Source organism: Dyadobacter luticola, assembly GCF_005860805.1.
Classification (GTDB): Bacteria; Bacteroidota; Bacteroidia; order Cytophagales; family Spirosomataceae; genus Dyadobacter; species Dyadobacter luticola.
Window position 1 is genome coordinate 346,027 of record NZ_VCEJ01000002.1, and the last position, 57,671, is coordinate 403,697.

49 protein-coding genes, 1 tRNA gene and 1 pseudogene (2 of these 51 only partly in view) are annotated in these 57,671 nt (G+C 46.2%); 26 read left to right on the forward strand and 25 right to left on the reverse strand.

What is annotated here, in order from left to right; translation table 11 throughout:
* The 15 genes from FEN17_RS01385 to FEN17_RS01455 form a co-directional block, all read left to right on the forward strand.
* Window positions 1-1,650, forward strand: the 3' portion of a protein-coding gene (locus FEN17_RS01385; protein WP_138363529.1) for a C45 family autoproteolytic acyltransferase/hydrolase. It extends 45 nt beyond the left edge of the window; 1,650 of the gene's 1,695 nt are visible here — the last part of the coding sequence; its start codon lies beyond the left edge, outside the window; the stop codon is at window positions 1,648-1,650.
* Window positions 1,651-1,661: 11 nt separating this feature from the next.
* Window positions 1,662-2,921 (forward strand): flexirubin biosynthesis putative acyl-CoA ligase FlxY, encoded by a 1,260-nt coding sequence (gene flxY, locus FEN17_RS01390; RefSeq protein WP_138363530.1) that lies wholly within the window; start codon window positions 1,662-1,664, stop codon window positions 2,919-2,921.
* 34 nt (window positions 2,922-2,955) lie between these two features.
* The gene (locus FEN17_RS01395) at window positions 2,956-3,570 is read left to right on the forward strand and encodes a hypothetical protein (RefSeq protein WP_138363531.1); all 615 of its coding nucleotides are present in this window, start codon (window positions 2,956-2,958) and stop codon (window positions 3,568-3,570) included.
* Window positions 3,571-3,596: 26 nt separating this feature from the next.
* Window positions 3,597-4,229 carry a hypothetical protein gene (locus tag FEN17_RS01400; protein WP_138363532.1) on the forward strand — a complete coding sequence of 211 codons (633 nt, stop codon included), beginning with the start codon at window positions 3,597-3,599 and terminating at the stop codon, window positions 4,227-4,229.
* A 198-nt stretch (window positions 4,230-4,427) separates the two neighbouring features.
* On the forward strand, window positions 4,428-5,078 hold the full coding sequence (locus tag FEN17_RS01405; RefSeq protein ID WP_138363533.1) for a YdcF family protein: 651 nt from the start codon (window positions 4,428-4,430) through the stop codon (window positions 5,076-5,078).
* 18 nt (window positions 5,079-5,096) lie between these two features.
* Window positions 5,097-6,161, forward strand: a complete 1,065-nt coding sequence (locus FEN17_RS01410; RefSeq protein ID WP_138363534.1) for a methyltransferase — start codon at window positions 5,097-5,099, stop codon at window positions 6,159-6,161.
* Window positions 6,162-6,197: 36 nt separating this feature from the next.
* Window positions 6,198-6,677 (forward strand): hypothetical protein, encoded by a 480-nt coding sequence (locus tag FEN17_RS01415; protein WP_138363535.1) that lies wholly within the window; start codon window positions 6,198-6,200, stop codon window positions 6,675-6,677.
* Between the two features lie 23 nt (window positions 6,678-6,700).
* Window positions 6,701-7,609, forward strand: coding sequence for a hypothetical protein (locus FEN17_RS01420; RefSeq protein WP_138363536.1), 909 nt, complete (start codon window positions 6,701-6,703; stop codon window positions 7,607-7,609).
* Window positions 7,610-7,611: 2 nt separating this feature from the next.
* The gene (gene darB / locus FEN17_RS01425; protein WP_138363537.1) at window positions 7,612-8,754 is read left to right on the forward strand and encodes a dialkylresorcinol biosynthesis protein DarB; all 1,143 of its coding nucleotides are present in this window, start codon (window positions 7,612-7,614) and stop codon (window positions 8,752-8,754) included.
* 1 nt (window position 8,755) lies between these two features.
* A complete protein-coding gene (DarG, locus tag FEN17_RS01430) occupies window positions 8,756-9,154 on the forward strand; it encodes a flexirubin biosynthesis protein DarG (protein WP_138363538.1) in 399 nt (132 codons plus the stop codon).
* 5 nt (window positions 9,155-9,159) lie between these two features.
* On the forward strand, window positions 9,160-10,191 hold the full coding sequence (gene darH / locus FEN17_RS01435; RefSeq protein WP_138363539.1) for a BtrH-related acyltransferase DarH: 1,032 nt from the start codon (window positions 9,160-9,162) through the stop codon (window positions 10,189-10,191).
* A gap of 5 nt (window positions 10,192-10,196) precedes the next feature.
* Window positions 10,197-10,946, forward strand: a complete 750-nt coding sequence (locus tag FEN17_RS01440) for an ABC transporter ATP-binding protein (protein WP_138363540.1) — start codon at window positions 10,197-10,199, stop codon at window positions 10,944-10,946.
* 2 nt (window positions 10,947-10,948) lie between these two features.
* The gene (locus tag FEN17_RS01445) at window positions 10,949-12,226 is read left to right on the forward strand and encodes an ABC transporter permease (RefSeq protein WP_138363541.1); all 1,278 of its coding nucleotides are present in this window, start codon (window positions 10,949-10,951) and stop codon (window positions 12,224-12,226) included.
* A 35-nt stretch (window positions 12,227-12,261) separates the two neighbouring features.
* On the forward strand, window positions 12,262-12,528 hold the full coding sequence (locus FEN17_RS01450; RefSeq protein ID WP_138363542.1) for a phosphopantetheine-binding protein: 267 nt from the start codon (window positions 12,262-12,264) through the stop codon (window positions 12,526-12,528).
* Between the two features lie 2 nt (window positions 12,529-12,530).
* On the forward strand, window positions 12,531-13,727 hold the full coding sequence (locus FEN17_RS01455; protein WP_138363543.1) for a beta-ketoacyl-[acyl-carrier-protein] synthase family protein: 1,197 nt from the start codon (window positions 12,531-12,533) through the stop codon (window positions 13,725-13,727).
* On the opposite strand, the gene scpA is transcribed toward FEN17_RS01455, so the two are convergent.
* Window positions 13,724-15,847, reverse strand: coding sequence for a methylmalonyl-CoA mutase (gene scpA, locus FEN17_RS01460; protein ID WP_229208766.1), 2,124 nt, complete (start codon window positions 15,845-15,847; stop codon window positions 13,724-13,726). The two genes, FEN17_RS01455 and scpA, sit on opposite strands and share 4 nt — an antisense overlap.
* A gap of 57 nt (window positions 15,848-15,904) precedes the next feature.
* Window positions 15,905-16,693, reverse strand: a pseudogene (locus tag FEN17_RS27590) (methylmalonyl-CoA mutase family protein); the annotation flags it as partial.
* Window positions 16,694-16,951: 258 nt separating this feature from the next.
* Here FEN17_RS27590 and dnaA point away from each other — a divergent pair.
* The gene (gene dnaA / locus FEN17_RS01465) at window positions 16,952-18,379 is read left to right on the forward strand and encodes a chromosomal replication initiator protein DnaA (protein ID WP_229208640.1); all 1,428 of its coding nucleotides are present in this window, start codon (window positions 16,952-16,954) and stop codon (window positions 18,377-18,379) included.
* Window positions 18,380-18,431: 52 nt separating this feature from the next.
* Complete coding sequence (locus FEN17_RS01470) at window positions 18,432-19,469, forward strand: GNAT family N-acetyltransferase (RefSeq protein WP_138363546.1); 1,038 nt, start codon at window positions 18,432-18,434, stop codon at window positions 19,467-19,469.
* On the opposite strand, the gene FEN17_RS01475 is transcribed toward FEN17_RS01470, so the two are convergent.
* Entirely contained in the window at window positions 19,398-20,201 is an 804-nt protein-coding gene (locus FEN17_RS01475) for a DUF3108 domain-containing protein (RefSeq protein WP_138363547.1), read from the reverse strand. The genes FEN17_RS01470 and FEN17_RS01475 overlap by 72 nt on opposite strands.
* Window positions 20,202-20,211: 10 nt before the next feature.
* A complete protein-coding gene (locus FEN17_RS01480) occupies window positions 20,212-21,246 on the reverse strand; it encodes an aminopeptidase (RefSeq protein WP_229208641.1) in 1,035 nt (344 codons plus the stop codon).
* Between the two features lie 388 nt (window positions 21,247-21,634).
* Here FEN17_RS01480 and recA point away from each other — a divergent pair, with 388 nt between their 5' ends.
* A complete protein-coding gene (gene recA, locus FEN17_RS01485) occupies window positions 21,635-22,702 on the forward strand; it encodes a recombinase RecA (RefSeq protein ID WP_138363548.1) in 1,068 nt (355 codons plus the stop codon).
* A 67-nt stretch (window positions 22,703-22,769) separates the two neighbouring features.
* Here recA and FEN17_RS01490 read toward each other — a convergent pair whose 3' ends face one another.
* From FEN17_RS01490 to FEN17_RS01515, 6 genes are all read right to left on the reverse strand, one after another.
* Window positions 22,770-24,305, reverse strand: a complete 1,536-nt coding sequence (locus tag FEN17_RS01490; protein WP_138363549.1) for a P-loop NTPase family protein — start codon at window positions 24,303-24,305, stop codon at window positions 22,770-22,772.
* 15 nt (window positions 24,306-24,320) lie between these two features.
* Window positions 24,321-25,895, reverse strand: coding sequence for a ribonuclease Y (rny, locus tag FEN17_RS01495; RefSeq protein ID WP_138363550.1), 1,575 nt, complete (start codon window positions 25,893-25,895; stop codon window positions 24,321-24,323).
* Window positions 25,896-26,017: 122 nt separating this feature from the next.
* On the reverse strand, window positions 26,018-26,329 hold the full coding sequence (zapA, locus tag FEN17_RS01500) for a cell division protein ZapA (RefSeq protein WP_138363551.1): 312 nt from the start codon (window positions 26,327-26,329) through the stop codon (window positions 26,018-26,020).
* The gene (locus FEN17_RS01505) at window positions 26,326-26,670 is read right to left on the reverse strand and encodes a hypothetical protein (protein WP_138363552.1); all 345 of its coding nucleotides are present in this window, start codon (window positions 26,668-26,670) and stop codon (window positions 26,326-26,328) included. The genes zapA and FEN17_RS01505 overlap by 4 nt, the downstream gene beginning before the upstream one ends.
* Before the next feature lie 39 nt (window positions 26,671-26,709).
* Complete coding sequence (pheT, locus tag FEN17_RS01510; RefSeq protein ID WP_138363553.1) at window positions 26,710-29,136, reverse strand: phenylalanine--tRNA ligase subunit beta; 2,427 nt, start codon at window positions 29,134-29,136, stop codon at window positions 26,710-26,712.
* A gap of 120 nt (window positions 29,137-29,256) precedes the next feature.
* The gene (locus tag FEN17_RS01515; protein ID WP_138363554.1) at window positions 29,257-29,916 is read right to left on the reverse strand and encodes a DUF1684 domain-containing protein; all 660 of its coding nucleotides are present in this window, start codon (window positions 29,914-29,916) and stop codon (window positions 29,257-29,259) included.
* 187 nt (window positions 29,917-30,103) lie between these two features.
* Between FEN17_RS01515 and FEN17_RS01520 the strand changes: the two genes are divergently transcribed.
* Together FEN17_RS01520 and FEN17_RS01525 are read left to right on the forward strand one after the other, a co-directional pair.
* The gene (locus tag FEN17_RS01520; protein ID WP_138363555.1) at window positions 30,104-30,481 is read left to right on the forward strand and encodes a response regulator; all 378 of its coding nucleotides are present in this window, start codon (window positions 30,104-30,106) and stop codon (window positions 30,479-30,481) included.
* 5 nt (window positions 30,482-30,486) lie between these two features.
* Window positions 30,487-31,248 carry an MBL fold metallo-hydrolase gene (locus tag FEN17_RS01525; RefSeq protein WP_138363556.1) on the forward strand — a complete coding sequence of 254 codons (762 nt, stop codon included), beginning with the start codon at window positions 30,487-30,489 and terminating at the stop codon, window positions 31,246-31,248.
* Window positions 31,249-31,269: 21 nt separating this feature from the next.
* Here FEN17_RS01525 and FEN17_RS01530 read toward each other — a convergent pair whose 3' ends face one another.
* The 4 genes from FEN17_RS01530 to FEN17_RS01545 form a co-directional block, all read right to left on the reverse strand.
* Window positions 31,270-32,508 (reverse strand): DUF819 family protein, encoded by a 1,239-nt coding sequence (locus tag FEN17_RS01530; RefSeq protein WP_138363557.1) that lies wholly within the window; start codon window positions 32,506-32,508, stop codon window positions 31,270-31,272.
* Window positions 32,509-32,599: 91 nt separating this feature from the next.
* On the reverse strand, window positions 32,600-34,156 hold the full coding sequence (locus tag FEN17_RS01535; RefSeq protein ID WP_138363558.1) for a phosphatase PAP2 family protein: 1,557 nt from the start codon (window positions 34,154-34,156) through the stop codon (window positions 32,600-32,602).
* An 11-nt stretch (window positions 34,157-34,167) separates the two neighbouring features.
* A complete protein-coding gene (locus FEN17_RS01540; RefSeq protein WP_138363559.1) occupies window positions 34,168-35,097 on the reverse strand; it encodes a hypothetical protein in 930 nt (309 codons plus the stop codon).
* Window positions 35,098-35,240: 143 nt separating this feature from the next.
* Window positions 35,241-35,792: a hypothetical protein gene (locus FEN17_RS01545; protein ID WP_229208642.1), complete on the reverse strand. Its 552-nt coding sequence runs from the start codon at window positions 35,790-35,792 to the stop codon at window positions 35,241-35,243.
* A 65-nt stretch (window positions 35,793-35,857) separates the two neighbouring features.
* Here FEN17_RS01545 and FEN17_RS01550 point away from each other — a divergent pair, with 65 nt between their 5' ends.
* Window positions 35,858-36,376, forward strand: a complete 519-nt coding sequence (locus FEN17_RS01550) for a DinB family protein (protein ID WP_138363560.1) — start codon at window positions 35,858-35,860, stop codon at window positions 36,374-36,376.
* Here FEN17_RS01550 and FEN17_RS01555 read toward each other — a convergent pair.
* On the reverse strand, window positions 36,371-38,386 hold the full coding sequence (locus FEN17_RS01555; protein WP_138363561.1) for a thioredoxin domain-containing protein: 2,016 nt from the start codon (window positions 38,384-38,386) through the stop codon (window positions 36,371-36,373). The genes FEN17_RS01550 and FEN17_RS01555 overlap by 6 nt on opposite strands.
* Before the next feature lie 9 nt (window positions 38,387-38,395).
* Window positions 38,396-40,027, reverse strand: coding sequence for a T9SS type A sorting domain-containing protein (locus tag FEN17_RS01560; protein WP_138363562.1), 1,632 nt, complete (start codon window positions 40,025-40,027; stop codon window positions 38,396-38,398).
* 66 nt (window positions 40,028-40,093) lie between these two features.
* Between FEN17_RS01560 and FEN17_RS01565 the strand changes: the two genes are divergently transcribed.
* From FEN17_RS01565 to FEN17_RS01575, 3 genes are all read left to right on the forward strand, one after another.
* A complete protein-coding gene (locus FEN17_RS01565; RefSeq protein WP_138363563.1) occupies window positions 40,094-40,546 on the forward strand; it encodes a hypothetical protein in 453 nt (150 codons plus the stop codon).
* Complete coding sequence (locus tag FEN17_RS01570) at window positions 40,547-41,860, forward strand: MFS transporter (protein ID WP_138363564.1); 1,314 nt, start codon at window positions 40,547-40,549, stop codon at window positions 41,858-41,860. It begins immediately after the preceding gene.
* Window positions 41,861-41,897: 37 nt separating this feature from the next.
* Window positions 41,898-41,972, forward strand: a tRNA-Val gene (locus FEN17_RS01575).
* Between the two features lie 120 nt (window positions 41,973-42,092).
* On the opposite strand, the gene infB is transcribed toward FEN17_RS01575, so the two are convergent.
* From infB to rimP, 3 genes are all read right to left on the reverse strand, one after another.
* Window positions 42,093-45,146 (reverse strand): translation initiation factor IF-2, encoded by a 3,054-nt coding sequence (gene infB, locus FEN17_RS01580; RefSeq protein ID WP_138363565.1) that lies wholly within the window; start codon window positions 45,144-45,146, stop codon window positions 42,093-42,095.
* Window positions 45,147-45,219: 73 nt separating this feature from the next.
* Complete coding sequence (gene nusA, locus FEN17_RS01585) at window positions 45,220-46,461, reverse strand: transcription termination factor NusA (protein ID WP_138363566.1); 1,242 nt, start codon at window positions 46,459-46,461, stop codon at window positions 45,220-45,222.
* Between the two features lie 84 nt (window positions 46,462-46,545).
* A complete protein-coding gene (gene rimP / locus FEN17_RS01590; protein ID WP_138363567.1) occupies window positions 46,546-47,028 on the reverse strand; it encodes a ribosome maturation factor RimP in 483 nt (160 codons plus the stop codon).
* 170 nt (window positions 47,029-47,198) lie between these two features.
* On the opposite strand from rimP, the gene FEN17_RS01595 reads away from it, so the two are divergent.
* Complete coding sequence (locus FEN17_RS01595) at window positions 47,199-48,284, forward strand: endonuclease/exonuclease/phosphatase family protein (protein WP_138363568.1); 1,086 nt, start codon at window positions 47,199-47,201, stop codon at window positions 48,282-48,284.
* 3 nt (window positions 48,285-48,287) lie between these two features.
* Here FEN17_RS01595 and FEN17_RS01600 read toward each other — a convergent pair whose 3' ends face one another.
* Both FEN17_RS01600 and FEN17_RS01605 read right to left on the reverse strand, forming a co-directional pair.
* Window positions 48,288-48,632: a DUF4907 domain-containing protein gene (locus FEN17_RS01600; RefSeq protein WP_229208643.1), complete on the reverse strand. Its 345-nt coding sequence runs from the start codon at window positions 48,630-48,632 to the stop codon at window positions 48,288-48,290.
* Between the two features lie 3 nt (window positions 48,633-48,635).
* Window positions 48,636-49,760 carry a Kelch repeat-containing protein gene (locus tag FEN17_RS01605; protein ID WP_229208644.1) on the reverse strand — a complete coding sequence of 375 codons (1,125 nt, stop codon included), beginning with the start codon at window positions 49,758-49,760 and terminating at the stop codon, window positions 48,636-48,638.
* 361 nt (window positions 49,761-50,121) lie between these two features.
* On the opposite strand from FEN17_RS01605, the gene FEN17_RS01610 reads away from it, so the two are divergent.
* Window positions 50,122-51,534: a DUF4270 family protein gene (locus FEN17_RS01610; RefSeq protein WP_138363569.1), complete on the forward strand. Its 1,413-nt coding sequence runs from the start codon at window positions 50,122-50,124 to the stop codon at window positions 51,532-51,534.
* Between the two features lie 90 nt (window positions 51,535-51,624).
* Here FEN17_RS01610 and FEN17_RS01615 read toward each other — a convergent pair whose 3' ends face one another.
* The 4 genes from FEN17_RS01615 to FEN17_RS01630 form a co-directional block, all read right to left on the reverse strand.
* A complete protein-coding gene (locus FEN17_RS01615) occupies window positions 51,625-54,798 on the reverse strand; it encodes an efflux RND transporter permease subunit (RefSeq protein ID WP_138363570.1) in 3,174 nt (1,057 codons plus the stop codon).
* Between the two features lie 40 nt (window positions 54,799-54,838).
* Window positions 54,839-55,966 (reverse strand): efflux RND transporter periplasmic adaptor subunit, encoded by a 1,128-nt coding sequence (locus FEN17_RS01620; protein ID WP_138363571.1) that lies wholly within the window; start codon window positions 55,964-55,966, stop codon window positions 54,839-54,841.
* A gap of 42 nt (window positions 55,967-56,008) precedes the next feature.
* Entirely contained in the window at window positions 56,009-57,343 is a 1,335-nt protein-coding gene (locus tag FEN17_RS01625; RefSeq protein ID WP_229208645.1) for a TolC family protein, read from the reverse strand.
* A 271-nt stretch (window positions 57,344-57,614) separates the two neighbouring features.
* On the reverse strand, window positions 57,615-57,671 hold the end of the coding sequence (locus tag FEN17_RS01630; protein ID WP_138363573.1) for a sodium:solute symporter family protein. The gene runs 1,647 nt beyond the window's last position; the window shows 57 of its 1,704 coding nt (coding positions 1,648-1,704); its start codon lies beyond the right edge, outside the window — the gene reads right to left on this strand; its stop codon occupies window positions 57,615-57,617.

Below are 57,671 nucleotides of genomic sequence, written 5' to 3' on the forward strand. Positions count from 1 at the left end.
GGCATTTTCCTCCTGGTCATCGGAATCCTTTTCGGACTGTTCCTCTGGCGCATCAGCATCCCCAAGCCTGACCTTGAAAGTACCAAAACTATCGAAAGTTACAAGCGCGTCAAATTGGGCGAAAACCATTTTGCTGTCGGGAATTGCTGGTTAAAAAAGAATAAATACGGTATCTGGGAGATGTATCTCGAAGGCTCCCCGTACGAGCGCGGGCTGATTTACGGCATTTTATCCCGAGAGTTGATGGAGAAGCAGGAGGTGCATTTCATCAGTCAGATCAAGGAAATGATCCCGAGCTCGCTTTTTTTGCAAGTTTTAAAAGGTTTTGTCGGCTGGTTTAACCGGGACATTTATAAATATATTCCGAAAGAAAACCAGGAAGAGATTTATGGAGTATCCCGCTCATTCTCAGATCAGTTTGATTATATCGGACCCAAATATTACCGGATACTCAATTACCACGCCGCCCATGACATTGGTCACGCGCTCACAGATTTGAACATTGTCGCCTGCACTTCTTTTGCCGTAAACCACTCACTTTCAAAAGATTCAACATTGCTGATTGCCCGCAATTTTGATTTTTATATGGGCGATGATTTTGCGGAAGACAAGCTGATCGTTTTCATGAAACCGGATAAAGGCTACAAGTTTGCATCCTATGCCTGGGCAGGGCTGACTGGCGTGGTGTCCGGGATGAATGAAAAAGGGATCACGGTAACATTAAACGCCTCAAAATCAGATGTTCCCTTTACTGCGAAAGAGCCGATCTCTATTTTGGCAAGACAAATTTTGCAGTATGCAGGGACAATTGAAGAGGCGCACAAAATTGCGGCGAAGAGTGAAACATTTGTCTCGGAGTCTTTGCTAATTGGCTCAGCAGCAGATGATAAGGCGGTGATCATTGAGAAATCGCCGCAAAAAATGGACGTGTATGATTCCGGGAAGGATTTTCTGGTTTGCGCCAATCATTACCAGGGCGAGGCTTTTATCAAAGATTCGGTCAACATTGATAACATTAAGGATACCGATTCGAAATCGCGTTTTGACCGGATGACGCAGCTTATGGGGCGGTCGTATCCGATGGATGTGAAGGAGGCGGCGGGCATTTTGCGGGATAAAAATGGTTTGAATGATAAATTCATTGGCTACGGAAATCCGAAATCACTCAACCAACTGATTGCGCATCACGGGATTTTATTTAAACCGGCAAAAAAGGAATTCTGGATTTCGACGCCGCCTTACCAGCTCGGAGAGTTCATTTGTTACGATCTGAATAAGGTTTTTTCCACAAATGGTAAGTTTCAGTCGGTGGATTCGCTGCAAATCAGCAAAGATCCTTTTCTCGATTCACAGGAGTACAAAAAGTTTGAGGCTTTCAAAAAAACGAGGCAGGACATCACGCGATATGTGCTGATCGACATTCCGTTTGAATTGACGCCGCAGGCGGAGAAGGCATTTATTGCCAATAATCCGCAAAGTTTTCTCACTTATCTACTCTTGGGTGACTATTTTAAGAAAAAAGAGAACTTCAAAAAGGCAATATCTTACTTTCAGGAAAGCCTGAAACATGACGTTTCATCTTTGAATGAGCAGGAGTCGATTGAGGAAAAGATAAAGGATTGCAGGAGAGTTAAATTTGTAAAACATTAATAAAGAGACGAATGAGCACAGACGCCCACGAAACGCCGGAGCAAAAGTTGAAATATTTGTTGTCGTACGTCAGTGATCATTCACCTTATTACCAGCGGGTTTTTCGCGAGCAGGGCATCGACATTGAACCGATCCGAAAAGTGGAAGATCTGGCGAAGTTGCCATTTACTTCGAAAGACGATCTGGCGGCAGCAAATGATGATTTTCTGTGTGTTTCCAAAAGTCGGATTGCCGATTTTGTAACCACATCCGGCACATTGAGCGATCCGGTCGCATTTTATCTGACCGATTCTGATATTGAAAGGCTGGCTACCAATGAAGCGGCCTCTTTCGAATGTGCAGGAGGCTCCGAAAACGACATTTATCAGCTGATGACGACCATCGACCGTCGGTTTATGGCGGGTTTGGCTTACTGGATGGGTGCCAGGAAAATCGGTGCGGGGATGATCCGGGTCGGGCCGGGCGCGCCATTTTTGCAGTGGGAATCGATCCAGCGTTTTTCACCCACGGTCATCATCGCAATCCCCTCATTTATTCCGAGACTGATCGACTACGCAATCGCGAACAACATTGATTTCCGGTCTTCCAGCATTCAATCCATCATTTGCATCGGCGAGCCAATCCGCAATCCTGATTTTACTTATAATGAATTGGGAAAAAGGATCACGTCGCAGTGGGATGTGAAGTTGTATTCGACTTATGCTTCTACGGAAATGGGTGCGGCATTTACCGAGTGCGGCGAGGGAAAAGGCGGACATTTAAACCCTGATCTGCTGATTCTGGAAGTAGTGGACGAGGAGGGAAATGCCGTGAAAGAGGGCGGGTTGGGCGAGGTGGTGGTGACGACATTGGGTGTGGAGGGAATGCCTTTGCTGCGATATAAAACCGGCGATCTATGTCATGTATATTACAGTCCGTGCGGGTGCGGGCGTACCAGTCCGCGACTGGGACCGGTGGTGGGCAGGAAGCAGCAAATGATCAAATTCAAGGGGACGACAATTTTCCCGCCGGCACTTTTTGATGTGCTGGATATGGTGAAGGAGATTGAGCTTTATCAGGTAGTGGTCTCAAAAAATGAGTTTGGGAATGATGAAATCACCATCCTTTTGCCGATGAATTTACAGACTACGGTTTTCAAGGAAATGCTGCACTCTTTGTTCAAATCGAGGCTTAGGGTGACGCCTGGTTTTGACTTCGTGACCGCTGAAGAACTAAACTTCCGGATCTACAAACAGGAGAAACGCAAACCTGAAAAATTGGTCTATATTTGAAGCCTCTATTACCATTTAAATTAAAATTACTTGCATGAAAAAGTTCATCTACGCATCCCTTTTGGGCATTTTTGTAATGTCCGCCCAAGTTTCAACCGCGCAAAGAGTTGAAGTGAAATCCGGTGACGTGGCCGTTTTATCAGGTCAGAAAAACATCAATATTGAGTACGATTATTCGCAATTCGGCGTGGGTAAATTTGCGACCGAGCAAGAGTACCTGGACAAAAAATCCGCTGAGTACAATGCCAAGGAGGCAGGCCGCGGCGACAACTGGAAAAAGGCATGGGTAGCAGACCGCAAAGCACGTTTCGAGCCGAAGTTTGAAGAGCTTTTCAACAAAGGGATGGAAGACAAAGGTATTCAGGTTGTACAGGCAAGACCGGATGCGCAGTATACCATGATCGTGCGCACCACATTTGTGGAGCCGGGTTTCAATGTGGGTGTGATGCGGAAGAATGCTTACATCGACTACACGATTGACGTGGTGGAATCGGCGAATAAATCGAACAAAGTGGCGGAGATTGGTATGCGCAATATTCCAGGCAGTATGGCGATGGGAATGGATTTCGACACGGGTGCACGTCTGGCCGAATCTTACGCGAAAGCGGGAAAAACGCTGGCTAACTTCCTGGATAAGAAGCTCAAATAATCAATGTTCCTCATAAATTCCACGTTATGAAAAAATTACTGATTCTTGCATTCGTGCTCTTCAGCGCAGGAGCAGCCTTCGCAGACAATACGATGGCCGACGTTTTTGCCGGCAAAACCAAGCTGACGTTCCTGGGTTTGGACTTTACACAAGCCAAGTACATCGGAAAGATAGGTTTTACCGATCCGCAAGCAATTCAGAATCAGCACATGGTGAGCTGGAATAACCTGATCGAACTGGAACCGAAGAAATTTTCGCTCCAAAAGGCCTTCAACCTGAAAGATGATATGTACGCTTCCAAAGTGGAGGATATGATCAAGCATAACAAGTCAGTAAATGTGGCCGATAACATTACGGATTCCGAATATGCGATCACGGAAGATCAGGTGAAAAAATCGGTTTCCAAATATTCGCTAAGCGAAAAAGATGGCGTAGGTATCGTTTACGTGGTAGAATCTTTGAACAAAACCACGGAGAAGTTGAATGCATGGGTAACATTCATCGACCTGAAAACAAAAAAAGTGCTTTATACCGAGAAAGTGGAAGGTAAGGCCGGCGGATTTGGTTTCCGTAATTACTGGGCAGGCGGTGTTTACAAGGTCAACCAGGAAATCGACAACAAGCTCTATAAAAAGTGGAGCAAGGCCAATAAAGCATAAAAAGTGCGTAGAAATACGTATTTTTAAAATCAGATTACATTACCGATACCATATCGTTTTTTTGTAGGCTGTGATTTGTTTGCCGGTTTCGGTGAACGTTTCACAGCTTACTGTTTAAATTGATAACCCACTATCGTGCGAATCAGCGTTTTGATCTTCTCGCTTTGTGTATCCCTTCTATTTTCAGGATGCGGTAAAATGCTTTATCGCTCCGCAGAAAAAGCCTTTAATAAAGGTCTGAAAGAGCAGCCTTACGACGCTGTGATCGTGCCGGGATTTCCTTATAATGGTCAAAAATGGGATATGGTGCTCCAAATGCGGATACACTGGGCGAGTTACCTATATTCTAAAGGGTATACCAAAAACATTATTTTTTCAGGTGCAGCAGTCGCCACGCCCTACATTGAAAGCCGGGTGATGGCCAATTACGCCGCTGCCCTGGGCGTTCCCCGCGAGCATATCTTTACAGAAGAGCGCGCGCAGCACAGCACGGAAAACGTATATTATTCTTACCGGCTTGCAAAAGATTCGGGCTTTGTAAAAATTGCGCTCTCAACCGACCCGATCCAGACAAGCTACATGCGGAGGTTTATCAAGAAATTTGATCTGCCGATCGGATTGCTGCCGACGGTAATCGACTCGCTGAAAGTGATGAACCTGTATGAGCCGAAGGTAGATCAGCAAAGTGCGATGGTCAAGGATTTTCAGAGGCTATCGGACCGCGAAAATTTTTTCCAGCGCTTCCGCGGGACCATGGGAAGGTACATTATGTGGCACGAGGAAGATCTGAAAACCAAGAAATTGAAAAGAAAATACAAAGACAACACCATACCCGCCGTTCAGAATTGAGAACCACAATAGTATCTGATGAAAAAAGACTTAACAGCCGTCGAGGCCAAGTATGAAGCACAAAAAATAGCATTTGGGCCGATGTATTTCCAATCGGTGATTGCGATGAGGGATCTGGGGATACTGCAGTTTATCAGCGAGCACCGCAAAGGTGTTACCACTGAAAAGATTGTAGAGAGCCTGCCGGTTTCCGAGTATGCGATCACTTTACTTCTCGAGGCTGCTGAGATTATTGGAGTGGTGGATGTGGAGGATGGGATTGTCAAGATCAGCAAGACCGGTTTTTTTCTTTTAAAAGACGAAATGACCCGCGTCAACATGAATTTCATGAATGATGTGTGCTATCTCGGTGCCAAAAACATGACGCAAAGTTTCGTCAAAGGAAAGCCGGAAGGTTTGAAAGTACTGGGCGACTGGCCGACGATCTACGAAGGATTATCCATACTCCCCGAACCTGCCAAAACTTCCTGGTTCGAATTCGATCATTATTATTCCGACAATGCATTTCCGGAAGCATTGAAAATCGTGTTCAAGAAAAAGCCGAAAATGTTGTTTGACATTGGCGGGAACACCGGGAAATGGTCTTTTGCCTGCTGTGATTATAATGCCGATGTGCGGATCAAAATCCTCGACTTGCCGGTTCAGCTCAGGGTTGCGAAGGCAAATGCGAAGGCGCGGGGGCTTACAGACAGGATCGGTTTTCACGCAATAGACTTGCTGGATCCTGCCCAACAGATACCCCAGGGCGCGGACGTGATCTGGATGAGCCAGTTCCTGGATTGTTTTTCAGAAGAACAGATTGTGCAAATTCTCGAAAATGCGTGTCATGCGGCCTCAGAAGGCACGACGATCTTCATCCTGGAACCATTTTTTGATAACCAGAATTATCCTGCAGCACATTACAGCCTCGTGGCCACGTCGCTTTACTTTACGATCATGGCCAACGGTAACAGTAAAATGTACCGGCTTGAAGTAATGAAAAAGCTGGCCAGTAAAGCTGGTTTAGAGGTGGTTGAAACTTACCCGCTCATTGGCGATAGTTACCATACCATTCTTGAATGCAGGAAAAGAGCATCGTTGTAATCCTTTTCCACGTATAATTCGTAAATAATGGTTGGTATGAAGCGGATAGCATTGATCGGAATTTTGAGTTTGATAACCGCTTGCACTTTCAGTTGGGCACAGACGGATAAGGGCGTGTACAAGGCATTGTCCAGCAGTGATGAGCAGACGATTGAAAAGGCGCTGGCGGAACTGGAAGGAGAAAAGGTATCATCTAAAACCAATGCTTACAAAGGTGTGCTGACGATGAAAAAGGCCGGCTTTGTAAATGGCGTGGGAGGGAAGTTGAAGACATTCAAAAAAGGGGTGAGGCTGCTGGAAGACGAGATTACGGCCAATCCTGCCAATGTTGAGTACCGTTTTTTGAGATTGACTATTCAGGAGCATGCGCCGGGGATTTTGAACTACAACAAGCAGCTGGACGAAGATAAGGAGGCGGTGGTGGCGGGTTACGGAAAGATGAACCCGGGCTTGAAAAATTACATTGCAGACTACGCCAAAGACTCAAAAGTTCTGAAAGAAGCCGATTTGAAATAATCGATTTAATGGATTGATCTTAAATGAAAAAAATACTCGTCGTCAATTACTCACAAAGCGGACAACTGAATGAAATCATCGACCAGTTTTTGTTGCCGTTTGACCGTGACATTGTAGACCGGTTGCAAATCATTCCTGAAAAACCCTACATCTTCCCCTGGACTAGCGACGAATTTTTTGATAAAATGCCTGAGACGGTGCTCGAAGAGCCGATTCCGCTCAAACCTCTGCCATTTTCGGAAACCCGGTACGATCTCATCGTGATTGGTTATCAGCCCTGGTTCTTATCGCCGTCGCCCCCGGTAACTTCGCTGCTCAAAGATCCGACATTTAAAAATATTGCAAGAAACACGCCCATCGTAACCATCATCGGCGGGCGTAATATGTGGCTTAATTCCCAGGAAAGCGTTAAAAAATTGATCCGCGAAGCGGGCGGAAAACTGGTGGGGAACATTCCGCTGATGGACCGGACCTCCAATTTGGTGAGTGCGGTAACGATCCTGCACTGGATGCTTACCGGTCGCAAAGACCGCAAATGGAATGTCTTTCCACTGCCAGGTGTGAGCCAGGAAGACATTCATAGCGCATCAATGTTTGGCGGGATTGTCAAATCAGCCTTTGAAAAACAGCAATACGCGGATCTTCAAAAGGAGATCCTGGCAACCGGCCTGATCGAAATTCCAACGGATATTTTATTTATCGAACAAAGGGCAAAAAAGCTTTTCCGGATCTGGGCAGGATTAATCAAAAAGAAAGGCAGTACCACGGAAAAGCGAAAAAAGCTGGTTGGCTTTTTCAAATATTACCTGCTGATCGCCCTGTTTATCATAGCGCCGATCATTCTCTTTGTTTACAATTTGCTGATCGCCCCGTTTACAAGAAATACGATTAAGAAGAAAAAAGAATATTTTTGTGGTGTTGAAACCAAATAATAATGTCAGAAGCATATATTACCAGAATTGCCAAGTTTTTACCCAATGAGTCCGTTTCAAATGATGAAATGGAAGAATATTTAGGATTCATCAACGGAAAGCCATCCAAGTCAAAAGCAATAGTTTTAAGGAATAATGGCATAAAAGCCAGGTACTATGCGCTTCGGAAAGACGGCACACTGACGCACACCAATGCAGAAATGGCGGCTGAGGCAGTGAAGGGTTTGTTTGCAAAAAATCCGGCTGAAATCGAAGAAATGGATTTGCTCAGCTGCGCAACTTCCAGTCCCGACCAGCTGATGCCGTCGCACGGTTCTATGGTGCACGGTTATCTGCCCGAATCTGGTCCGGTGGAGGTGGTATCACCTTCGGGCGTTTGCTGCGCGGGAATGCACGCATTCAAGTACGCTTATATGCTAGTGAAGCTGGGCGAAAAGGAAAAAGCGGTGGCTTGCGCTTCGGAAAGATTGTCTACCGTATTGCGCGCCAGCCAGTTTGAGGAGGAAGTGCAGCAGCTTTTAAAGTTGGAACAAAATCCCTATCTGTCGTTTGAAAAGGACTTTTTAAGATGGATGTTGTCCGACGGCGCGGGTGCATTTTTAGTTGAGCCCAACCCAAACAGCGAAGGCATTTCACTGAAAATAGACTGGATTGAAGGTTGTTCGTATGCGAATGAGGAGGAAGCCTGCATGTATATGGGGGCGGACAAAACGGCCGACGGTTCGCTGAAGAGCTATAAAGATTACCCTGCCGAGGAGATCAATGATCATTCGGTTTTTAGTATCAAGCAGGATGTGAAGTTGTTAGGCGAAAAAATCGTTAAATTAGGTTTTGCCAAGTTCCTGGAAATCATGAATAAGAAGGGGATGAGCATGGATGACGTGACGTATTTTCTGCCGCATTTGTCCAGCTATTTTTTCGAAAGCAAAATCGAGACTTTTTTTAAGGAAAACGGGATTGACGTACCTAAGCATAAGTGGTATACCAATCTTGTCACAAAAGGTAATGTAGGTGCGGCTTCCATTTACATGATGCTGGAAGAAGTTTTTAACAGCGGTGCCCTGAAAAAAGGCGAAAAAATTCTGCTGGCCGTGCCCGAAAGCTCACGATTCTCCTACATGTTTTGTATGCTAACTGTGGTTTGACATGAAAAAAGAAGACCTTCCCCAGGATCCCGGCGCGCTGGACAACTTTACCCGCGAAGTTTGCTACGTCAAAAACGAAGACGGTAAATATGAAACGGCGCTGAGTAAGGGGTGGGAGGTCAAGGCGCAGGCGTTGGACAGCGCCTGGGAAGATGTAAATGCGCGGATCGAGGAGGCGCGGCAGGCAGTTAAAAACGGCGAAAAAAGTCCGATACATTATTTCATGGAACTTCGTTTGATGGACTTGCCGGTATTGTCGGGGTACACCGGATTTTTTCCGTTTTTTATCAAAAGACATTTAAAACCAGCCATTTTCGCAGGTTTAAGCGATCGGAAGCTGGCGAAATACGCGACTGCTTTCGACGTTACAGTGGAGGAATTAAAAAATTTTAAAGGTTGAGGCAAGTGGATATTGGAAGTCAAACCGACGAGTTCAGGCACGTACAGACCGCACATTGCGAAAATGGCGTGACAACTGCGCTTTTACGGTACCATGGATTAGATTTTATGACCGAGCCGCTCGCTTTCGGGATGGGTTCCGGTCTTTTTTATATACAAATACCATTTCTGACCGTCAATAATGGTCCCGCGATTTCTTTCAGGACGATGCCGGGCGCGATTTTCAAGCGGACCTGCAAGTCGTTGGGGGTGGACGTCACACGCAAGAAATTTTCGAATGTTGCTGCGGCTGAGGCTTTTCTGGATCAGAAAGTGAGAGAAGGCATCCCGGTAGGCTGCCAGGTCGGTGTTTTTCATTTGACCTATTTTCCCAAAGAATACCGCTTTCATTTTAACGCCCATAACCTTATCGTGTACGGCAAGGAAGGCGACCAATACCAGATCAGCGACCCGGTGATGGAAGATGTCACCACATTATCCCGCCCGGAATTGACACGCGTGCGTTTTGCACAAGGCCCGCTGGCGCCGAAAGGGCACATTTATTACCCCGAAAAAATACGTCCGATCACCGACGACATGATCCGCAAAGGCATCGTGAGCGGTATCAGGCGCAATGTGCGTGATATGATCCGCATTCCCGGAAATTTTGCCGGTGTAAACGGGATCAGGCACACATCTAATCACATCCGCAAGTGGCGCGATAAGCTTGGGCTGAAAAAAGCCAGCCTGTATCTTGGGCAGATCGTCCGGATGCAAGAAGAAATCGGTACTGGCGGCGGTGGATTCCGCTTTCTTTATGGTGCATTTCTGGAAGAGGCAGCGGCTTATTTGCAGGACGATCGCGTTTCGAATATTTCAGAAGACTTTACAAAAGCTGGTGATATGTGGCGCGCAAGTGCTATCAAAATGGCCGGGGTTTACAAAGGAAGGCTTACCGAACAAAAGGATTTTGAAGAAATTGCCGATATGCTGCTGGATACGCGTCTGGTAGAGAAAGAGGCATTTCAAAAACTCGCCAGCCTCAACCTGGGTAAGTGACCGCTATGGAAACCCAGGTATGCATTGAAATTCAACAGGTTTCAAAAAGATATAAATCTTCCGGCGAGGACAGTCTCACCAAGGTGTCGCTGAACATTAGCTGTGGGGATGTTTTCGGTCTGCTCGGGCCGAATGGTGCGGGAAAGACCACATTGATCTCAATCCTTTGCGGCATCATACCACCTACCTCAGGCCAGGTAACTTACTTTGTTGACGGAAATATTATTACGGAAAATGAGCGGAAGAGCATTATCGGGTTCGTACCGCAGGAATATGCTTTTTACCAGGAACTGACGCCGCGCCAGAATCTGGACTATTTCGGCGCGATGTACAACATTCCAAAAAAAGAGCTTGAAATCCGCCGCGAGGAATTGCTGGAAGTTTTGGGACTTGCAAAGTCCGCTGATAAGAAAGTCGGAACATTCTCCGGCGGAATGAAACGGCGCGTGAACCTGGCCATCGGCATCATTCACAACCCTGAGATCCTCTTCCTCGACGAACCGACGGTAGGTGTGGACGTCCAGAGCCGCAATGCCATCATCCGCTACCTGCAGCAAATTAATAAAGCTGGTACGACCATCATTTACACTTCTCACCACATGTCCGAGGCGGAAGAATTCTGCAAGCACATTGCGCTGATCGACCATGGAAAGGTTATTGCTAAAGGTGAACTGGCGGGATTGAAAGCCGAAAACCAAGTGTCGGATCTGCAATCCTTATTCATCAACCTGACAGGCGAGGAGTACCGGGATTAGCTATGTTCAAAATATTTTCATCCTTACGGAAAGAGTTTCTCCTGCTTATCAATGATAAAGTCGGTCTGGCGTTGATGTTCGTTATGCCGGTTCTGCTGGTTTTTATCATTACCATTATTCAGGATAGTGCATATAAAATGGTGAATGAGAACCAGATACCGCTGCTGGTGGTAAATCACGACGCAGGCCCTGCCGGAAAACGACTGGTATCCTTGCTGGATAGTTCTGGTTTGTTTAAGGTTGATTCTCAAAATGATATCAAACAAAATTCTTTAAAATCCGAGTTGCTCTCCCGCGGAAAATTGCTCGCACTCTATATTCCCGAAACATTTACGGCTGGGCTGGAAAGCAATGCAGGTGACGTCAGCAACATTCTGATGGATGATCTGGGGCTGGAACATGACACTACCGGCCAGCAAAAAGTCAGTATGCCACGGCTGTCGTTTTACAATGATCCGGTTTTGCAGGAAAATTACAGCTACTCGGTGATGGGCATCATTCAGTCGTACATGAGCGTGATAGAAAATTCGCTGATGATCGATAACATGTACGCGACCCTGGATCTGGGGAGCAAGTCGGAAATTTTAAAGAAAAAGATTATTAGTAACCGCGTGCACATCGACCAGATTGTTGCCAGCAACAACAATTCTACGGCTATCCCAAACTCTACGCAGCATAATGTGCCTGCCTGGACGATTTTCGCCATGTTTTTTATGGTTGTATCGCTCGGCAGCAACATTGTAAAAGAGCGGGTGAGCGGCAGCTTTCTGAGATTGAAGACAATGCCAACCACATTCATGCTGGTCATGTTCAGTAAAATGGCAGTGTATGTGGTGGTGGCTATATTTCAGGTAACGCTCACATTTTCGATGGGTATCTGGATTTTGCCCAAACTAGGATTACCACAACTCACTGTGCCACACAATTTTGTGGCGCTGGCGGCGGTGGTTTTTATGAGCAGTATGGCCGCAGTGAGCTATGCTTTAATGATAGGGGCTTTTGCAAAAACCGAACAGCAGGCTAATGGTTTCGGGGCAATCTCCATCATAATTTTTGGCGCGATCGGAGGAATCCTTGTGCCGACATTTGTGATGCCTGCTTTCATGCAGTTTGCCAGCAATTTTTCGCCCCTGCACTGGTGTCTGGAAGGTTTTTATGTGTTATTTCTCAAAGGCGGGAGCTGGCAGGAGCTGCGGTATGTGTTCGCGTTTCTGGGCGTTTTTATCCTGATATGTCAAATAGGCACTTATTTTAAGCTGAGGTTAGAAAGAATTATTTAAGTTTGAATTCGCACAAAGAAAATTACCAATTCAGAATGGACATAGAAAGTTTAAAACCCGTCCTCAAGGGACAAATTGTACAATATTTGAACTTATTGGATGTAAATCCGGCCGATATCAGAGATGACGAGCCACTTTTTGGCGGCGATCTGGGCCTGGATTCCATCGATTCCCTCGAATTGGTTGTGCTGCTGGAAAGGGAATACGGCATCAAAATCACCAACCCCGCCGAAGGCAGGAAAATCCTCGTCGACGTAAACCACATGGCAGAGTACATTCTTGCCAACACCAAAACCGCCTGAGTATGAGCAGGGCGCTGGTGACAGGCATGGGGATTATTTCGGCGATTGGTGAAGATCTGGCAGGCAATCATCATAGTTTACGCGAAGGCCACACCGGGATCGGCAGAGCCTCTCATTTTCAATCACATTATGTCGGAACATTGCCTTTCGGGGAATGCCGGATCAGTAATGAGCAGCTCAAAACCATGCTCGGACTGGAAAACAGCTCGGGTTATACCCGTACTTGCCTGCTTGCCGACAAAGCTTTTTCTGAGGCCATAAAAGATGCAGGCCTTTTCGAAAACGACATTTCTTCTTTTGATACGGCACTGATTTCTGCCAGCACCGTCGGCGGAATGTGCCTGACCGATCAGCTTTATGAAGATGCCAATCTGAAATCCGCCGGTTCACCTTATCTGGACGCTTACAGCTGCTCGGCGCATACCTTCAAATTGATTAACCGCTACAAAATCAGGGGTTTCACAGATACGATCAACACCGCCTGCTCTTCCTCCGCAAACGCGATCATGATGGGCGTGCGGCTCATCCGGTCGGGTAGGGCTAAACGCGTGATCGTGGGCGGCGTGGATAGTTTGGCAAAATATACCGTCAATGGTTTTAATGCATTGAAAATCCTTTCCGAATCAGCGTGTAAACCTTTTGACGACAATCGAAATGGTTTGAATCTGGGTGAGGGCGCGGCTTATCTGGTTTTGGAAGCGGAAGAAATTGTAAAAGGTAAAAAGGTATATGCCGAAGTGGCTGGTTTTGGGAATGCAAATGATGCGCACCATCCCTCGGCAATGTCAGATGAGGCTGTCGGAGCGATCCGCTCCATGCGTGAAGCTGTGGCCGTTTCAGGAATTGATTTTGAGGAAATCGGGTATGTGAATGCGCATGGTACCGGCACGCGGAATAATGACGAAGTGGAGTTATTTGGGTTAAATCAGCTATTTGCAAAAGTTCCGCCTTATAATTCTACGAAATCCTACACCGGACATACATTGGGTGCGGCGGGTGCGGTGGAGGCGATTTACAGCATTTTGAGCATCGTGAATGCGGAGCTTTATCCGAGTTTGAATGTTGAAATGCCGATCAGCAATTTTGATGTAAAACCGATTGATAAGTTGCTTCAAAACCAGGAAATCCGGTACGTACTTTCCAACTCCTTTGGTTTTGGCGGAAACTGCACTTCGCTGGTTTTCGGCTCGGTAAACTAGTCTTCCTGCATTAAAGCAGCGAGGATTTTCTGAGCAGCGATAGAAATGACTGTCCCGGGACCGAAAATCCCTTTAACCCCTGCATCGTACAGAAACTGATAATCCTGCGCGGGGATCACGCCGCCGGCAATTACCATAATGTCCTCCCGTCCCAAAGCTTTCAGCTCGGAAATCAGATCCGGGATCAATGTTTTGTGCCCGGCTGCGAGGCTGGATGCGCCGATTATGTGCACATCATTCTCAGCGGCCTGCCGTGCTGTTTCCTGTGGTGTCTGAAAAAGAGGGCCGATATCCACATCAAAGCCCAGATCAGCGAAACTCGTAGCGATCACTTTTGCGCCGCGGTCATGCCCGTCCTGGCCCATTTTAGCGACCAATATCCGCGGACGCCGGCCTTCCATTTCTGCAAATTCATCCGACATTTTTAGCGCGAGCCTGAAATTCTCATCATCGGAAGATTCGCTTTGATAAATACCTGAAACAGACCTGATCGTCGATTTATAGCGGCCGAATTCTTTTTCCATCGCATCCGAAATTTCACCCAATGTAGCTCTTTTGCGCGCGGCATCCACCGCCAGTGCTAGGAGGTTGCTGCTCATATCCCGGCCGCCTGGTTGGCTGCAAGCATTAGTGATCGCTGCCAGAGCGAGCACAACTTCTTCCTGATTACGCTCTTTTTTTATTTTATTCAAACCATCAATCTGTGCCTGCCTTACTGCCTGGTTATCAATGTCCAGCAATTCCAGCGGTTCCGGATTTTCTATTTTGAATCGGTTAACCCCTACGACTACATCCTTACCCGAATCGATCCTGGCTTGCTTTCGTGCCGCGGCTTCTTCAATGCGCATTTTAGGAAGCCCGGTTTCAATGGCCTTGGTCATCCCGCCCAGCGCCTCCACTTCTTCAATCAGCTGCCAGGCTTTTTCCGCCAATTCTTTGGTCAGATATTCCACATAATAAGAACCGCCCCAGGGATCCACGGCGTGGCAGAGGTCGGTTTCATGCTGGATAAACAACTGCGTATCCCGCGCGATCTTGGCTGAAAAATCCGTCGGCAGCGCCATCGCTTCGTCCAGCGAATTGGTATGTAACGATTGGGTATGCCCCATCACCGCGGCCATCGCCTCGATGGTCGTTCGGGCAACATTGTTGAATGGATCCTGCTCGGTAAGGCTGTACCCGCTGGTTTGGCAATGTGTACGCAGGGCAAGCGATTTTTCATTGGCGGGATCAAACTGCTTCACAATTTTTGCCCAAAGCAGCCTGCCAGCTCGCATTTTAGCAATTTCCATAAAATGGTTCATGCCTATACCCCAGAAAAAAGAAAGCCGGGGGGCAAAATCGTCGATGGAAATGCCTGCGCGGAGGCCGGTGCGAATGTATTCCAACCCGTCTGCGAGCGTATAGGCAAGCTCAATGTGCGCTGGGGCGCCCGCCTCGTGCATGTGATACCCGCTGATACTGATGGAGTTGAACTTCGGCATGAATCGGGAAGCGTAGGCGAAAATATCTCCCACAATCCGCATTGATGGGCCAGGCGGATAAATGTAGGTGTTCCTGACCATGAACTCTTTGAGAATGTCATTTTGGATGGTGCCCGACAACTGCTCCGCCGCCACACCCTGCTCTTCCGCCGCCGCGATGAAAAAGGCCATCACCGGTATCACCGCCCCGTTCATCGTCATGGAAACCGACATTTGATCCAGCGGGATCTGGTCAAAGAGCACCTTCATATCGTCTACCGAATCGATCGCCACACCCGCTTTTCCGACATCGCCGGTCACCCTCGGGTGGTCGGAATCGTAACCCCGGTGCGTCGCCAAATCGAAGGCGATGGACAGCCCTTTCTGTCCCGCTGCCAGGTTTCTTTTGTAAAATGAGTTGGATTCTGCCGCGGTAGAAAATCCTGCATATTGCCGGATCGTCCACGGGCGTTCGAGGTACATGCTGGCGTACGGTCCGCGCAGAAAAGGCGCCTTTCCTGCTCCGAAATGCAAATGTTCAGCGTCGAGAATATCTTCTTTGGTAAATGTGGGTTTTACCAAAATACCCTCCGAAGTGACAACGCCTCTTCGTCTTTCCAGGCCAATATTTGACCCAAATGTCTCTTGCGTGCCAATGTTTCGGAAATCGGGTTGATGAGAATCCTTTTTGTAGTTCTCTAAAAACAAATCCCAGGCGGCATCAGCAATTTTAACTGACAAAGTTTCAATCAAATAAGATCCGGCAGCCGGGTCGGCCACAGCGCCCATGCCACCTTCAAATTCCAGTATCAGTGACACATTCCGGCCAATCCGTTCCGCGAACTCTTGCTGGGATTTTTCCTCCGTAAATTTATCAATAGTAAGTCCATCACAGCCGCCAATGATCGCGCTCATGGCTTCCGAAGCGGCGGAGATCATGTTGGTGTAGGGAGAGTGACCAACATTGTAAGAGACAGAAGTTCTGGCGTGGATAAATGGCTTGTAAATCCGGTCTGGTATCTCGTAAGCACAGGCAATCTTGCGAAGTAAAAACCGAAATGCCCTCAGTTTGGCTATTTCTTTAAGATATTGCGGCCCGATCGGGAAAGAAAATTTGATTGTATTGGAGACTTGCCCGACCGAAATTCCGTCGCCCGAGAAAGAATCCATGTGTGCAACAAAGGCTTCCAGCGCAGATGCCAGTTGCCGCGCCACATTGTCGCTATCTTTTTGATTTAATGTTATTTCTACAAAATATGGCTCTGGCTCGCCCGCATTTTCTGGTATCAAGATCCAGCCCGGCATCTTCTTCTGACATTGCTGCATGGCTGCCGCCAATTCCTGGTCAAGCTCTTCGCCGGTGTAATATGCCTCGACATGCAATTGCGGCGCAACTGCCCAGCTTGCTGCCGAAACGAATTTCTGTTTCAGTTCTTTTGCCGCCAGTTTTTTCCAGGCGTCCTTATTCATCGGATCAAATTCTGAAAATAGCGAGGCTGACATTTTTTCGATTTAGCAGCGTAAAAAGAAGTTTCTGGTATTGGCAAAGCTACAAATTTGAAGCTATAAATCTGTCTGCCCGCGACTTAGCAAACGCCGAAAAAATGCGGCGACATTATTCCTTTTGTATTTTATTCCAAGGCTTGGAGAAACATGCCTTTGATGTTAAATTGAACCCTTGGACAACCTTGTGGGATCAGGTATTTTTATATCTTTGCCGTCCCTAAAAAATTTAAAGCACGGAGATTGGTAAGCTACACATTGGAAAGATCGAACGCATATAGAGAAGTCGACCAGATTTGGGATGCCTGCCTGAGGATTATTCAGCAGCATATTCCTGACGAAAGTTTCAGGACCTGGTTCGAACCTATCCGGCCGTTAAAGCTTTACGGTAAAGTACTTACGATCCAGGTGCCGAGCCAATTTTTCTATGAATGGCTGGAAGATAACTATGTGAATTTGCTGCGGAAGGCGCTCGATTATGCGATCGGCCGGGACGGTATGCTGGAATATTCGATCATTGTCGATACCGGCAACGAAAAGCATCAGCCACTGACGATGAATGTTTCCACACAGAAATCGCCGAATTATGCCAAGCCCGACAACTTTGTAAATGATCCCCGGCTCGGTTTAAACCACAAGGAAAAAGACCAGGATTCGATGAACCTGGATACTTATCTGAACCCGAATTATTCATTTGATAATTTTATTGAAGGTGATTGTAACCGGCTAGCACGGTCGGCGGGATTTGCGGTGGCGCAGCGTCCTGGCCTCACGTCCTTCAACCCGCTGATGATGTACGGCGGGGTAGGGCTCGGCAAAACCCATTTGGTGCAGGCGATAGGGAATTACATTATGAACCACTTCGATAACAAGCTGGTGCTGTATGTGTCGTCCGAGAAGTTTACCAATCAATTTATCAACTCCATTAAAAATAACACATTGCAGGACTTCACCGACTTTTACATGAAGGTCGATGTACTTGCGATTGATGATGTGCAGTTTCTTTCAGGCAAGGAAAAAACGCAGGACACATTCTTCCATATTTTTAACCACCTGCACCAGCTTGGTAAGCAGATCATTATGACCAGCGACCGGCCGCCGCGAGAACTTCAAGGCTTGCAGGACCGTCTTCTATCGCGGTTTAAATGGGGTTTGACGGCGGATTTACAGGCGCCGGATTTTGAGACGCGTATTGCGATCATTCAGAAGAAGATCCAGTCTGAAGGTATTGCGATTGATTATGATGTGATTGAATACATTGCGCATAGCGTGAATTCCAATGTACGTGAACTGGAAGGTGTGATTGTGTCCCTGATGGCGCAGGCTTCGCTCACCCGCCGCGAAATCGATGTGGAGCTGGCCAAGAATACCTTGCGCAACATTGTCATGAATGAAAGCAAGGAAGTAACCATCGATACGATCCAGGAAGTGATTGCCGATTATTTCCAGGTGACCATCGCCGATTTGAAAAGTAAGAGCCGCAAAAAGGAAGTCGTTTACCCGCGTCAGCTGGCGATGTTCCTGGCAAAAGAATACACCGATCTGCCCCTCAAATCCATCGGCTACCATTTCGGCGGCCGTGATCACAGCACCGTGATCCACTCGATCCAAAGCGTGAACCTGCTGATGGACGAAACGCCCGACGTGGAAGAAACTTTGCAGAAGCTTCGCAGTTACTTTAAATAACATTTGACGTACCAAGAATCAGGTAACATTACTTATCCTGATTTTTAGTCATTTGGTCCCCACACTTATCACCCGGTCGCAGATCTGCGACATTACCTGGAACAAGCTCATCGAGCATTCCGGACAAGCAGTTGTTTATGGTTTTACCTTCTATCTCGATCTGGTTTGCGAGAGCTGGAAGGCACTTATATGGCCTGAAAACGGGGATTATGAAATTGTCATGCCGATACCTGTGCGAAGAAAGCTGGGTATTGAACTGGTTTATCAACCCTTGTTTTGTCAGTATCTCGGGATTTTTTCCAAATTGGAATTGACAATCGAGCAGGCAGCAGCATTTTGCAGAACATTATCTGCCCACTTTTCCTACATATCGGCTTATCATTTCAATCCCGAAAATTTCCAGGCGCTGCAAAAGATTCGATATGAATTGAATGCGTGCAGTTTTACTGAAAACGCAACTTACTGGCTGAATCTGGGAAGTGGTTATGAAAAGATTTTTAGCAAATACGCAAAAGATCGATGGGCTAATTTAAAGAAGGCTAAAAACGCTAACTGGGAAATTCTGAAAAGTGACAGGATACATCCGCTGATATTTTTATTTGTCCAAAACCACGCACGAAACATTTCCGGTGGCGTGGACCCTTCGGCTTATAATAGGCTTGAAGGGATTTTTGAGATTATGAAACGTTTAAAATCAACCGATATCTGGTATGCGCATCGGGATGGTATCATTCATGCAGGAATTCTGGTGATCCGCTACGCAGGCAGGGCTATTTTTCTTTTTAATGCAGCCGATGAAATGGGAAGAAAGTTGAATGCAAGAACCTGGCTGCTGGATCGGTATTTCTCAGACTGTGCCGGTACCGAAAATCTGTTTGATTTTGAAAGTCCGGAAGTGGAGTCGATCTCAGGTTTTTACCAAAGTTTTGGGAGTGAGAGAACTCCTTATTTGGTCATGTCTAAAAACCGGTTGTGGCTACCTTTTCGGCAACTTCAAAATTTGAGAAAATTGGGAAGATTAAAACCAGTTGAGCTCTTTACGAAGGCCCTTATACGATTTGAGGTCCATTTCCAGCGATCCTATCATTAATTCCACTTCGGCCTTCACCGGAATCTTATTTGAGTCATCGGACACCCACAAACGCATCGCGCCTTCTCCTTTGAAAAACTTATTATCCGGGATCAGCGGGTTGATTCTCAGCACGCGCGTCTTCCCGAATTTCGTTTTGATTACATCTTTGCCAACATACCGGACGCGCAGTTTGTAAACTTGTCCGTCGAAGAATGTGGGTACTTCAATGACTTCACCCTCAGATACTTTATCAAAATTGATGGTGCGTAAATAAAAGTATCCGCTGATAATGTCGTGAATGTTGTTGGGGACATTAAATGTCTTTGACTCGTCCTTAATGTTAGAAATTGCCTGGTCTTTGTTGTGGTTAAAATATACGGTTTCTTCTTTTCTGTACCGGTTTTCCTGGATCTGGCGCTCAAACATGTGCGGTAAAATAGCGGTGGTATCAATGTATGACCGCCAGGTATCGCGCACTTTGGAAATCAGGTCAAATGCGCCAACCGTCCGGCCAGTCACGGCCACTTTGTAGCAAGGCCTGCTATTGATCACAGATACCGATTTACCCACTTCGACCCTCGCCTCTGCCGCATTGATAAATCCATAGTGGACGCGATATTCAACTCTTTCACCAGCGCCGAAACTGTGGTTGGGAACTACACGCGTCTGCTCGAATTTTTCGTCGAATTGACGAAAAGAAAGAAATAAAATGACGGAGGATATGGCTAATATTAAGTAAGATCTCTTCATGCTCATGGTATTACAAAGAGGGGTATTTCGATTTCAGGTAGGTTAAATAATTTTTAAAATCGCCTCCAAACTTGTTTTCAAACTCGTTAAGAAACACATTTTGTTTCGATTTATAAGTCAGGTAACTGATGAAATACGCGTTGTTCGGCAGCTGCTGGTCAGCGACTTTTTTTGTTGTAAACGTCCTGCGACCTGCAAGCAGTGTATCGGCGTCACCGAGTATCGTCGCAATCAGTTGATTTTTCAATGAATCCTTCTTCTTGTCCGGCAACGGGTTGTTACCGAATGTTTTATAAAGGCTATCCAACTTCACCGCTCCACGCAACATGTGCCCCGAATAGGCATCATTGAATTTTTTCGAATACTGGTATGTACGTAATTGCGGGGAATCCAGACCATACTTGTATTTCAAAAAACGTATAGCGCCTTGATCACCGACAAAACTGGCCAGGTTTTCGTTTAATTCAAGGTTATTTTTCACAAAAAGCGTACCATGTGTCAATTCGTGCAGGATCAGGTTTGCGAGGCTTCCATCCTTTCTTCTCAGCATGCTCGACAGGATCGGGTCTTTAAAGTAACCCAATGTTGACCAGGCAGATACGTCGCCGATATCCGTATCCAAACCTTCTTTGATCAGCGCTTTTTCTTCGGTAACCGCTTTGGTTGAGTCAAAAAAACCTTTGTAAGGAAATGTTCCGACGATGGGAAAATGAAACAGGTGCGGTTCAATTTTGTAGCGTGGTGATGCCGTAATGAGCCAGATCAGCGGTTTTCCATGCTGGTTATAAAATGTCGTGTAATTTTTGGAAGGCGTAAGTCCCAAAGAATCAACCCCGAATTTCTTGATTTCTTCAATCAGCTTGATCCGTGCTTTCAATGAATCAGGGAATGTCGTATCATTTAAAACGTCTTCTACATCCTCAACATTCATTAATATGCCAATCTGGCCTTTGGCCTGCATGTAGCCGTAGCTTAGGATTTCATGGTAAAACGCGCCCAGAATGATGAGCGCCACGAATAATGCAAGCAATATCTTTTTAAACACTGACTTCAAATTAAATTAAAGATTTACAGAGCGGGACGTTTTTCACTTCGTAAAACTATTGAAAAACAAATCGTAAATGGTGCCGTAAGGTATACGTTTAAACCGGTGAATAAGTTGTGAAAGCTTACTGCAAATTAAGCCTGATTTATGGCTCTTACCGTTAGTTAATTGATATTGACCCTTGGCTAAATGAAATTTTGAGGATTGTCAAAAAACAGGGTGGAATAGCACTTTCTACAAGAGATATTTACATTTTCGAAGGAGAACAACATTGTATTTGTGCGCGAAATTTGGTATTTTTACAAGAGAATTAAAGACCAGTTTTAAGCGGTTTTTGTGCAGCAGAGGCCGTTTTTTTTGTACAAACTAAATTTTCCGCTACCATTTTATGGCACAACCGACCACGGATAAAGACAACAAACTAAAAGCATTACAAACTACGCTCGAAAAGCTTGACAAAGCCTACGGAAAAGGCACCGTGATGCGATTGAGCGACAGCAAGGTTTTAGACATTCCAGTTATTTCTACCGGCTCCCTGGGCCTCGACCTTGCGCTTGGCGTAGGTGGTGTACCACGCGGCAGGGTAGTTGAAATTTATGGTCCTGAATCGTCAGGTAAAACAACATTATCCATGCACTGCATTGCCGAGGCGCAGAAAAAAGGCGGCCTCGCAGCATTCATAGACGCAGAGCATGCATTCGATCGCTCTTATGCTGAAAAATTAGGTATTGATACCAGCAATTTGCTGATCTCGCAGCCTGACAGCGGTGAGCAGGCACTTGAAATTGCCGAACATTTGATCAGCAGCGGCGCCGTGGATATCATTGTCATTGACTCCGTTGCGGCACTTGTACCACGCGCTGAGCTTGAAGGCGAAATGGGCGATAGTAAAATGGGTTTACAGGCACGTTTGATGTCACAAGCCCTGCGCAAGCTGACCGGCGTCATCAACAAAACCGGTTGCTGCTGTATTTTCATCAACCAGCTGCGTGAAAAAATCGGTGTCATGTTCGGTAACCCTGAAACTACGACCGGTGGTAATGCGCTGAAATATTACGCTTCGGTACGTCTGGATATCCGTCGTGTTGGACAGATTAAAGAAAGCGCCGATGCAATCCTAGGAAACCGTACGCGGGTGAAGGTGGTGAAGAACAAAGTAGCGCCTCCATTTAAAGTCGTGGAGTTCGACATTATGTACGGTGAAGGTATTTCCAAGGTAGGAGAGGTGATCGACCTTGCAGTGGAGTTGGAGATTGTGAAGAAAGCCGGATCCTGGTTTAGTTATGGCGGAAACCGTCTTGGACAAGGACGTGATGCTGTGAAGGCACTTCTGAAAGACAATCCTGAATTGCTGGAAGAGCTTGAAGCAAAAGTTCGCGGGAAAGTGAACGACGAACCAGATTCTCTGATCGATACCAGCGAACCAAATGTGGTGGACGAAGGAACGCCATCCTGATATTTGGAGTAAGCTCTAATAAAAAATGCCCTGTTTTTGAAGCAGGGCATTTTTGTTGATTTATATTTTAAAACGGCTTGCGATCGTCGTCGTCCTCGTCGAAATCGTAGTCTTCATCGCCGGGACCAGAGAACATACTGCTCACCAAATCCTGGAATTTCATACCCAGATCAAGCGGCTGCTTACCAATCAGCGAAAACTCTGCCATGCCATGCAATGCAAACTCCATCATGAACAGCTTCTCTTCGGCACTTGAATAGGCGCTCAGCATATCCACGAAGTCGTCCAGACCGTCAATGGTTTTCAAGCGCGCCATGTATTCCCGATCAGTCATGTCGCCGGGCATTTCCATTTCATTGCCGGCGCCAAACCACTCGATTACCTTCGCATAAGGATTGATCTTGCTTTTTTTGCTTTTCTCAGGATCCGGGAAGAAGTTAAGGAACTGTGTACGAATTGCTTTCCCGATCAGATTCTGAGCGACGATTACAGGGCCTTCCACTTCGCCTTCATATACCAGCTCCACTTTTCCGCAAATCGATGAAACCACACCGTATAGATCCGAAATGCGGACGTAAGTACTCTCTTCACCATTAATCAGCGCGCGTCTCTCGGCGGTACTTAAAAGACTTTCATAAGCCGAGATTGTTAATCGCGCAGATACACCACTTTTGCTATCCACATATTCGCTTTCACGTGCTTCAAAAGCAATTTGCTCGATCAATGTTTTTGCAAGCTCGTTTACTTTCACCAAACCCTTCTGCTCCGGCTTCACATGCGCTTCCTGCTCCGTAATCCTTTTTCCGGTTTCAATGGTTTTAGGATAATGTGTCACGATCTGGCTTTCGATACGGTCTTTCAGTGGTGTCACAATGCTACCGCGGTTAGTATAATCTTCCGGGTTAGCCGTGAATACAAACTGGATATCGAGCGGCAATCTAAGTTTGAAACCACGGATCTGAATGTCGCCTTCCTGCAAAATGTTAAAAAGTGCCACCTGGATACGAGCCTGTAAATCCGGAAGCTCGTTGATGACGAAAATGCCGCGATGCGATCTTGGGATAAGCCCAAAATGGATCACACGTTCGTCTGAATAAGGCAATTTTAATGTGGCCGCTTTAATGGGATCTACGTCGCCAATCAAGTCAGCTACCGATACATCCGGCGTCGCGAGCTTTTCTGTATAACGTTCGTCGCGGTGCAGCCAGCTGATTTTGGTATGATCACCATGTTCTGCAAGCTGGTCTTTTGAAAACCTCGAAAGCGGCGCCAAAGGATCATCGTGTAATTCCGAGTCGGAAATGTAGGGAATGTATTCGTCCAGCAAACCGACCATCATCCGTGCGATGCGTGTTTTTGCCTGACCTCGCAGACCCAGGAAGTTAATGTTGTGCATGGATAGCACCGCACGTTCTACATCGGGGATGACGGTATCTTCATAGCCCCAAATTCCCGGAAATATGCTCTCTTTGTTTTTAATTCTGGCGATCAGGTTGTCACGCAATTCCTGTTTGATGGAGCGGGACTCGTAACCTGCTTTTTTCAGCTCGCCAAGTGTTTGGATATTTAATAGTTCTGAACTGCTGAGCTTTGAGTAAGTCATGTATTCTGGGATGGATTAACGCGCGTACGCGACTGAGCGCATTTCCCGGATCACCGTAATCTTGATCTGTCCGGGATATTGCATTTCTTTTTCAATTTTTTGAGAGATATCAAATGACAGCATGCCCGCTTTTTCGTCCGACACATTATCGGCGTCAATGATCACACGCAGCTCACGACCGGCCTGGATCGCGTAGCATTTTTCAACTCCGTCAAATGAGAGCGCCATGTTTTCAAGATCACGCAGACGCTGGATGTAGGATTCCATCATTTCACGGCGTGCACCAGGCCGAGAGCCTGAAATCGCATCACACACCTGAATGATCGGCGACAAAATGCTGGTCATTTCAATCTCATCGTGGTGGGCACCGATGGCATTACATACCTCCGGATTTTCCTTGTATTTCTTAGCCAGCTCCATACCGAGTATTGCGTGCGGCAGGTCTGATTCTTCCGGCCAAACTTTTCCAATATCATGTAAAAGCCCGGCTCTTTTTGCCAGTTTCGTATTCAAGCCAAGTTCGGAAGCCATGGTAGCACAAAGCTTCGCTACTTCACGTGAATGTTGCAAAAGATTTTGACCATAGGAAGAACGGAAACGCATGCGGCCGATCATTTTCACCAGCTCCGGATGCAAGCCGTGAATTCCCATATCGATCACCGTCCGCTCACCAATTTCGACGATTTCATCGTCAATATTCTTGCGGGTTTTCGCCACTACTTCTTCGATACGTGCAGGGTGAATCCGGCCATCTTGTACCAATCTGTGCAATGAAAGTCTGGCGATTTCTCTTCTCACAGGATCAAATCCCGAAATAACAATCGCTTCCGGCGTATCATCTACAATGATCTCCACACCAGTTGCTGCTTCCAGTGCACGAATGTTACGTCCCTCGCGGCCAATGATTTTTCCTTTGATATCGTCATTTTCAATGTTGAAAACAGATACGCAGTTTTCGATCGCATGTTCCGCAGCAGTACGCTGAATAGTTTCAATAACGATCTTTTTAGCTTCTTTGGTTGCGGTAAGCCTCGCTTCTTCCATCGCACTTTTTACATACGATCCGGCCCTGGTATCCGCTTCTGCTTTTAAGGCATCCACGAGTTGCTCGCGTGCCTGGTCGGCCGTAAGATTGGCGATTTTTTCAAGTTGGGCAACCTGCTGTTGTAATGATTTTTCAGCTTCTTCCCGGCGTTTTGTCGCCACGTCCAGTTGCTGGGTCAGGTTGTTTTTTAATGTTTCCAGCTCATTCTCGCGACGCTTGTTCTGCTCCACGGTCTGGTTAAGGCTTTGTTCGCGCTGTTTCAGTTTTTGTTCGTTGCTTTGAAGCAGGGTGCGCTTTTTATTAGCATCCTCCTCAAATTCTGTTTTCAATCGAAGATATTTCTCTTTGGCTTCGAGGATCCTGTCTTTTTTAATGTTCTCACCAGCGCTTTCTGCATTGCGGATAATCTCTGCTGCCCGATCCTGGGCTTCTTTTTCCTTTTGGTCGAAAGATTTTTTGAAAATGTATTTACCTGCGAAAATACCGACGCCCACGGCAATGATATCCGAAAGCAGGATGATGAAAATTGAAGAAGAAGTTAACATTTCAATGAATGGTTATATATAGTTGGTTTTACCAAACTACACCAGCGTCAAAATGCCAGAAAGGAAAGAATTGAAAGAAAAATAAAGAAGATTACATCAATTAAAGGTCAGGTATCAGCCGCTCAGCTTTCAATCGCGCCGGAAACCGTTTCATCCAGTTTCTCGACCCTGTTTTTGAAAGCCATGATCACATTGTTCATCTGTTCCTGGTTACGTTGTAACGCTACCAGACATTCAATGGAAGTCAGCGCTATGGCTTCGATATCACCGTATACTTTTCCTCTTAATTTATGCTGCTGCACGCGCTGCAGAAATACCTCGTACCCATCCCTGTAAAATTTCTCCTGATCCGCCGGAACGCTCAGTTTGAAACCTCTGTCCAGCAGTTTTATAAAGACAGAAACATCTGGATTGGGTAACTTACTCTTACTCATAGGGTATCTTCAAGCTGCTTGATGCACTTATCAATCTCTTGTATATATCTTTCAACTGAATCTTTCAACTCGGCAATTCCGCTTGTTGGTGTCAGTTTACTAGTGACAATTTTAGCGAAACTTTTGGACTTATTAAAGTCTTTTTCCAAAGTAGTGTGTTTTTTCCTTAGTTCTTTCGCCTCTTCCTTGAGCTTGATATTTGCCTGCCGGAGCTCCGCATTTTCACGCATAAGCTCTGAGTTTGTCCAGCTTAGCTTCTCTTTAGTATTGATCAGGATCCCGAGCTTTTTCTCAAGGTCGGATAACTTATGTTCAATAATGCGTTCAATACTCCTTTCCATTTTCGAACCCTTAAATTTCCGTCAAAGCAAATTTTTACATCATTTCCTGATCACTGCTTCAAACTCTCTCTCATAAGCGGCAATCAGTTTTTGCATCGATTTGTCGATCACCTTGTCCGTTAATGTTTGCTGATCGTCCTGCAAAATGAAACTGATCGAATAGGATTTTTTACCTTCCAGGTTAGCGCCTTCATACACATCGAACACATTCACGGAGCGTAGAAGCTGCTTCTCGGTCCTGTAAGCGATCTGGCGAAGCTCTTCAAATGTAATTTTCTTCTCCACCACCACCGAAAGGTCGCGGCGTACTTCCGGAAATTTGGGTACTTCCCGATATTCTACGGCTGCGGTATATTGTTTCAGCAGATATTCCCAGTCAAAATCCGCGAAGAAAACGGATGCTTTTACATCCAGTTTTTTAGTAACTGCCGTTTGCAGCAATCCAAAGGAAACAACCGGTTTTTTATTAGCAATTAATGTAATGCCGTATTTGAAAATATTTTTATCCGCCTCCTGTTTTTCAACTTCCCTGATTTTCAGTGAGGTAAGTACCTGATTCACAAATGCAGCCAGGTCATGAAAAACCACCTCACGCGATTTCTCGAACCAGCTTTCCTGCTGAAAATTACCTGTCAGAAAAACGGCCAGCCGCTCTTTTTCCACATACTTTTCATTGACATGGTGATAGGTTTTGCCAAATTCAAAAAGTTTCAGATCACGCTGGCGGCGGTTTGCATTGTATGCTACCACTTCCAGTCCTGAAAAAAGCAAAGTCTGGCGCATGACCGAAAGGTCTTCGCTCAGGTAGTTCAAAATTTTGACCGGGTTACCAAGCAAGCTTTCTCCCAATGTTGCCTGAAATTCCGGCTTGGTCAGCGAGTTGTTAATCATTTCATGGAAACCATTGGAAACCAGCAGTTCAGCAACACGCAGTTTCAGTTTCTCAGGATCGTTAACCGGAAAATCAGACAGAAAATCCGAGCTCATCGACGCCGACAATTCAACCTGCCCGAAGCCGTAAATACGCAGAATTTCCTCGATCACATCCGCTTCCCGCTGCACATCCACGCGATATGGCGGTACGATGGCGGTGAATGTGGTATCCGTCTCATTTTCAATCTGAATGTCCAGGCTTTGAAGAATGGTCTTGATCAAATCCTTATCCAGAGATTTCCCGATAAGCCGGTCAATGTTGCGGTATTTTATTTCCACCCGGAAATCCACAATCGGGTTCGGGTAAATGTCAATAATGTCGGATGATATGGTTCCTCCAGCGACTTCCTGGATCAATAATGCTGCTCTTTTCAATGCGAAAACAGGCATACTAGGATCAGTACCTCTTTCGAAACGGAAAGAAGAATCAGTTTTCAGGCTGAAACGCTGCGCCGTTTTACGTACCCAAACCGGCGAGAAATAAGCAGATTCCAGGAAAATGGAAGTAGTTTCATTAGTAACCCCGGAAGTTAACCCACCGAAAACACCGGCGATGCACATCGGTTCAGGATTTCCGTCGGTACCTGCATTACAGATCATCAGGTCTCCGTCCGAAATTTTCCTTTCCACGCCGTCGAGTGTGACGAAAGGCGTGTTGCCAGGAACCGTCGTGACGATTACTTTTTTGCCGGTTATTTTATCAATGTCAAAAGCATGAAGCGGCTGCCCGAGCTCGTGACAAATGTAGTTGGTGACGTCTACAATATTATTGATCGAGCGGATGCCAATCACCTGCAAGCGTTGTTTGAGCCAGGCAGGAGATTCGGCCACAGTCAAGCCCGAAATAGTGAGGCCAGTATAGCGTGGACAAGCTTCTTCATTTCTCACCTCAACCTGAATGTCCGATTGATTACCCGGAACAAACTGCGCGACCGAAGGCAATGTTACGGGACGGTTCAAAACTGCTTTCAAATCCCTTGCAACACCATAATGTGAAGCTGCATCGGCGCGGTTCGGCGTAAGTCCGATTTCAATCAGATAATCCGAAGACATTCCGAAATATTCACTGGCCGGAGTTCCGTTGGGCAAATCGGTTTCCAGCACGAGTATACCATCGTGAGAAGTACCGATACCCAGCTCATCTTCCGCGCAAATCATGCCTTCTGAAAGAGCGCCCCTGATTTTTGATCTTTTTAAAACCAGCGGCTGGTCGCTGCCGGTCGGGTGAAGTACTGCGCCGACAGTGGCTACAATCACTTTTTGTCCCGCGGCCACATTCGGCGCGCCGCAGACGATTTGCAGTGGCTCGGGCAGGCCAACATCAACAGTTGTATTTTTAAGCCGGTCGGCTTCGGGATGTTTTTCACAGGTAAGCACCTCGCCGATCACCACACCATTCAATCCACCTTTTATCGATTCAATCTCCTCAATTCCTTCTACTTCAAGGCCTGTACCGGTCAATAATTTACCGATTTCCTCAGGGGTTTCTGTTATTTCAATTAAGTCTTTAAGCCACTTATAAGAGATCTTCATGCGAATGCTTTAAAAAGTTTTAAAGACAGGCGGTGCCGGGCCTGTCTTTACACAAAATTAATGATTTAAAATTTGAACGGCACTCCGGGAATAATAATACTGAGAATTAATGTCGGCGGCTTATTCGTGCACAAAACCCTCCGTGACCTCGCCTGCATTGATGGGCACGGTCAATGTATTTTCAGCAGGAGGCACCGGGCAGGCGTAGGTTTCCTGGTACACACAATATGGATTATACGCTTTGTTAAAATCCAGCATAATGACGTTGTTTTTCACGGCCGTGAGGGGATAATCAAGGTAGCGGCCGCCGCCATAAGTCTGTTTTCCGCTGGTTGCGTCTTTAAACAAAACAGACAGAATGGCCTCATTTTTCAATAAAAGCAGCTTTTGCGTTTGCCCGCCGATGGTAAAATTGGCATAACCATACTTTTCATATTTCTCGGAAGTACCGTCGGTATATTTTACAACTACCTCTTTATCATCCTTCATATAAGGTGAAATGTTGGCTTTCACGCGGAATGAAAGGTCTGGTTCAAAGTAATGCAGGCCGTGAAAATTTTCCTTGTCTTTGATAGGGGAGTCCTTGGTGGTTTTGAACTGCTCGTCCTTCGCCGCGCGCTCTTCCAGCAGCTTCGTTTTGTATTGTTCAGGATTGGCGATAACCAATTCTTCCTCAGCGGAAGAGGTACTGTTATCGGAAAGATTTTCGATCACAAAGTAGCCCAGAATGGCAATAATCATCGCGATCGTACTATATCTGATTACTTTATTTTTAAACATAATGCAGTTCAGTAGGAGTAATGAATCTGCAAACTTACATGGAAAGACAGCTTTGAAAAACTATGGGACGGTTATTTACTTTTTTATAATAATTTTGAAACTTCACGCCGGGGCTTTTTGCGTTCTTGAACGAAATATCCCTAAATTGACCCAGGCAAATCATTAAACACAATACCTGACCCATCGTATGTCATACACAAAGCGAGTACTCATTGCCGAAGACAGTTCTGTTATTCAAAATCTGGCAAGGAAGATTCTAGAATTCCAACACTACGAAATCACTTCGGTGAAAAACGGAGAGCAAGTTTTGCAACTTCTTGAAAAAGAAGATTTTGATATCATTTTGCTGGATATCAACATGCCGGTGATGGATGGAATGGAGTGTGCAAGAAGCATTCGTAAGTTGCCGGATGAGAAAAAGGCCAAAACGCCGATTGTAGCGATTACAGGGAATGCTAAAAATTACTCGGAAGAAGATTTCAAACAAGCAGGGTTTGATGATGCCTTGATGAAGCCTTTGAATTTTGACCGCCTGGTTGAAGTGGTGGCGCATTTGACAGAATAAACCTGATGAGGATTACATTTTTAGGGACCGGCACATCGCAGGGAATACCAGTTATTGCCTGCGAATGTGCCGTTTGCCGTTCTACCGACCCACATAACAAGCGTTTGCGGACGTCGGTTTGGATACAAGTTGCCGGAAAATCTTTTGTGATAGATACCGGCCCGGATTTCAGGCAGCAAATGCTGAGGGCGAATGTGAAAGACCTGGACGCCGCCATTTTTACACACCAGCACAAGGACCACACCGCCGGACTGGACGATATCCGCGCATTCAATCACCTCAGACAAAAGGATATGCCACTCTATGGCAGGCCGGAAGTTTTGAACCAGATCAAAAATGAATTTGCGTACGCATTCTCTGAGAAGCGATATCCCGGCGTACCTTCTTTCGAACTACATCCTATTGAAAATAAACCTTTTGAAATAGAAGGCGTGCGGTTCACTCCGATTGAAGTCATGCACCACAAGCTGGCTGTGTATGGTTACCGCATCGGCGACTTCACCTACATTACCGACGCCAATTTTATTTCTGAAAAAGAGCAGGAAAAGATTCTCGGATCGCAGGTGCTGGTTTTGGATACCTTGCAAAAAGAGCCTCATTTGTCGCATTTTACACTTTCGCAGGCGCTGGAACTGATTGACAAACTGAATGTTCCGCAGGCTTATCTGACTCACATCAGCCACAAGCTCGGCCTGCATGCGGAGGTTCAAAGCGAATTACCGCCGAATGTAAAATTGGCATACGACGGGCTCGTCCTGGATTTGTAGTTCAATTTAAAGTTTCCAACCCTACAAGCCTTGGCTGACCCACTGCATCATAAGCGCCGTCAGATAACCTCCGTAAGTACCGATTGCATACCCCAGGATCGCCAGCAAAACGCCCATCGGAGCCAGAGAAGGATGAAATGCTGCCGCTACCACCGAAGCAGAAGCTGAGCCCCCCACATTTGCCTGACTTCCCACTGCCAGAAAAAAGAATGGTATTTTAAGCCATTTGCAAACAGCGATCAGCAGTATTCCGTGAATTAAAATCCATATTAATCCGATTGCAAAAAGTCCGGGGTTACCAGCGACCGCGCCGAGATCCATTTGCATTCCGATAGTCGCTACTAAAACATACAGGAACACAGACCCCAGTTTTGATGCGCCGTAATGTTCGAGCTTGCGAAGCGGTGTTAAAGAAAGTGTAATTCCAATGAAAGTCGCGATGGAAATCACCCAGAAGAAGCTGGAAGTCAGGCTGTATTTAGCAAGTGACGGATAATTTTCTGACAGATAAGGTGTGATGATATCGGCTAAGCCATGTGAAATTCCAGTCGCGCCGAAACCGGCAGCTGCGAGGAAAATATAGTCGCGGGTGAGTGGAATGCGCTCGTTTTGAAGTTGTTCTGCATTTAAATGTTCTTTTACATACGTAACCTGACTGTCATCGGCTCCCAGGAGATGATCGATTCTGGCAGACATTCCTGCTCCATAAATCAGCGCCGCCATCCAAAGTTCCGCAACCAGTACATCCACAGCGACCATTTGCGAAAACAGAGCATCACTCGGATGGAAAACTTCTTTTAATGCGGTCTGATTCGCCCCGCCACCGATCCAGCTTCCGGCAATGGTGGCCAGTCCGCGCCAGACTGCATCAGCGCCCGTGCCTGCAACGGTTTGCGGACTAATTGTACCCACAATCCACAGCGCGATGGGTCCGCCAATCATAATGCCGACTGTACCTACGAGCATGGCAATCAGCGCTTTCGGACCAAGTTTCGCCAATGATTTCCAATCCATCCCGATTGTGAAAAGTACCAAACATGCCGGCAGGAAATATTTTGAAATAACCGGATAAAGCTGCGAGGCTGAACCATTTACAATTCCCAGCGAATTGAGCACGCCGGGAATAAAATAGCACAAAAGCAGAGGAGGTACAATGCTGTAAAGACGTTTCCAGAAACCGCCGGGCAAGGATGCGGTGTAAAATATCGCGGCAAGAATGAGCAGGAGTATGCCCAGAACAACGGCATCATTGGAAATCATCGGAGCAAATTAGGTGCGGGTTAAAAATAGTATAAAAAATGCCCTGCTATGGCAGCAGGGCATTTTAAATGTTGTCCCTAAACTTCTAATGTTATTGAGCGCCGTCTTTTTTCGCTCGCTCCACTGCAAATGAACCGATCTTGTGACCACCCTCCAATCCTGCCTCACAATCGAAACGGTAATGTATCAATCCATAAATGCGGGAAACGGAAGCTTCTGCGGCCATGGCATCAAGTGCTTGTTTTTCATTAGGGAAAATGTACGCCAGCAATTCCGCAGCAGCGCCCGAGAATGTGGAATGTCCCGAAGTATAAGAAGGGAAATTGGGTAAACCTACCGACGTTTTGATACGCTTGCTCACCTGATTTGGGCGTGGATAATAGTAATAATATTTCGCGTCCCAGCAGCAGATACCGGCATCCTGCATGGTTGTGCCGAGCAAAGCCAGCGTCCGGGCGGTCCGTACCTCACTGAAATTGTTTTCCTTACACAAATTCGCGCCTTTTCTATGCCAGTGGCCCGGAGGCGTGTAGCTTCCTACGCCATCAGACCAAAAATTTGCAACCCTGGCCTGCTCTCTGGTTTGATTTGCGGCAATGTCCAGCAGCTCATCCATATTTTTCTTGAATTCGGCGCTACCCAATGCCGGCGGTGGGCCTGGACGCAACGTTGGAACTGTCTCGGCTGAGAAATTCCAGGGCAATACAAAACCATAAGTAGGCAGCATTGGCGGGCGAGGAGGGAATTCCTGGCTTACCCAGGGCACCGTAGTCCCGATCGACTTGGCAGTTGCGATCATTTCCGCAGTTTTTGCCTGGTTGTTCGCTGCGCTCATTCCGTCGGTTTTTGCGCGGGCCATCACCTTGGCGGCCACGGCTTTACCCAGATCAGCCCCGGCTTTAATGTCACTTTCCACATTCATACCAGCCCACATTCTGCTGTTTTTATGCTCCGCAAGTTTTTCCTCCAGATACGGTACTTCACCGGGAAACATGGCTTTGAGAACTGTCACAGAGGCTTCTGCTACAACCGCATCTTCGGAAGGATAAGAAGGCAAATCTGTCACCGGCAAGATCGATTTGATCGCCTCGTCATTTTTGGAAGGCGCTTTGCGGTTGTATTTGAATTTATAATTCCATGCCGATACCAGCGCGTCATATTGCGCAACGCTCAGATAAGCCAGCGCCCGGGCCGTGTAAGGCGGATTGGCGAAAGGAAATTTCGGATCAGCCAGCGGGTTAGCTGCGTCGGGCAGTGGATACTTTCCGTCCGCATTCGAAGCCGGGGGCGTATTGTAGCGCGCCGCAAGTTCACGACCGATCTCATTCCAGCGATAAACCGCGCCTGCTGCCCAGTAATTCACTTTTTCCCTTTGAACTGGCGCAATTGCGTCAACCTGCTCTTTTAGTTTTTTGAGCTCCGTTTTGTAATATTCGGAAGAAGCAGCCTCCGGCGCCGGAACATTAATGTCATCTGAGCTTGCAAGAATGTATGGTTTCCATGTACCTGCTTTCTCATCCAGACTTGATGGTGAACTAATCCCCGCGTCCGGCTCGTCAACTGTTTTATTGCAAGATGTGGTTAGAACCGAAAGGATTGCCGGGAAGAACAAGGCTTTCCAGGCTATCTTAAAGTTGTTATTTTTCATAAAAGGTAATGTCATTGTTTGCTTTTGTCTTTCGCGTAGCGGAACTGATAAAGTATTCCGGCTGAATAAGTGGTGCTTTTGCCTACATTGGATCCATTCAAAACGTACACGGCGCGGGCATTGATACCGAGGTTTTTAGGCTGGAATTTGGCATAAAAACCAAGGGAAGTGGATTTCATATTATTGGTTGGGAAAGGCATATCGTTCCGGCGAATGTTGTCCCCGCCATCGCAGGCGCCATGTTCCACATATCCCTCTGCCTGCAAGCCATGTTTCAGGTAACCCAGGCGCGCAGCTGCGTCGTAAGCGTTTGGCACGGCTACCTGGTTGGTATTATAAAGTTTTCCATCGGATTGATAAGAATCGCGGTCGAGGCGGATTTTGCTCCTTAAAATATAGCTGCCTGACGCGGTCAGGTATACGCCGCTTTTGTGGCGATAACTCGCTAGTAACCGTCCGGTAGCCGTTTTGCACTGCATACCAATAGACATCGGCATAAAATCAGGGACATAGTTGGTCACAGGCAGAGATGCACCGACAATGGCGTTGAGTGAAAGTCCGGACTTATTCAAAAACCGGTATTTCAGCCAGCCGGAAGCATCCTGAAACCCTTTTTGCCACCTGAGATTTCCCGCGCTCGTTTCTGTCCGCATATAAGGCATGGCAACGATCACATTCAGGTTTTTCACGATGCCGACCGCCAGCATCGGCATTACAATGTGGGTCGTATGGGTACCAATGTTCAGGTTTTCCCGCAGCAAAGTATTTTCCCAATATTTATCCCAGGAACTGTGCGTGTAGGAAACCGCTAAACAGGCTGTGCCTTTCGCCATATAAATGGCATCATTGGGCATTTGAGCAAAAACCTGCGAAGCAGTGCAGCAAAGTATAGCCAGCAGCGCAGCAAGGCGGTTTCCGCGTTTTTGTAAACGATGTAACATAGGTATCTTTTAAAAATTTCAAAAATTCTTGGATAATTGAAGTTGCAGATCGGCTTACCATGCATTATGGGATGTCGCATTTCGGCAATTGGCCAAAGCGATCCTTACACTGTAAAACGTAAGTACGATCTGAATTAGGCGCCTCAGGAAAGTTCGGGCGGCGGCGTCGAGAGCAGCGATTTGAAAGACAGGTATTTTGTCTCCGGCACGAAGGCTGGTTTGTAGTCTTTTGAAGAAATAAAAATGGTAGAATAAAGCTGAATGTCAGATTCTTTGGGAATATAATCTTTCACCAGGCTGGTCAGTTGCTTTAAGACTTTTCCAAACGGACTTTTTGAAGTATTTGTCTCAGCATCAGTACTGTTCTGCATCACATTGGCCAGCTCAAAAAAGCGGTCGCGCGCAGCCTGATTTGATTTCAATGTGACGTAGAGCGTGTCATTTTCATGATAAACCTCCGTGGGGTTATAGAAGTTATTTTCTTGCCTGACAAGACCTTCAATTTGCTCTGAAATTTGAATGTTACCGGAGTAGGGCAGGGAAGGGAGGTACATTTTAACTGTTTTCCAATCGCCGGTTTCATCACTTGCAGAGGCGGATTGGTAACTTTTTTCAAAGAAAAAAACAGCCAGACTAGGCCCAAACGCATTGCAGAGGAGCAAGACCAACAACCCTATCGGCACCAGTTTTTTCAATGTATAAAGAGGATTTGTAATCAAATGTAATCATATTAGTCCAAACATTAAAAACATTTTCGCTCATGAAAAAATCAGATATCCAGCCGATGCCTCCCTTTTTTGACCGATACATTAACCTGGTTGACGACCTTGATATTTTGAATGCCTTCGAAGAATACGCGCCGGAAAAGATTTATAGCAAGATGGATAAGTTGCGGGAATTAGGTGATAAGGTGTATGCTGAAAATAAATGGACGGTGAAAGATATTTTACAGCATGTGATAGATAATGAGCGGATTATGTCTTATCGAGCCCTGCGTTTTTCCAGAAATGACCAGACGGTTTTGCCAGGGTACGAAGAGGAACTGCTAGCGGCAAACACGATTGCCAACAAGCGGACTGTCGATGACCTCATGGAGGAATTTGCTTTGGTCAGAGCGTCGACGATTGCATTATTCCGCAACATGGACGATGTGATGATCCAGCGGCTGGGTACCGCATTTCAAACCAGCATCTCGCCCCTTGCGCTCGGTTTTGTGATTCTGGGTCATCCGCTCCATCACATGAATGTGATCCGTGAGCGCTATTTTCCACTTTTATAAGCCTGAAAGCTGGTCGAGAGCGGCCGCTACCTCTGTGACCGGAAGCTGGCAGGTTTTATCATAGCAGACATAAATCGCAGTTTTACCTTGAATATCCGTACGGTTTTGCAGCAGTGGAAGTGTCGAGAAAGTTTTTGTGCCAATCACGACTTTGTTTGGTATAAAAAACCGGTCAAAATCTTTACGAATGTTCTCAGCATCAGCACCAACAATCGCAATTTCGACAGTTGGGACGGCTTTGAGACAGTACAATGCTGCCCAGTTGGTGACCCACTGCACGTCCTGCGTGAGCAGGCGGGTTATCTTGGACAGCATCTTATCGGTAATTTCTCCAAAATCTTCCCGGTCGAGCATCAGGCTCAGGAAATAAAGATTTTCCGCCATCATCGAATTCGAAGCAGGAATCACATTATCAAAAATCTCCTTTTTCCGGGCGATCAATGTTTCGCCGCTGGCATCTGTGAAGTGGAAAAAGCCTTCGGATTCATCATAGAAGTTGGCTACGGTATAATCGGCCAGTTGCTCTGCGTGCCGGATCCAGTTTTCATCAAAAGTTATCTGATAAAGCCCCAGATATCCCTGAATGACAGCCGCATAATCTTCCAGAAAACCCGTAATCGTTGCCGAACCATTTTTATAGCTGTGCGACAATTGATTGTTGAGAGTCATCTTACTCAGTAAAAACTGGCCCGTCGCAACCGCAAGGTCGCGTACATTCTCATCTCCTAATGCCCGGTAACAATCCGTTAATCCTCTGATCAGCAATCCGTTCCAGGACGCAAGCGTTTTGTCATCCAATCCGGGCCGGATTTTCTCCGCACGTTTTTCCGCCAGTTTGTTTAGAGCTGCCTCATATTTTTCGGAAAAACTTTCATCGAAAATGCCCTTGCTTTTTGCTGTCTGCTCGGCAGTTTCGGTCAGGTGCAAATGATTGTATCCATGCTCCCAGTTACCTGATTTTGAAATGTTGTAAAGTCTCGAAAACCAGGCGAAATCATCTCCTAAAATTGTTATAAGTTCTTCCTCTGTCCAGATGTAAAATTTCCCCTCAATACCTTCACTATCGGCATCCAAAGCAGAGTAAAACCCGCCGTCAGCATTGTGCATCTCGGTTTGCAGCCAGTTGATCGTTTTTTTGATCCGGTCGGCATACAAAGGGTTTTGTGTAATGGAATAAGCCTCCGCGTAAATGCTCAGTAGCTGCGCATTATCATATAACATTTTCTCAAAATGCGGAATAAACCATTCATCGTCGACCGAATACCGCGCCCATCCTCCGCCGACGTGGTCGTAAATACCACCTAATGCAATGCGGTTCAAGGAAAGCTCGATGTGGCGAAGTGCCTCGGGATTTTGACTGATATCGAAATAACGAAGTAAAAATTTGTAGATCGACGGCATCGGGAATTTCGGTGCCCGGTCCATACCGCCTTTGAAATGATCAAAATTCCGTTGCAGCGAACTGAGCATAACGTCCAGATCTTCAATCGGGTAAGAGCTGGCATTTTCGGTCAAACCGTACTTTTCGCTATCGGAAGTGACCATGTTTTGCACAAAACCCTCTGCTGAATTCGCCAGCTCATCATAATGATTGGCAAATGCATCCCGGATACTTTTCAGCAGCTGCACCCAGTTTTGCGGTGGAAGATATGTGACACCGTAAAAGGGTTTTGAATCTGGCAAAAGAAACACATTCAAAGGCCAGCCACCGCGCACGCCCATCGCCTGCACTGCATCCATATACACCGCATCCACGTCCGGCCGCTCCTCGCGATCGACCTTAATGCAAACAAAATGCGCATTCATCACTTCCGCAATCGCCTCTTTTTCAAAACATTCACGCTCCATCACATGGCACCAGTGACAAGCTGAATAGCCAATGCTAACCAGAATCGGCTTGTTTTCGTCTTTCGCTTTTTGCAGCGCCTCCTCGCCCCATGGATACCAATCGACAGGATTGTGTGCATGTTGAAGCAGATACGGACTGGTTTGCTGGCTGAGACGATTCATAAGTAGAAACTATTGATTGATCACAATCTTCTTTGTGATTGTTTTTGACTTGCCCGCAAATCTGACAAAATATATACCAGTAGGGATGGCGGGGAGCGTCACTACGTCTTTTGTATCGCCCGCAGCAGCTTTAATGTGCTTCGAAAAAACGGTCTGCCCTTTGGTATTGATAATCGACATTTCTACATCCCCAAGGCCATTTGCGCCGGAGAGAAGTATATTCAATTCCGTTTTCACGGGGTTTGGAAAAACGGAAATCTCGGAGTTATGAGGTTCGGTTCCATTAACCACATCATTCAAATCGAACTTGCAGAGATATACTTCTTTGCCTTTCAAACTGATCGTCCGGGTCCATTTTTGATAAGTTACCACGACGTTTGTAGTTTGATCGTCAGCCGCATACGGATTCTGCGCAGCAATCAGAATGTCAGAACCTTTCACAACACCGCGCCAAACCGGCGTCTGCTTTTCCATCAAATCTCTTGCAGTTTCCGGAATTACCAACTGGTAACTCCCCTCTAACATATCCTTGAAGGCGGATAACCGATAAAGGCCATAAATGAAATGTTCGTAAGTAGAATAATTTTCCTGGCGGCCGCTGGGTAGAAATGGATTTTCCCACAGCCACAGTCCTTTTGCACCGGAAAAAAATGGAAAGATCGCCGTCGCCTCTGCCATAAATGGGGTAATCAGGGGCGTGGTCGGATCATAACTGTCGTGCACGCGCATCCACACAAAAGGGATCACGGGCTTGTTGCTCCACGCAATGTTGGACTCAATATTGAAAAGCAGGTAAGTTAGGTAATCCTTCCCGATCGGGTGATCGTAGCCATAATAATAGTAAGGCGAGGGCGACAGAAAATCGAGTGCATTATAAAAGCTGCCACCGATTTTTCCGGAATTATCCTGCGTCAGATAGTGCGTTCTTGCCAAATTCGTAGTCCAGTCCTGCCAGCTATTTGAGGTAATGTTAAGCCAGGTATTTCTGACTGGCACATCGCTGTAACTGGTGATGGTGGCTTTTACACCCTTCGCCCTCAGTCTGTTAATTGCTTCTGTGTACCACCACCGGATGTCTCTTTTATAAGTTGAAAGAAAATCGGCATCAGACAAATTCCGGTAATTTTGAGGAATCTGCGCATTGGTTTTCAGCGCCAGAATGTCCCGGTCTTCCCGCTGCATCCGTTCAATGTCGAGACAAAGAATGTCAGCATCGAAAATGCTTTCGCCATAATTGTCCCAAAAACTTCTGTACGCCGCAGTGTCATTTCCCCAGGGGCTACGCAACGTGTTGTCGGCCCAGGGCTGGTTACCGCTGGATGTTGCCACACCATACCAGAGTATCGCGCGATTTTTAGCATTCAAAGAACCCGGCTCGGGGCCTGAAAATGCCGAAATGTGACTGAAACCATGCTTCAAAGGCTGCGATTGTGTATCACCAAATCGGGGACCGCTGTAAATGATCTTAAATGGAAGTGTAAATTCAGGAAACTTCGACCACTCGATCGTATTGTTGGCAGTGACCGGTTTTAGCACATATTCCGGCTGACAATCCTGCGCATTTGCAGAGAATAAAAGTCCGGTAAATAAAATAATGGTTGCTAAAAATGGCTTCAACCGGATCTTAGTATAGTGGATCATAAGAATTGACGAGACAAATTCGTTAATTTGCAATGTGTGTAATTTGATTTTTCCGTGATTATCAAGATGAAAAAACTACTTCTATTTGTCCCAATGCTCTTCGCAATGCTCATTTTGGGTTGCGACAAAGATAAGAACGAAACGCCGCAGCCGACAGAAAAGGACAAAATACTGATCAACTATCCCTGGCGGATGTCTACCGTGACAGATCTTTCCGGTAAGGATATTCCGATCAACCAGCTAAATACCCAGACGCAGGCGATCAAAGAAGTGATGGACATTCAATTTTTGCAAAATAATGTGACCAAAGCGATCGACCAGAACTCCAAGCAGGTGATCAATGGCGGTACCTGGTATCTGATTGACGATAACAAAACGCTGGATATCAAGATCTCCGGTTTTTCTGGACAATTTGGTGTGGAGGAGTTGAGTAACAGTAAATTAAGACTAAAAAGCACGATGCCTGTGAGCGGCGTCGATCAGGAAACGATTATGGTTTTCCAGCCGGTAATTAAATAAATGGAAAAAAATAACCGCACCATCGTGAATGCCTGGTGCATGTATGACTGGGCTAATTCTGTTCATGCCCTTGTCATTGTTTCCAGTATTTTCCCCGTTTATTTCAGCGCCACTGCTCATGGCGCATCCGGAACCTCGGACATTGATTTTTTGGGTTTTCAAATCAAAAGTTCCGTCCTGTTTTCCTACACCGTCTCGACCGCTTTTCTGATCACCGCATTGCTGGTGCCGCTTTGCACGGCGATCGCGGATATCACTGGAAAGAAGAAAAGGTTTATGCAGTTCTTCTGCTATACAGGTGCTCTGAGCTGCATGCTGCTGTACTTTTTTACCAAAGACACATTAATTCCTTCCGTTTTTTTATTCGGGTTGAGTTTGATCGGCTGGGCCGGCAGCATCGTTTTTTATGACTCCTACCTGCCCGACATTGCCACTGAGGACAAGTACGATCATTATAGTGCCCGCGGCTTTTCTCTTGGATACCTTGGCAGCGTTTTGCTGCTTCTTTTTAATCTGAGCATGATCCTGGCGCCGCAATTTTATGGGATCACTAACAAGGCAATTCCTGCACGCATTTCTTTTTTTACGGTTGGAGTGTGGTGGATTCTGTTTGCGCAAATACCTTTTCATTATCTGCCTGATGGCGATAGCGTTAAGAGGAAATCCGGAAGCTGGATATTTAACGGGTTTAAAGAGTTAAGAAAAGTTTTCGACCGGCTAAAAGAACAGCCTTATCTCGCCAAGTTTCTTACCGCCTTTTTTATTTACACGATGGGGCTGCGCACGGTGATGTATGTGGCCACCATTTTCGGTGCTACCGAGCTGAAACTGCCTTCCCAAAGTCTGATTATTACAGTTTTATTGATCCAACTAGTGGGTATAGCTGGTTCTTATACATTCGCCTGGTTGTCGGGAATAATTGGTAACATTTATGCATTGATGACTGGTGTGGTGGTATGGATCGGCATTTGTGCCGGCGCTTATTACACCACAGAGGCGATGGAATTTTACATTGTGGCTTGCGCAGTGGGAATGGTGATGGGCGGGATGCAGTCGCTTTCACGGTCCACTTATTCCAAATTAATTCCTGAGAATGTGACGGATACCGCTTCCTATTTCAGCTTCTACGATGTGACCGAGAAGATTGCGATCGTGATCGGCACATTCATCTACGGTGGAGTGGAACATTTAACCGGAAGTATGCGAAATAGCATTCTCGCCCTGCTGGTAATCTTCGTCTGCGGCCTGATTTTGTTGTCACGAATACCATCCCGGAAGGTTTACCACTTCCAATTGGATCGTAATCAAAATTAATTTAATATCGCGTTCCGGTTCAGCCGGAAGTCACCACAGGATGTTAGCTCAGCTGGTTCAGAGCGCCGCCTTGACAGGGCGGAGGTCAGCGGTTCGAACCCGCTACGTCCTACTGATAAATTTTGTAATGCGCAATAAGATGAATTCTTACAGCGCATTTTTTATTTTACTGAAACATAAAAAAACGACCCGTATCCAAGATACGGGTCGTTTTCATTTATATGAATCTCTATTAAAGCGTCCGTTTCACTTCACGTAATTCGAAGCTTTCAATGATGTCACCTACCTCAATGTCGTTGTAGTTTTTAACACTCAAACCACATTCGTAGCCGTTTCTCACTTCCTGAACATCGTCTTTGTAACGTTTCAGCGAGTCGATCTCACCTGTGTAAAGTACGATACCATCGCGGATCACGCGGATCTTGTTGTTCCGTTTCACATATCCGTCGGTTACGTAGCAACCTGCAATCGTACCTACGCGGCTGATCTTGAATACTTCACGAATCTCAATGTTACCGGTGATGATTTCCTCGATCGTCGGAGCGAGCATACCTGTCATCGCATCCTTGATTTCGTCAATCGCTTGGTAAATAACTGAGTAGTGACGGATTTCGATCTGATCCTGCTCGGCCATTTTCTTCGCATTGGAAGAAGGACGAACCTGGAATCCTACAATGATCGCATCGGAAGCAATCGCAAGGTTTACATCAGATTCAGAAATCTGACCTACTGCCTTGTGAATGATATTCACCTGAACTTCATTCGTCGAAAGTTGCAGCAAGGAATCCGAAAGTGCTTCCACAGAACCATCCACGTCACCTTTTACAATCAGGTTCAACTCGCGGAAGCTGCCGATCGCCTTACGACGTCCAATTTCTTCCAGCGTAATGTGTTTGCGGGTCCTGATCGACTGCTCTCTCTGTATCTGTTCACGTTTCACCGCAATGTCGCGGGCATCCCGCTCATTTTCGAAAACGTTGAACCGATCACCTGCCTGAGGCGCGCCGTTTAAGCCTAGCAACTGTACAGGGGTAGATGGGCCAGCTGTTTTAAGCCTTTTGCCGAGGTAATCGGTCATTGCCTTCACCTTCCCAAAGTGCGCACCAGCGAGGACAACATCACCCACTTTCAAGGTACCCGTCTCAACCAGGATCGTAGTTACATATCCGCGGCCTTTATCCAGCGAAGCTTCCACAACCGTTCCGATTGCACGGCGATTTGGATTAGCTTTCAATTCAAGCAATTCTGCTTCCAGAAGTACTTTTTCCAGCAATTCCTCGATACCAAAACCAGACTTGGATGAGATTTCCTGGGTCTGGTATTTACCGCCCCATTCTTCTACCAGCAAGTTCATGTTAGCAAGTTCCTCACGGATCTTCTCAGTATTTGCGCCATTCTTATCGATTTTACTGAAAGCAAAAACAATAGGAACACCAGCTACCTGTGCGTGGTTGATCGCTTCACGTGTCTGAGGCATGACGCTGTCGTCAGCTGCGATCACGATAATAACAACGTCGGTAATTTTCGCTCCCCTTGCACGCATCGCAGTAAATGCTTCGTGACCAGGTGTATCGAGGAATGTTACCTGCTTGCCGGTTTTTGTTTTAACACTATATGCTCCAATGTGCTGGGTAATACCACCCGCTTCACCGCTTACTACGTTTTCTTGGCGGATATAATCCAGAAGCGAAGTTTTACCGTGGTCAACGTGACCCATGATGGTAACGATCGGCGCTCTTTCTTTCAGGCTTTCCTCGTCGTCCACTTCTTCCTGCACATCATTCTGTACTTCTTCTTCCGCAGAAATAAATGCCACTTCAAAGCCAAATTCATCAGCAATGAATGTAATCGCTTCTGCATCGAGGCGCTGGTTGATGGATACAAACATACCCATGCTCATACACACCGAAATAACTTCCTGAACCGTCACGTCCATCAGGGACGCCAAATCGTTTGCAGATACAAACTCGGTTACGCGAAGTACTTTTGTTTCTTCTTCACCAAATCCGTTTGGATCGTTCTGGTCTGCACGGTCACGACGGCGACCGGCTTTTCCACGCGCCATACCTTTTCCGCTTCCTCCTCCCATACGTGCCATAGTCGCACGAATGTTGTCCGAAACTTCCTTATCCGAAACTTCCTCTCTTTTCACTCCCCTGCGATTGCCGGTATTGGTGTTTGAGCGGTTATTTGGTCCTGATCTTGCGGCACCTTGCTGGGTAGTACCCGGTGCAGCGGTGCCCGGAGTTCCAGGCGTATTAGGTCTGTTATTGCCTGCAGGCCTATTTGTTGTTTCTCTTGGTTTTCCGGTAGCAGGATCAATTTCACCTGCTGGTGCAGTTGCGGGTCTGGTTTCGCCAGGCACTGCAACGCCGTCACGGATTCTTTTCCTTTTCCTGCGACGTTTTTTGTCGGCAGCAGGATCGCTCGAAGCGACAGGATCTTTCTTTTTATTTTTATCGGAAGGCAGTTCTATCTTACCTACCACCCGCAATCCTCTCAACTGCTCACCTTTTGCCTCAATCAGCTCCGACTCACCCGCAGGTGCTTCTTCGGCCGCTTCTTTTGTTTCGGCTTTTGGCTCTGCGGTTTCTGCGACAGGAGCCGGGGTTGGTTCTTTTGCCTCAACCGTCGGCGAACTTGGAGCTGCTGGTTCTGCTTCCGGCGTTTTTTCAACTTTTGCCTCAACCGGCTCAGGTTTTGGTGTTTCAGCAGGTGCTTCTTTTTTCGGCTCAGGCTCTGTTTTATTTTCAACAGGTGCCGGTGCCGGTTTCACTTCCTCTTTTACCTCCGGTTGTGCTGGTGCAGATACTTTCTGCTCAACAACCGGTTCTTTTTTCGGTTCTTCGGCTGGGGCAGCGGGCTGTGCTGGTGCTGGTCTCTTAGCATCCAGGTCAATTTTGCCAACTACTTTAATTCCAGGCAAGCGGTTTTCGAGAGCAGGCTGTGCAGGAGCAGCGGCCTCTTCTACAACCGGTTTGTCTTCGGTTTTCTGCGCATTTCGAAAATAAAGGATTCCATCAACATCACTTTTGACCTTGTCTTCTTTCACTTCCACAGGAGCCGGAGCCTCCACAGGTGGGGCCGCTTTTTGGGAAAGAGAATGTCTCAGATCATCAGATTTGAAGTCTTTTGCAAGAAACTCTATTTGGTCAGCATTAATTTTGGTATTCGGGTTACTTTCCACCTTAAACCCCTTGGCAGACAGATGATCCACGATCGTAGTAATTCCTACGTTCAGGATCCGTGCCACTTGGCTAAGGCGCATCATTTTATCTTCTGCCATATTAGCAATTTGTAGAAAAAAGTTTTGCAGTGGTCAGCAGGCCCAACCATAGGCCGAACCTGCCAGATTGTTATTATTCAAATTCTTTGCGAAGAATCTCCATGACCTCATCGACCGTGGCTTCTTCCAGGTCTGTTCTTCTGACGAGTTCTTCTTTACTCAATGCCAGCACGCTTTTCGCAGTGTCCAAACCTATTTTATGTAATTCACTGATGATCCATTCGTCGATTTCGTCAGAGAATTCTGTCAAATCAACATCTTCGTCATTTTGTTCTTCGATGTCACGGAACACATCAATTTCCATTCCGACGAGCTTACCGGCGAGTTTAATGTTCTGTCCGCCTTTTCCGATCGCCAGAGAAACCTGGTCTGGTTTCAAAAATACAGATACCCGTTTTGCGTCACGATCGATTTGCATGGAGCTTACTTTTGCAGGGCTCAGTGCGCGGCTGATCAGCAGTTCGAGGTTATCGGTATAGTTAATGACGTCAATGTTCTCATTACCCAGTTCCCGAACGATAGAATGTATCCTGGAACCTTTCATACCTACGCACGCGCCCACCGGATCGATTCTGTCGTCGTAAGATTCTACGGCAACTTTCGCACGCTCACCTGGTTCACGAACAACACGTCTTACCGAAATGATTCCATCATAAATTTCAGGAATCTCCACTTCAAAGAGCCTTTCCAGGAAAACGGGGGAAGTTCTGGACAATGTTATCTTAGGTGAACCATTGTTCATTTCCACTTTATGGATCACCGATTTTACGGATTCTCCTTTACGGAAACGATCTTTTGAAATTTGCTCGGTACGTGGCAGTGAAAGTTCATTTCCTTCACCGTCGACAATGATTACTTCATGTCTTAATGTCTGGTAAACCTCGCCGGTGATCATTTCACCCACCTGATCCTTGTATTTCTCGAACATGATTTCTTTCTCCATGTCCTTGATTTTCTGGATCAAAGTCTGTCTTGCTGTCTGAACCAGCCTGCGGCCGAATTCAACCAGCTTTACTTCCTCGGCTACCTCTTCGCCCACCTCAAAATCGCTCTGGATCCTGCGCGCTTCTGCCAAAGGAATTTTGTTATAATCCCAGATATCTTCCGAGTTATCGTCTACGATTTCCCTGGTGCGCCACATTTCAAGGTCACCGCTTTCAGGGTTAATAATTACGTCAAAATTGTCGTCGGTGCCGTATTTCTTGCGAATCATAGTACGAAATACCTCTTCCAAAACGCTGATCATGGTAGGGCGATCAATGTTCTTAGAGTTTGCGAAATCCGCGAATGATTCAATTAATATTCCGCTATCCATTGCTTCTGTAAAGAATATTTGCTGATACTAAGTTAGACATATTATATAATTGATTACAAGCCGGTTGATGATTCCGTTTTGTAGTTATTTAAAAGAGATTTCAATTAAAGCTTTTGAAATCTCTTCCAGCTTAATCGTGCGGAGTAACGCACTCTCGTCCACAGGTGTTTTCGATTTCTTCTTTGGCTTAGGCAGCTCAATGCTGATTTCCGTATCCTTTGCCGCAGTCAAAGTTCCTGTGATTGCGTCTCCGCTTTTCAGGGTTATTTTAAGATTTCTGCCGATATTTTTCTGGTATTGACGGGGCAGTACCAGCGGTTGGTCCAGGCCGGGAGAAGAAACCTCCAGTGTGTATGGATCCGTCATCAGTTCCAGTTCTTCGAGCTGTTTCGCCAGCCTGCGACTGATTGAAGTACATTGCTGAATCGTAATGCCTTCGTCGCTGTCAACAAGAATGATGATTTTATTGCTTGTTTTAGAAGCCTTGATCAAAATATCGATCAGGAAGCAATTTCCGTCTTCAAGCAGGGGATTCAATAAAACTTCTAAGTGTTCTTTAAGGGTCATGTACGGCTTGGCACAAATAAAAAAGGGGATTAACGCCCCCTCAATCAATCGATCAAAATAGAATTTGATGCAAAGGTAAAACTATTTTATCACAACTACAAGCTGGCAAAAGTCTTCCAAATTGATATGTATCACCTAATTTAGCCTCAAAAACAGAATTCAGCCAGTCCATGAAGCGTTTACAGAATTTTTTATGGTTTTTATATGAATGTTTCGCTTTCTACACACTTATCGTCTATGCACTGATCTTCTGGATTCCCTTCGACGGCTGGCTCGCCGGGTTTATGATGATGTCCTTTCCTGTCGTGATGATTATCCACGTCATCTCCGTGCCGGTCTGGTATATTTTCGGAAAAAAGAAAGCCCTTTTGCCTATCGCAATGCTGCTGTTGGGCTGTTTGTTTTTACCAAGAACGTTTGCATTCGGCCACGAGCCTGAATCTAATGCTAGCGGGAACACATTTTCCATCATGAATTATAACACACATTTCTTCATGCGAAATTCCGAGCCGCAGCATCACCCAGAGGTAAAAGAGGCGATTGAGGTCATGAAGGCTTGGGTCGCAAATTCAGGGGCGGATGTGCTTTGTATGCCGGAATATTATGAAGATCATAAAAAGACATTCAACCTGCGCGAAGTACTTTCTAATGCAGGTTATAAATACAATTCGAAGTTCAAAATCGACGAGCACAAGCAGCAAAACCACTACGAGGGGGTAATCATGTATTCCAAATATCCCATCATCAGTTCGAGGGATACGGTCTTTGAAGCGCAGAATGGAATGATCCAGATCGATATAAAGATCAGGCAGGATACAGTCAGGGTGATTGGGGTGCACCTTTATTCCATGATGCTAAACCTCAGCAAGCTCGCCAACCAGAAGAAAATGAAAGGTATCAAGCGGGAAAGTAAATTCACTTTCGAGCGAATGAAAAGTGGCTTCCTGCAGCGTTCAACAGAAGTAGCCATCCTTGAATCCTGGATCGAGGATTCGCCGTATCCGGTGATCGCGTGCGGTGATTTTAATGAAGTGCCCTACGGATATGTGTACGGAAGGTTGAAGAAAACCATGAACAATGCATTCGAAGAAAAGGGGAGGGGTTTTGGATTTACATTTAAAAACCTGCCGTACTTCATCCGCATCGATCACCAGTTTTACACGCCTAAAAGCCTGGCACCACTTGATTTTGAAACATTCAAGGTCAATTATTCAGACCATTACCCGGTAATGGGAAAGTATTTAATCAAAAAGTAATTACTAGAATTTTACCCCCAGGCTATCCAGCTCATTGGGCGTGATAGTAGGAGGGAAGATGTTCCGGTCCAGCTTCTGCCTGACCAAGTCACCGGTTTTCCGTGCAAGTTCCTCGCTTGCAAAACCGCTCGTACCTTCAATTCCAGGCATATATAACTGCTCAATTCTTATCGTGTCACCCTCATAGATGCGGTAGGCCCAGCCTGCGGCACCTTTAAACGTCTCAACCCTAAAATGCGAAAGACCTTCGCCGTTTGAGTTATTTCTCCCTTTTGGAAAGAAATAAACTGCAACTGCGAAGGCCAGTACACAAATAATCAGGAGACTGATCTTGTTTTTTTTAATCACTTACTATTGATCGTCGTCAGTGTTAATAGCTGTACCTGGATCGAATGCCCAGAAATCATCTGTGCCACTAGACCCACTTGAACTACCGGTACCGAAGTAAGCTACGTTACCGATTGAGAAGCCAGCAGCAAATCCTCTTTGATTACCTACAAAAGGCGCTTTTTCCAACCATGAATTAGCGGCGGGATCGTATTCCCAAACGTCAGACCTGTTTTCGCCGCCAATGATATAAGCTTTGTCTCCAAGTACAAGCGCTAAACCAAATGCTCTGGCAGGGAAGTCCGTTTCAGATGTTTCGTTATCCGCATAAACAACGCGCGTCCAGGAACCAGTACCACCATTTCCCGCAGGATCAAAGCTGTACAAATCTTTGGTAGGCACGGTTGAATTGCTTTTTCCAAAGCCAACATAGGTTTTTCCACTAACTGTAAATGATAGCGCGCCATAACGTTTACCACCTATGAATGTAGCAATCTCATTCCACTTGTCCGTAGTAGCATTGTATTCGTAGAAGTCCTGAAAAAAGTTGCTGCCATTGTACCCCAAACCAACATAAGCCCTGTTATTCGAAACAAATGCAGTTGCATATTGGCGCGTTCCAGGGAAATCAGCAACTGCCTTCCACTTGTTACCTGCCGGATCGTATTGGTAAAAATCCTTCTTATATCCGTTGTCAACAGTAACAACCTGATCATAACCAGTTCCAACATAAGCTTTTCCGTTAAGAACAAAGGCAACCGCACCATTTCTACCTGAACCTGCGAAAGGAGCAGTTTGCGTCCAGATTTTGGTTTGTGCGTTATAAGCCCACATGTCTTTAACCCGTGCTACAGTTTCATTTGTAAAACCTGTCCCGACATACCCAACATCGCCAATTACAAAACTCACGGCGCCTGTACGGCCAGATCCACCAAAGCTAGGAAGCCCCTGACGGTACCAGTTACCGATTTTATCAGGATCAGCATCTTTTTTACAGCTCAATTGAACGAAAGCAGTAGACGCTACTAGGAGGGCTATGGAAGCTTTTCTTAAAGTATTAAACATGAAAATTATAGTTTGACTAATTGTTACAGATGAATCGTGATAAAAATATGATAAGCTACGTTTATCCAAATTTTGTGCAAACATAACATCTTGAACCTGCTAAGTAAAAATTATAAAGTTTTTTTTGTCCAAAACTTTAACCGACGGGTTACTTGTAACGCCAAATTCCATCCAATGTTGCCTGTTTGTTACGTATGTCAGTAGCTGCCGGGTATACATTAAGCACTTTTAAAATAGCAACCGGAGATTTACGTTTTTATCTAGTTTGCCACTTTTTCTGAACTGGCAGCGTATCGTTTTGAAAGCCTTTTAAAAACCTTTACGTAGGCATTTTGAGATTTGTTGCAAATCCTGTTTCAGTTTCTATTTTGCCTAATTGTTTAAGTCCATGTTGTATTTCAAACGGCATGTGATAATTTTGCACCTTTTACTGTTCTAGCATTCAATGAAATTCTGCTTGTTTTCCTCTAAGAAATCTTCCATAGTCTATAAATTTCTCTGCATCATCGGGTTCTCATTCTCATTGGTTGGATGCCAATGGGGCGACCAAGTTGAATCACTTGTGCAACCTGACCCAGATGATTTTGGCGTGCTATTTTCGGATACAGCCACTGTGCAGCTTTCCACAATCCTGACAGACTCGGTTATGACAGGGGCACCTCGTCGACTGCTGGTTGGTCGATACATTGATCCCTACTTTGGCAAGGTGCAGACGGCAACCTTTATACAGCCAACTATCCAATCGGGTCTAACAATCCCGCAGAATGCAGAATATGATTCGCTCGTGTTGTTTATGTCTTATGACAAATATTCTTACGGGGACACAACCAAAGCGATCAATTTGTCGGTGCACCGGCTTTTGGTGGACATTCTTACAAAGGATGCTTATTATAATACGAATACGACGGCCTTTGATCCGGTAGCTATTGGTAAAAAGAAATTGACCCCAATGCCAAAGCGGGACAAGACATTCACTATCAAGCTTTCTGACGATTTGGGGAAAAGCATTTTCGAAAAAGGAAAAACAAATTTGCTGCCCTCAAATCAGGATTGGATCAACATGGTAGCAGGACTTACTATCAGAGGTGCTGAGACTGACAATGGAGCTGTGGTAGGTTTTAAGTTGGATAGTGCAAGAATTCAGATGCATTACCACGTTCCCGGTGCGGACGCGGTCAGAAGGGATTCGACAGTTTTTCAAGCCACCGCGTCCTATAACCAGATACTGGCAGACAGAAGTGGCACTGAGATTGCTAACTTAATTCCAAATCAAAGACGTTCGCTACCGACTGCTCAGACCGGTAATAAAGCATTCGTTCAGGCCGGTCCAGGGATTATGACAAAGATTCAGCTGCCGACAATAAGACAATTACGCAATATACAATATACGGCTGCGAACAAAGCATTTCTTCGGATTACACCAACAAGGCTCTCTGTTACTAGCCAGTTTATGGCTCCTCCACAATTGAGGCTTTTTCGGGTCAATGCTAACAATGAGTTTTACGTTGGAGGAGACGGTTTTCCTTTGTCCGTTACAAGATTATCTGATGGTAAGCCTGTCGTGAGCAGCCTGATCAACGATATCGTTAACAATAAGCAATATTATCTGCTGGACATCACTTCCTATGTTGCGGAGCTACTAACGAGCGAAACGGACGATTCCGGTGCATTGGTGCTTAGGACTTCTCCATTCAACGATGTAGCAAATGAGAATGAAAATCCACGCGCTTCAACAGTCTATCCTGCTGCTAACACGGAATTTACCAGGAGCTTGAATCGCTTGGTTTTCGGTGACCAGAAAAGCAACGATCCAGGCATTAAGCTAGAACTTTACTATACGAATGTGAAGGTTGAATAAATCTTCTGATAACATCTATACAAAAAAAATAGGGACCATTACGGTCCCTATTTTTTTTGTGCTATTTCAGGATATCTGATATCGATACTCCTACGCTACCACTACTGGCTTATCCGTCTCATCATCGGCCTTGCCATGCGTTCCTTTCTTGCCCATTGCGAGTTTCTCAATCGCTACGAACAGTACCGGTACCACAAAGATTGCCAGGGATGTGGCTGCTAGCATACCGCCAAATACTGTCCAGCCGATTGTTTTCCGCGATTCTGCTGCTGCGCCGCTTGCGAATGCCAGCGGAAGTACGCCGAGGATAAATGCAAGAGATGTCATAATGATCGGCCGCAGACGCAGCTGCACCGCTTCCAATGTTGCTTTCACCAACTCCATACCGCTATCCACCCGTTCTTTGGCAAATTCGACGATCAGGATCGCATTCTTCGCGGCGAGACCAATCAATGTGATCAAACCGATTTGGGCGTAAATGTTATTGGAAAGATTTGGCAGTAATGTCAATGTCAAAATCGATCCGAATGCGCCGATAGGTACGGCAAAAAGTACCGAGAATGGTATCGACCAGCTTTCATAAAGTGCCGCCAGGAAGAGGAATACGAATATGATCGAGATCGCAAAAATCGTGGTCGTACTGTCGCCTGCCTTGATTTCCTCGCTACTCATACCCGAGAATTCGTAGCTGTAACCTGCTGGCAGCTTGGCAGCTTCTTCACGCAATGCCGTGATGGCCTGGCCGCTACTGAATCCTGGTTTTGGCGTACCGTTAATTTCCACAGACCGGTAAATGTTGTAATGCGAAATCAATGCGGGATTTTCCACCACTTTGGAAGTAACCAATGCACTCAGCGGCACCATATTACCTGCCCGGTTGCGGACGTAAAATTTCTGGATTTTGTCAAGCGACGAGCGAAAACTGCTGTCTGCCTGCACCATTACCCGGAAATTCCTTCCGTACAAGTTGAAATCATTCACATAACTACTACCCAGCAATGTGGAAAGCGAGCTGAATACGTCGTTCACCTGCACCCCCAGTTTTTTGGTTTTATCCCTATCCACATCAATCTGATAACTTGGCGTCCGGGCATTGAAAAATGTATAAGCCATCGCAATTTCGGGCCGCTTGTTCACCGCTCCGAGGAAGTTGCGCATCACGCCTTCAAATTGCTGAATGTTATCGGTACTCGTAGATTGTTGTAATTCAAAAGTAAAACCGGATGTCGCTCCCAAACCAGGTATCGCGGGAGGTGCAATCGCCAGTACGCGCGCTTCTTTGATATTCGCCGTGCGTTTCTGAATTTCCTTGATGACTGCCTGTACGTGGTGCTCAGCCCCTTTTCTGTCAGCCCAGGGTTTCAGGTTGACAAACATAGTACCCACGTTTGATTTGTTTGAAAAGCTAAGAATGTTCAAACCAGCCAAACCACCCACCACGCGTACTTCCGGGATGGAAGAAACACGCTGCATAATGTCCTTGATCATTGCCACATTACGAACCGTAGAAGTTGCTTCCTGCATTTCGTAAGTCACATACAAACGACCCTCATCCTCCACCGGAATAAAGCCCGAAGGTTTGTTTTTGAATAGAAAGAACAGACCTACGAACAGACAAACCATCATCACCAAAACAAGTGGCGTGGCTTTGATCCATTTGGCGACGCCCCGGGTATACCCATGCGAAACCCGCTCAAACCACCTGTTGAACTTGTCAAAGAATTTTTCAAGCCAGTTTTTCTGATCATTTTCTCCTTTCGAAGGTCTCAACATGATCGAGCACAATGCTGGTGTCAGTGAAAGTGCGACAAATGCCGAAAGAAGCACAGACACCGCAATCGTGATCGCAAACTGCTGGTAGAGCCGGCCGACAATCCCGGGAACAAAACTTACCGGGACGAAAACCGCTGCCAAAATCAATGCGATAGCGATAACCGGACCGGAAATGTCTTTCATCGCCTGAACAGTCGCATCCTTCGGTGACATTTTTTTATCATCAATATAATGCTGCACCGCTTCCACCACCACAATCGCATCATCCACCACAATACCAATCGCGAGTACGAATGCAAAAAGTGTTAATGTGTTGATCGTGAAGCCAAAAGGAATAAAGAAGATAAATGTTCCGATCAGCGAAACCGGGATCGCAAGGATAGGGATTAAGGTTGCCCGCCAGTTTTGCAAAAACAAAAACACCACAATTACCACCAGGATCATCGCCTCGGCAAATGTGTGCAGTACCTCTTCAATCGAAACCTGGACCACCGTCGCAGTTTCCGTCGGGATTACGTAATCGATATCCTTTGGAAATGTCTTCTTCATCGACTCCAAAGCCTTCATCACACCCTCATAAGTAGCGAGTGCATTCGCGCCGGGAGCCTGGTAGATCAATACAAACGCAGCAGGTTTACCACTCACAAATGCATTGATACCGTAATCAAATTTTCCCAATTCCACCCGCGCCACGTCACGCAGGTACACCACACTTCCCTCTTCCGGGGACGAGCGGACAATGATATCTTCAAACTGTTCTTTTGTATTTAAACGGCTGTTTGTCAAGACGCTATATTCGAAACTTTGCTGATTTGGCTGAGGTGTACCACCCACGGTTCCCGCCGCTACCTGTAAGTTTTGCTCCGAAAGTGCCGCCGAAATGTCGGAAGGCGTCATTTTAAGGTTTGCCAGTTTTTCAGGGTCCAGCCACACACGCATACCAAAGTCATCGGCCCTTGAAATAATATCACCAACCCCTTTTACACGCTGCAAGGCGTCTTTCAGGTAAATGTTGGCATAGTTACCGATGAACTGCGAATCATGCGTACCATTTGGCGAGTACAGCGCAAGGGCGATCATGATACTTGGCTGGCGTTTTCTTACTGTCAGACCCAATCTTTTTACCGCATCCGGCAATGTTGGCTCAGCCACACTCACGCGGTTCTGAACATCCAGCGCCGCAATGTTTACGTCGGTACCTACATCAAAAGTCACGTTAATGCTGCTCTGCCCGCTGCTCGTCGAGTTGCTGGACATGTAAGTCATCCCCGGCGTACCGTTGATCTGCGTTTCAATCGGCGTAGTGGTCGTTTGCTCCACCGTCTGGGCGTCGGCACCTGTAAAGTTACCGGTGATGGACACGGTAGGAGGGGTTACGTCCGGATACTGCGCCACGGGTAAGGTGGTGAGAGCGATCAAGCCCACCAAGACCAGCACGACAGACGCTACAATCGCGGTTACCGGTCTTTTTATAAAAATATCTGCAATCATTTTTTACCAGTTGTAGTGAAAATAGTAAAGGAGGAACTGATTATTTGCCCGGGCTCGCATTGCCTTCGCCTGCTTTGATAACTGCGCCCTCTCTCAGGTTCTGCACGCCTTCCACGGCGATTTTTTCTCCTTCTTTAAGCCCTTCTTTCACGATAATGTTGTTGCCCAGCGGCGTCCCCAGCTGCACTTTGCGCTGACTTACCTTGCTGCTGTCGCCCTCTACATATACGAAAAACTCGCCCAGCTGCTCGGTCACCGCTTTGTATGGGATCACGATAGATTTGGCGGAAGCATTGTTGAGCACACGCACCGTGCAGCTCATGCCCGCGCGAAGCTGGTTGGCTTTGTTTGGAAAAACGAGACGGGCTTTAATGCTACCAGTCTGAGGATCAACGGCCCTGTCTAGGAAAGCAATTTTTCCCGAAGAAGGATAAATGTCGGTACCGAATTTTAATGTAAATGTTGAATCAGAATCTTTCTGACCTTTCATCATATTGGTAAACCGGTAAATTTCTTTCTGGTCAACATTAAAATCTACCGCAAGCTGGCCATCGGTAGAAACCGTATTCAAAACCGTCTGCCCGGCAGAAACAGCCGCGCCTACCTTTACCAGAGAAATGCCGATCACACCATCAAAAGGCGCTGTGACCTTGGTATAATTTACGCTGGTCTGCACCGCCTTAATGTTGGCTTTCGCAGCTTCGGATTGTCTTTTGGCTACTTCCAGTGCAGCGTCCGCATTGTCGACCAGCTGCTTGGCAACCGCGTCATTTTTTTCGAGTTCGTGGTAGCGGTCCGCATCTTTTTGTGCCCTCGCCAGGTTCGCTTCCTGCACATTGGCATTGGCTACGGCCTGCTCGTAATTAGCATTATAAAGCTGAGCGTCAATAGAATAAAGAAGCTGTCCTTTTTTGACGCGCGCACCATCTTTGAAATGAATACCTGTAACAAAACCGGTAACCTGCGGACGAAGCTCGATCTCATTTAGCGGGACCACGGTACCTGGGTACTCATCATAAAAAGGCGCCTCCGTGCTGGTCACAGAAACCAATGTTACCGGAATCGCCGGAGGAGTTGTAGGCTGTTGCTGCTGATCTTTTTTTCCGCAGGATAACACGGTGGTAAGCAACAGCGCAGCGGAGTAATATTTGATCTTATTTAAAAACATATCGGCAAAGTATTTTCGATTTGGTTCGACTGGTGATGGGGTTTATTGGAAATTAATCTGGCCAAGCGCTTTCTGCACATCTATTTTGCTGGCAAGCACCTGGTACAAGGCATTGGAATAATTGATCCGCGCCAAACGCAGGTCGGTTTCGGAGGTAACCACTTCCAGGTACGTTTTGATACCCGATTTATATTGAAGCTGAATCACGTCATACACTTCCCGGGCAAGGTCCACATTCTCTTTCTGAGCGAGCAGGTTGGTCAGGTAACTCTTGTAATTCGCTAGCGCAGTAGCATATTCCGAGCTAACATTGTTTTGCAAACCTCTGATATCCCAGTCCAGCCGCTTGATCTGCCACTCGGCCTGGCGGGTATTGGCCCGGCGTTTTCCACCCTGATAGAGCGGCAGTGAAAGTGTCAGCAAACCAAAAGAGTTGGGATAATTTTTACCATACAGGTCCGTAAACTGGTTGTTTTGAAAATTGAGGTTATAAGCGCCGTTCAGCGAAACATTGGGCAGGTAGCTCCATTTGTTGTATTGTAAATTCGCTTCCAAAAGCTTCTTCTGCGTCGCCAGGATCTGGTATTCTATCCGTGTGTTGAGGTCCACATTCTGCAAAGTGTCCAGCGCGATCTCACGTTCCATTTGAAGTGAATCATAGCTGATCGTCAGCTCTTTATCAATCGGATAGCCCATCAGGTTTTTGAGGTATTCCGTTTTCGCTTTCAGGATTTCCTCATTTCCCTTCTTATTTGCCTTCGTATTGTTCAGCGAAATCGTGGCGCGTTTGAAGTCGATCTTATCCGCTACGCCCGATTCATACTGGGCTTTTGCGTCTTTCAAGCTTCTTTCCAGCCGTACAATGTCTTCATTCGCCACATCGATCTGCTGGGTAGTGGCGAGCACATCATAAAACGCTTTCGACACATTCACCGCAATGTCCGTTTTGTTGTTGACGGTGTTTTGCGCAGCGGCCAGCTGGACATCACGTTTGGTTTGATTTGCCAAAAGCACATCCCGGTTAAAAATCTGCTGCGACAAGGTAAACTGCGCTGCCGAAACATTCTTTACCCCCAATTTCACCGGGTTACCTGCGATAATGCTGGTTTGGACGATGAAGTTTTTTTGAAGGTTGTAATTAAAATTAATCTGTGGGTACCAGTCGGCAAGCTTACTCCTGATCTGATTTTCCGTAATGCGCTCGTCAATCACCGATTGCTGAATAACCGGCTGGTATTTGACAGCATAAGACACCACATCCTGCAAAGTCGCCTTTTCAAGCGTAGGAGCGGTCTGTGTGTTTTCGGGAACGAGTTGTGCTAAAACGGGATCAATACAGCTTATTAACAGGAATGCCGAGCCAATTGCCAAACGCATTATTTTTTGTGGCTTTGACCAATTCTTCATGAATTGAAATTTGTTTTGGATAGAGAAATGAAAAGTTCTTCGAGCAGGAGGGTAAAACGTTTCGTAACTCCCGGTGACAATATAAAGTAGTTGATACCTCACCTATTACCGGTTAATGGTATTAAGGATTTAAAAGCCGGAATAGTTTCACTATATGGGCTAAAAAAAGCCTATAATCCCGCATTATCTTAGAAATATTTTATTTTTGGCGGGAATTATACCTAATCATTTTAGGAGAATGTTAAATCTCCGGAGAACCGGTTATTTTTTGAGGCCAGGCTTTTTCGATCAGCCATGC

Bases quoted from the DNA above. Each gene is read 5' to 3' on its own strand.
- FEN17_RS01445 (WP_138363541.1), top strand. From the start codon at position 10,949: ATGTTCAAAATATTTTCATCCTTACGGAAAGAGTTTCTCCTGCTTATC.
- FEN17_RS01455 (WP_138363543.1), top strand. From the start codon at position 12,531: ATGAGCAGGGCGCTGGTGACAGGCATGGGGATTATTTCGGCGATTGGT.
- FEN17_RS01450 (WP_138363542.1), top strand. From the start codon at position 12,262: ATGGACATAGAAAGTTTAAAACCCGTCCTCAAGGGACAAATTGTACAA.
- FEN17_RS01605 (WP_229208644.1), bottom strand. From the start codon at position 49,760: ATGTTTGCACAAAATTTGGATAAACGTAGCTTATCATATTTTTATCAC.
- FEN17_RS01415 (WP_138363535.1), top strand. From the start codon at position 6,198: ATGAAGCGGATAGCATTGATCGGAATTTTGAGTTTGATAACCGCTTGC.
- darB (WP_138363537.1), top strand. From the start codon at position 7,612: ATGTCAGAAGCATATATTACCAGAATTGCCAAGTTTTTACCCAATGAG.
- FEN17_RS01535 (WP_138363558.1), bottom strand. From the start codon at position 34,156: ATGAAAAATAACAACTTTAAGATAGCCTGGAAAGCCTTGTTCTTCCCG.
- FEN17_RS01595 (WP_138363568.1), top strand. From the start codon at position 47,199: ATGAAGCGTTTACAGAATTTTTTATGGTTTTTATATGAATGTTTCGCT.
- FEN17_RS01420 (WP_138363536.1), top strand. From the start codon at position 6,701: ATGAAAAAAATACTCGTCGTCAATTACTCACAAAGCGGACAACTGAAT.
- FEN17_RS01505 (WP_138363552.1), bottom strand. From the start codon at position 26,670: ATGGAAAGGAGTATTGAACGCATTATTGAACATAAGTTATCCGACCTT.
- FEN17_RS01520 (WP_138363555.1), top strand. From the start codon at position 30,104: ATGTCATACACAAAGCGAGTACTCATTGCCGAAGACAGTTCTGTTATT.
- FEN17_RS01550 (WP_138363560.1), top strand. From the start codon at position 35,858: ATGAAAAAATCAGATATCCAGCCGATGCCTCCCTTTTTTGACCGATAC.
- recA (WP_138363548.1), top strand. From the start codon at position 21,635: ATGGCACAACCGACCACGGATAAAGACAACAAACTAAAAGCATTACAA.
- rimP (WP_138363567.1), bottom strand. From the start codon at position 47,028: ATGACCCTTAAAGAACACTTAGAAGTTTTATTGAATCCCCTGCTTGAA.
- FEN17_RS01530 (WP_138363557.1), bottom strand. From the start codon at position 32,508: ATGATTTCCAATGATGCCGTTGTTCTGGGCATACTCCTGCTCATTCTT.
- FEN17_RS01615 (WP_138363570.1), bottom strand. From the start codon at position 54,798: ATGATTGCAGATATTTTTATAAAAAGACCGGTAACCGCGATTGTAGCG.
- FEN17_RS01490 (WP_138363549.1), bottom strand. From the start codon at position 24,305: ATGACTTACTCAAAGCTCAGCAGTTCAGAACTATTAAATATCCAAACA.
- zapA (WP_138363551.1), bottom strand. From the start codon at position 26,329: ATGAGTAAGAGTAAGTTACCCAATCCAGATGTTTCTGTCTTTATAAAA.
- FEN17_RS01565 (WP_138363563.1), top strand. From the start codon at position 40,094: ATGAAAAAACTACTTCTATTTGTCCCAATGCTCTTCGCAATGCTCATT.
- pheT (WP_138363553.1), bottom strand. From the start codon at position 29,136: ATGAAGATCTCTTATAAGTGGCTTAAAGACTTAATTGAAATAACAGAA.
- FEN17_RS01405 (WP_138363533.1), top strand. From the start codon at position 4,428: ATGCTTTATCGCTCCGCAGAAAAAGCCTTTAATAAAGGTCTGAAAGAG.
- nusA (WP_138363566.1), bottom strand. From the start codon at position 46,461: ATGGATAGCGGAATATTAATTGAATCATTCGCGGATTTCGCAAACTCT.
- DarG (WP_138363538.1), top strand. From the start codon at position 8,756: ATGAAAAAAGAAGACCTTCCCCAGGATCCCGGCGCGCTGGACAACTTT.
- flxY (WP_138363530.1), top strand. From the start codon at position 1,662: ATGAGCACAGACGCCCACGAAACGCCGGAGCAAAAGTTGAAATATTTG.
- FEN17_RS01570 (WP_138363564.1), top strand. From the start codon at position 40,547: ATGGAAAAAAATAACCGCACCATCGTGAATGCCTGGTGCATGTATGAC.
- FEN17_RS01620 (WP_138363571.1), bottom strand. From the start codon at position 55,966: ATGTTTTTAAATAAGATCAAATATTACTCCGCTGCGCTGTTGCTTACC.
- FEN17_RS01555 (WP_138363561.1), bottom strand. From the start codon at position 38,386: ATGAATCGTCTCAGCCAGCAAACCAGTCCGTATCTGCTTCAACATGCA.
- FEN17_RS01395 (WP_138363531.1), top strand. From the start codon at position 2,956: ATGAAAAAGTTCATCTACGCATCCCTTTTGGGCATTTTTGTAATGTCC.
- FEN17_RS01560 (WP_138363562.1), bottom strand. From the start codon at position 40,027: ATGATCCACTATACTAAGATCCGGTTGAAGCCATTTTTAGCAACCATT.
- FEN17_RS01525 (WP_138363556.1), top strand. From the start codon at position 30,487: ATGAGGATTACATTTTTAGGGACCGGCACATCGCAGGGAATACCAGTT.
- FEN17_RS01515 (WP_138363554.1), bottom strand. From the start codon at position 29,916: ATGTTTAAAAATAAAGTAATCAGATATAGTACGATCGCGATGATTATT.
- FEN17_RS01475 (WP_138363547.1), bottom strand. From the start codon at position 20,201: ATGAAGAGATCTTACTTAATATTAGCCATATCCTCCGTCATTTTATTT.
- FEN17_RS01410 (WP_138363534.1), top strand. From the start codon at position 5,097: ATGAAAAAAGACTTAACAGCCGTCGAGGCCAAGTATGAAGCACAAAAA.
- rny (WP_138363550.1), bottom strand. From the start codon at position 25,895: ATGTTAACTTCTTCTTCAATTTTCATCATCCTGCTTTCGGATATCATT.
- infB (WP_138363565.1), bottom strand. From the start codon at position 45,146: ATGGCAGAAGATAAAATGATGCGCCTTAGCCAAGTGGCACGGATCCTG.
- FEN17_RS01440 (WP_138363540.1), top strand. From the start codon at position 10,197: ATGGAAACCCAGGTATGCATTGAAATTCAACAGGTTTCAAAAAGATAT.
- FEN17_RS01400 (WP_138363532.1), top strand. From the start codon at position 3,597: ATGAAAAAATTACTGATTCTTGCATTCGTGCTCTTCAGCGCAGGAGCA.
- FEN17_RS01610 (WP_138363569.1), top strand. From the start codon at position 50,122: ATGAAATTCTGCTTGTTTTCCTCTAAGAAATCTTCCATAGTCTATAAA.
- FEN17_RS01540 (WP_138363559.1), bottom strand. From the start codon at position 35,097: ATGTTACATCGTTTACAAAAACGCGGAAACCGCCTTGCTGCGCTGCTG.
- FEN17_RS01625 (WP_229208645.1), bottom strand. From the start codon at position 57,343: ATGCGTTTGGCAATTGGCTCGGCATTCCTGTTAATAAGCTGTATTGAT.